Origin of the sequence: Dysgonomonas mossii (assembly GCF_004569505.1) — a bacterium.
Taxonomy (GTDB): Bacteria; Bacteroidota; Bacteroidia; order Bacteroidales; family Dysgonomonadaceae; genus Dysgonomonas.
In genome coordinates this window covers 230,687-288,357 of record NZ_SPPK01000005.1, presented here as the reverse complement: position 1 = coordinate 288,357, position 57,671 = coordinate 230,687, and the positions used below count along the sequence as shown (strand labels likewise).

The window sequence follows — 57,671 nt, the reverse complement described above, 5'->3', positions numbered from 1 at the left end:
AAGTGTAAACAATACCTGTTTCTAAAGATAAATTAGGAGTAATGCTTTTAGAAACCTTCAATCCAAATGAAATCGGCAAACTATGTTGCAACTTAAATTCTTTATTTTCTTTAGCAAGGGCATCATTGAAAGATCTGCCTCTGGTAGGATAAGAGAATAATAAACGTCCACCACTTTGACTGATATCTTGCCCAAATAAAGCTGAATTAGCAGAAAACCCTACAGAAAGACCTGAACCCGATTTCTTTTTCGGCAAGAGTTGCACCGTCCTATGATCGTCACTACTGCGCAAGGATTTCTCTTTTACTTCTTCTTTCTTTTCCGGTTTAATCGATTCTTTCTCCAGATCTTGTGAAGGAGTTGAAACCTGCACATCAACAACTGCTTTCTTCTCCTGCAGCTCGGCTCTTGCTATAATAGGTCTTATCGCAGGTCGTGGAGAAATCACGATCGTTGTATCATCAAGCTTGATTGTATCCTGAATAGCTTCTTCTATTGTAGCTACTTTTGGTTCTTCGGGTACAACCAAATTACTGCCTTTCGGAATAAGTAGTACACCGGTAACAACTGCCGCAGCAACACCTACTGTTATCAATGCAGTCTTTATTAGAGAGACCTTAGAGGCTGTTGCAACAGAAGAACCCGAAGAAGAAGAGGTGGAGCTGGACGCAGAAGATGGGTCAGCAGGTGCTGCCTGCTGAGACAAAAGCTGATCTAACCCACCCCATAGGGATGCAGGCACTTCCGGCTCAAAGTCTTTCAACTTTGAGGAGAATAGATCCTTTATTTTGTCTTTATCTTCTATCATCTTTACACTCTCTCGTTTACATATTTTTTTACCCTATCCTGCAATATTTGCCTGGCCCTCACATACTGTGAGCGAGAAGTTCCTTCACTTATACCAAGCATATCAGCAATTTCTTTATGGGAGTAATCTTCTATAGCATACAAATTAAAAACAGTAGAGTAACCTTTCGGTAATTCTTGTACCATTTTCAATAGTTCCGTTTCCGATATCCTGTACATCTGATCGTCTTCTGTTGATTCATCAACGACCTCCGGGAGATTTTGGATATCCTCAGAAGAATGAAATATTGACTTTTTCTTTCTTAAGTTTTCTAAAGCAAGGTTTATAAATACGCGTTTCATCCATCCTTCAAAAGAACCTCTTTCCTGATATGAACCGATATTTGAAAAAACTTTCATGAAGCCATCCTGTAAAAGATCCTGCGCAGCATCCTGATCCGAACTATAACGGAGACATATGCTATACATCTTACGAGCATAAGTTTCGTAGAGCATTTTTTGTGCGTCTCGCTTTTGTTCTTTACAGCCTGCTATCATTTGCAGTTCATTCATATTGGCTAAGCCTCACTTTAAAGATGCATTTTTTGTGGAAGTGTTGCATCTGTCAGTGATAAAAAATTATATCACCTCTTTTTAAAACTTTATAATATAAAGATTATTGAGTATAAATCATTCAGGTTTTTGAGTGAAAAGAACCATCTTCACCTGAAGTTTATTTCCTATATCTATAACATCTACAACATCCTGTAAGCTCAACGACTTATCGGCTTGTAGCAAAACGTTCATTTCTACATTTGGGTTATCAGCCTTCTCCTTTGCCAGGACAGCGCCCAATGCAGACTCTAATTCACTTTTTTGTAGTTCTTTGTCATCAATGTAATATCGTAAATCTTTTGTTATGATTACGTTTATATTTTTCTTTGTCACTACCTTTTCCGAGGTTGCGGCATTGGGAAGTAGCACTCTGATGGCAGCTGGTGTCACCATCGTGGATATAATAAGAAAGAATAATAATAAAAAGAACATTATATCATTCAATGATGCAGTATATACCTCGGCTGTTCTTGTTTTTCTTCGTTCTATCTTCATTTTAATTCAATGTCTTTACTCAAAACAAATATTATGCTACTATTGTTCCCTTCTTAGATGCACGTATAGCTTTAAGCACTTCGTTCGAGTCTTTGTCTATGTTTACAACTACTTTATCAATACGTCCATTGAGTATGTAGTAACCTGAATATGCAACAATACCTACCAACAAACCGGCTGCCGAACATATCATTTTCTGATACAATCCGGTAGAAATAGTATCGATAGCGAGATCATTTGTACGTGCAATATCATAAAATATCTTTATAACTCCAAATATTGTTCCTAAAAATCCAAGCATAGGTGCAATAGAAGCGGTAATTCCCAACCAGTTCATTTGGTTTTCAAGGATATTTACCTGTTGGCGTGCTTCAACCTCCATTGCTTCTTCTATCTCTTTTTCACTCAATTCAAATTCTTTCAATCCGGCGGCAATAACTTTCGCCGAAGCATAAGGACGTTCTATACAAAATTTCAAGGCCTTATCGATTTTCCCTTCATTCACCAACTCAATAACGCGAGACAGCCAAATAGAGTCTTTCTTTCCCAGACGACTTATTACAAGCCACTTGTTTATAATAACATAAATGGAGAGTAACGACAGAAGAAATATAGGTAGAAGTACCCATCCCCCTTTCAGTACAAGACTAAAATATGTTTCTTCAGGTGCAGTCTGTGCAGCTTGATCTGCCATTTCGATCACCGGGTTTGCTGCTTGTAGTAAAATGAATAAATTCATATATATTGATTCCTTATTATTACATAAAATTCGACAGAAGTCCCAAAGATAAGGCCTTCTGTCGAATTATTTTTATTCTTTAATATTCTTTAATATATACCAAAGCTAACGTGTGCTATATACTCATAGAAGTAACTTACTACACCTACGGCAAAAATACCGATCATTGATATTACTAAAGAAGCTTTCATATACTTATCTGTATCTAGCGATTCGATAGGAGAATCTGCCTTTTTTATAAACATTGCCTTCACTACTAACAGATAATAGAACAGTGATATAACAGTGTTGAGGAACGCTAAGAAAACCAACAAAGTGTGTCCTTGTTCCATAGCTGCCATAAAGACAAACAGCTTACTGAAAAATCCTGCGGCAAATGGAATTCCTCCAAGAGAGAACATGGCGATCATCATTGCCAACGCTAATTTCGGATTTGAATAATACAATCCGTTATAGTCGTCCATATTCACTTTACCTGTTTTATCTTCCACTGCTGAGATAACGCCAAAGGCTGCAAGATTGGAAAAGATATAAACAAATACATAAAATATAGTTGCCGCCATACCTGCCGATGTTCCGGTAAATACACTCAGCATAATATATCCTGCCTGCGAAATAGAAGAGAAGGCAAGGAAGCGTTTCATATTTTTCTGACGAAGAGCAAACAAGTTACCAACAGTAATGGTAACAAGGATTACAATCCAGATTATATTTTGCCATACATCCTGTAATGCAGGGAATACCTTAAACAAGATAGTCATAAGAGCAAATACAGCCGCTCCTTTCGATATGGTAGATAAATACAAAGTCACATTAGTAGGTGCTCCCTGATATGTGTCCGGTGCCCAAAGATGGAAAGGAACCAAGGATATCTTAAAGAACAATCCACTCATAACAAACACCATTGCCATAACCACAAGTGGTGTAGAATAGATATTTGCAGCTATATCTGTATAGTAAAGAGTTCCGCAAGCTCCGTATAGGAAAGACAATCCGAATGTCATGATTGCTGAAGAGAATATAGCATTAAAGATATATTTTGCTCCGGCTTCGGCCGATTCTTTTTTGTATTTATTAAAAGCAACTAAAGCTGCGATAGGTAAAGATGCTGTTTCGAGCCCGATATAGAATAACAAGAAGTTTCCTGAAGATATCATCAAGTACATCCCAATCAGAGTAAGGGTTGTCAGCATAAAAAACTCTCCCCGTTTCAATATCGAATCAGGCTTTTTAAGCCATGAGTTTGCTTGCAAGAAAATAAGGAAGACGCCTATATTAAGAATATTCTTTATCGTAAGATAAGCAGGGCCTGTAACATACATTCCGGCAAAAGAGCTTCCGTCGTCTTTGATAAAGAAACAAAAAACTGTATGTATAAGGAATATGCCACAAGCTACCGGAAAATAATATTTCTTAGCGTTGTCTGAAGCAAACAAATCATAACAAATAAGTAAGAGAAATACCACAATCAGTGATAGCTCATGCTTCATCAACAAATAATTACTTAAATCCATCTTTATATCTTAAAATTACAATGTTTACTATTTATCCTTACTTATTTTATATATGCCAAACTCGCACTGATAAGATCGGAAATCCAACTCGGAAACAATCCCATTCCGGCAACACAAACAATCAGCCCTACTGTAGCCACTTTTTCATGCCATACGGCATCTGTCAGCTCCAAATGGTGCGGATCTTGTACCGGTCCATATAAAATTTTGCCAACTACTTTCAATATATAAACTGCTGTCGCAACAATTGAAGATACGGCAACAATCGTGAATATACGGTGGAACAGATCACTATGCTGGAATGAACCTACAAAGATTGTCATCTCTGCTACGAATCCACTCAATCCCGGAAGCCCCAAAGAAGCCATACCGGCAATAACATAACACACGCTAAGGAATGGCATAATTTTCATGAGCCCTCCCATCTGTCGAATATCACGTGTATGAGTACGTCCATATATCATTCCTATCAGAGCAAAGAATAGGGCTGTCATCAATCCGTGTGAAAGCATCTGCATCACAGCTCCTGTCATTGCAGTCTGATTCATCATCAATATTGCAAACAATACCAGTCCGCAGTGACTCACCGAAGAGTATGCATTGATATATTTCAAGTCAGTCTGAGAAATAGCTCCCAATGCTCCGTAGATAACGCTTATACCTGTTAGGATAATGAATATCCATGAAAGTTCGTGAGCAACTTCCGGCATCAGGCGCATTGCTATACGGAAACATCCGTATCCCCCCAGTTTCATCAATACTCCGGCATGAAGCATAGACACTGCTGTAGGCGCTGATGCGTGACCATCAGGTGACCATGTGTGGAATGGGAAAAGAGCTCCCAATACACCAAAACCTAAGAACGTAAGTGGAAATATCCAATATTGAGCAGCTACAGGTATTGCATTGTTTGCAGCTACCTCCAGCATATTAAATGTATAATCTCCCGTTGTTGAAGAGTTGAAATAGATACCGAATATACCAACTGCAAGGAAAGCAGAGCCTCCCATCAGCATCAGGGTAAGTTTCATCGCCGAATATTCTTTTCGTCCTGTTCCCCATAGTCCGATAAGCAGATACATCGGAATCAAAGCAATCTCATAGAAGAAGAACATCGTGAACATATCCAATGAGATAAAGAATCCATATACCCCCACCGAAAGTAAGGTCAGCCACATAAAGAAATCTTTAGGCAGCGGATTCATATTCCATGACGCAAATGTTCCGGTGAATATAATAACAGAGGTAAGCAAAAGCATCAAGACCGAAATACCATCAACACCGATAGCGTAATGGATATTCAACGCCGCAAACCAAACCTTATCATAAGTAAACAACATTTCGGCTGTGTTGCCGGCACTGCGTTCTGCATAGAACATAAAGAGTAAAGCAACAGCCAATACTATTTCAATGGCTGCACCGATTACCGCTACGGTACGGATTTGTTTAATGTTGCGGCATGGTATAAATGCTAACAACATCAAGACAGGTACAAGAACAAATAATGAAAGAATATTCATTGTTTTATATTTTAATCTATATCTTACTTACAAATAAAACATATCAGCCATCCGGCAAAACCCACAACCAAAATCAATGCTCCCAACAAGTATGCCAATGCGTACTGCTGAATATAGCCCGATTGTAGTCCTTTGATAGAACGGGCAGCAGCCTGAGTCACATATGCCAAAGAGTCCATAAAAGCATCTACAACATTACGGTCAAACCATGCAATAGGCTTAGATATACGCTTGAATATAATGCTACGGGTTACAAACAACCACAGTTCGTCGAAATAGAACTTATGCAAAGCCCATGTATACAACGTACTGATACTTGTTGCAATCTTATCCGGTATTTCATTTTTCTTATAGTATAGTTTAAATGCTATGCCCATTCCTATCAGTGAGATCACAACACTTGTTATAGCCACCTGCATATTAATATGCGCATCGTATGGCATTCTGTCTGAAGTCACAAAATGGCTGAAAGGTACATATCCGGCTCCGAACGCAAATATAGCTAGTATGATCAACGGGATAGCCATTGCAGGACCAGCCTCATGCGGTTCGTGATGATAGTGTTTCTTTTCGTAGAAGAATATACGAAGGAACAAGCGAGTCATATAGAATGCTGTAAGACCGGCAGCGAAAGATAGTATAAAGTATATAACCTTATTGTGTTCGTATGCCGCAGCTAATATTTCATCTTTACTATAAAATCCGGAGAAGAACGGAATACCTGCTATCGCAAATAAAGCTACAGCAAAGGCAATACCTGTAATTGGTAATTTTTTCCACAATCCTCCCATGTCGTCCATCTCGTTGCTATGAACTGCATGTATAATAGCACCCGCACACAAGAACAATAATGCTTTGAAGAATGCATGAGTAAACAAATGGAACATACCGGCCATATATCCTAAACCTTCGTGTCCTCCATATTCGGAAACTCCAAGAGAGGTTAACATAAATGCGATTTGAGATATAGTAGAGAATGCCAATACACGTTTTATATCGGTCTGAGTACAAGCTACAATAGCGGCAAACAATGCGGTTATCGCACCTACATAACCAATAAAATGCAATATATCAGGTGCTCCGAACGCATACACAGGGAATAAACGTGCAACAAGGAACACGCCGGCTACAACCATCGTTGCGGCGTGGATCAACGCCGAAGCAGGCGTAGGACCTTCCATGGCATCCGGCAACCAAATGTGGAATGGCATCATTGCTGATTTTCCGGCTCCACCCATAAATATCAGTAGCATCGCCCACGATATAATCGACAAGCCTAAGAATGATGAACCTTGCATGGTAGCAATAAACGGTGCACCCTGAGCTGTTATATCTGTAAAATCGAATGAGCCTGAGAAATATGATAGCAATAAAATTCCTACAAGAAAAAAGAAGTCGGCAAAACGAGTCACAATGAATGCCTTCTTCGATGCTGCTACTGCAGACGGTTTGATATAATAGAAACTGATAAGCAAGAAGGATGATACCCCCACAAGCTCCCAGAAAATATACATTTGGAAAATATTGGTTGCAACAACCAATCCTAACATGGCAAAACTAAACAGTGAAAGGAAGGCATAATAACGCTGAAAGCCTTTTTCTCCTTTCATATAACCTAAACTGTATACATGCACCATCAATGATACTGTAGTGATTACAACAAGCATCATTACCGAAATAGGGTCAAGATAAACACCCAAATCAATATGCAGTTTGTCGGTAAATGTAAGCCATCTCACCGCTGTATGAATCGCCTGATAGGCTCCGTCTACCTTACCCACAACAAAGAAATATTGATATGCCGTCAAGTAGGATAGTATTGTCATTACACTCAGAGAAGTTGTCCCCAGTATTCCGGCAACAACAGGTTTCATATATTTTCCACCCAGTCCGAGTATAAGAAACATAATAGCCGGCAAAGCAACTATCAGTATCGAATATGTAAAATCAAAATGTTCCATATTTTATTACTATTTCCCTGCTTAGTTTTTCATTTTAGTTATATTCTCATCCACATATATACTTTTCACATTACGGTATATATTGATGATAATAGCTATAGCAATAGCTGTTTCTGCCGCAGCAATACCTATTGCAAACAATGTGAAGAAGAATCCCTCAAGCTGTCCCGGATATAAATAGCGGTTAAACACCACAAAGTTTAGATCGGTAGCATTCAGCATCAACTCAACGGATATCAGTACCATCAACATATTTTTACGAGACAGGAAACCATATACTCCTGCAAAAAACATGATGGTGCTCACAACCAGATATGCTTCGATTGGCACAGGCCCGGACAGAAAATTTGTTATAAACTCACCCATAACTTATATCTTTCTTTTTCTTATCTTTTTCTAGCAATCATGATTCCTCCAATGATACAAGCAAGGAGCAATATACTTATTGCTTCAAATGGTAGCAGATATTGATATTTGTCTGTTCCCATCATTCCCATACCTATATCCTGCATGTTCAATTCTTTCTGCGTGATGTAGGTATAAAACTTGTTGACATTGTAAAATATAATGTGTCCGCAAATAGCCAAACCTGCCAACGCAGCTAAAGCAGAAATAAATATCCTGCCCGGCTTCTCGAACTTAACATCTACTCCCGGCTCGTGAGTCAGCAAAATAGCGAATATAAATAGTACCATCACCCCTCCGCCATATACAGCAATCTGCACAGCCATCAGAAAATGATAATCCAACAATAAGTACAAGCCTGCAGTACCAAGAAGTACAAACAACAGGAATGTAGCCGAGCGAATAATCTTTTGTGTTGTTACTGCCATAATAGTAGAAAACACAATGATTGTTGCTAAAATGTAAAATATAATTTGTTCTGCCATAATCTATTGATTATCGTATATTGTTTATTCTTTGTCTTCTTTTACCTCTTGAACAGGTGCTGATGGTGCAGGAGCAGGAGCAGCACTGTCAACAGCAACTTCCGCTTTAGCCACAGGCTTATCCACTACCGGTTTTGGTTCTTTCTTCTTTTCACGAAGTTTAGATCCATCCCTATTCAATTGTTCTATCAGCTTGCTACGTGTAAACAGTGAGTTTTCGAACGTATTCGCAAACTTGATAGCATCAGACGGACAAGTAATCACACACAGGTTACAAAATGTACATAATCCCAGGTCGTATATATACTTGTCAAGAACTTTCTTTTTCTTGCCATCCTCTGTTTCTATCGATCTCGATATTACCTGTAGTGTTCCATTGGGACAATTCATCTGGCAAATACCACAAGCAGTACAAGCATGCTCATTGTTTTCATCGTGAGGCATAGTCAACTCTCCACGAAAGCGATCGGGAATAACAAGGGTTGCCCTATTCTCAGGGTACTGCTCTGTGATCTTCTTAGTCCACAGCTCGCCCCATGTAATTCTCATCCCTGTGAGAAGAGATTTAATACCTCCAAATAATCCTGAAAAATATTCTGAAACTGAACTCATTTTCTTATACTATAATTTATTATTTCAGAGTCAAACCAAATACGACAAGAACTACCATCAATAAAATATTGAAGAGATTGATAGGTAGCAAATATTTCCATTCCAGATTCAACAACTGGTCGATACGCAAACGAGGGAATGTCCATCTTACCCACAAACTAAGGAAGATAAGAAATCCGGCTTTTCCGAAGAACCACAAGAATGATGGTATGTAATTCATAACCTCATTGAAGGCATCCCATCCTTGGATCTGAATAGGCATCCATCCGCCAAAAAATACAGTAGTGGCAATACCGGCTACGATAAACATATTCAGATATTCTGCCAAATAGAAGAAACCAAACTGTAGTCCCGAATATTCGGTGTGATATCCGGCTGTCAATTCCGATTCTGCTTCGGGCAAGTCGAATGGTCCACGGTTTGTTTCAGCATGTCCCGAAATCAGATAGATGATGAATGCTATAAGTGCCGGAACGTGCCCTGCAATTATATTCCATTGATGAAGATATGTTTGTCCTTCTATTATTTTAGAAAAGCTCATTGTTCCCGACAACACTACCATGGTCATCAAAGCAAAACCTGCCGACAATTCATAACTTATAAATTGCGCACCGCTTCGCATAGCACCGATCATCGAGTACTTGTTGTTACTAGACCATCCGGCCAGCAAAACCCCAATAATACCAAGTGAAGATACAGCCACAACATAAAACACTCCAATATTAAAATCTACAGCTTGTAATCCTTTACCGAAAGGCAATGCTCCGAATGTAAGCATAGATGCTATGATCATGAAGAAAGGTGCTGTAAAAAACAGGAATCTGTCCGACTGTCTTACATGGATAATTTCCTTGATAAGGATTTTGACCATATCGGCAACACTCTGAACTAATCCATATTTACCGACACGATTAGGACCCAAACGAGCCTGAAAGAAAGCTGTGATTTTACGTTCTACATATATCAGGATCAAGGCTAATACTGCGTATAAAGTCAGCAATGCGACAGCAACCAATACAAACTCTATAGCCAAGACCGCCCATGTAGGTAAATTCTTAGTCAGAAATACATCGAACTGGCTAAGCCAATATGATACTTCTACTACTTGAGAATCAAATAACAACATATATCTTCTTATATTGATGAAATAAATATTCAATTAATTAGTCGTCGGGTGTGACCTGGCAAAAGCAGTATAAACCGTGCTTATTCTATCGCTACCCTAAAACGCTCTTGATCAACGGTCAATATCCGGAATCACATAGTCCATAGATCCACCGATACCGATAAAGTCTGATATCTTCTCATCCGCACATATCAATGGCATAGCCGAAACAGCAGCCATAGAAGGGGAACGGAACTTGAGACGATAAGGAGTTTTATCTCCACGGCTTTCTATATATACACCAAACTCTCCACGTCCGGCTTCTACTCGCTGATAATACTCACCTTCAGGTAGTTTTATTATCGCTTTTGTTTTTGCCAGATAGTCTCCGTCAGGTATATTATCGATTAGTTGTTCTATGATTTTTAAAGATTCTTCTATTTCGTCAAGGCGATTCAAATATCGGTCGAAAGAGTCTCCATTTTCGCGGATAACTTCATTAAATTCAACCTTATCGTACAACGCATAAGGTATATGCTTACGTATATCGCAAGAGAATCCCGATGCACGTCCTGCAGGTCCTGTAACAGCATACGAAATGGCCTCTTCTTTCGACAGAAGTCCCAATCCTTTCATACGGCCTACTGCGATCACGTTTCCGGTGAATAGTTTATCATATTCAACCAAAGCCTTACGCATTACTGGTATAAATGCTTTTACATCCGACTGGAAATCAGGTTGTATATCAAACATCACTCCACCAAGGACATTGTAGTTAATAATCAGACGACCTCCTGTGTTTTTCTCAAATATCTTAAGGATATCTTCCCTTTCGCGCATACCGTATATAAAGGCTGTGGTAGAACCTAAGTCCATACACATCGTACCCCATGCAACCAAGTGAGAATCAATACGATTCAACTCATCCATGATAGTACGTATATATTGAGCTCTTTCGGGAACTTCTATCTGAGCAGCCTTTTCTACACACATACACAATCCATGACGGTTTATGTTGGCAGAAAGATAATCAAGGCGGTCTGTAAAGTGTAGTATTTGCGGGTAAGTGAGTTTCTCACTCAGCTTCTCTATTCCGCGATGAATGTAACCACTATGCACATCGATCTTCTTAACGATCTCACCTTCCAATGCTACACGAAAATGCATTACTCCGTGTGTGGATGGGTGCTGTGGTCCTATATTTATTATATAATCGTCTTTTTCGAAAATATCTACCCGCTCCTCTTTTAGTTTTCCGTCAGGTGTTTCTACAATACGTGGAGCAGTATCTATAATATCCTTACTTTCTATCGATACGGGATTCTTTACAGGACTCGCATCATAGTCTTTCCTCAATGGAAAACCAACCCAGTCTGAGTTGAGAAAGAAACGGCGCATATCAGGGTTGTTGATAAAGCGAATACCCAGCATGGCAAAAACTTCACGCTCATTATAGTGTGCAGTTTCCCAGATATCGGTAACTGTATACAATAATGGATTTACGCGATCTGCTGTTCCTGTTTTTACTGCTATTTCTTTCGACAAATCTGTTGAAGGACACAGCAAATAAGTTACCATCAGCATCTCTCCTTCATCAGTCCCTGTTAACATTGCCAAGTAATCGAAAGGCATTTCAGCATAGTTGCGAAGTGCTTTTACTAAATGACGTAGTTTGTTAGGTTCTACAGTTACAGTTAAAGGTGTTTTATCTTCAATAACCGCTTCAGGTACAGCTTCGAGTATTACCTTCTTGATATTTTCCATTGTCTCTTTGTTTCTTAGTCTTTTGGGGAAAAGTAAGGGATCTCAGTTCTATATTATTCTTATTTATCCCGTTTGATGTTCTTGTGTCCTTTACGGAACATAAAACGCTCTACTTTTATCTTACGTTGCAATTGCATCAAACCATAAAATAAAGCTTCCGGACGCGGAGGGCATCCCGGCACATATACATCTACAGGAATTATTTCATCAATACCCTTCACAACATGGTATGAATCTACAAATGGACCTCCCGAAATAGCGCAACTACCCATTGCAACTACATATTTTGGTTCTGCCATCTGATCATATACACGTTTCAAAAGCGGAGCCATCTTATGCACAATCGTACCGGCCACCACCATTGTATCGGCCTGACGCGGACTGTTGCGAGTTACCTCCATCCCAAAGCGTGCCAAATCGTAACGAGCTGCTGCCGAAGCCATAAACTCAATACCACAACAACTTGTAGCAAAAGCTAATGGCCACACTGAATTTGAGCGTCCCCAGTTGATCAGGTCATCAAGCTTACCTACTACAACAGGAACCCCACCTTCGTTGAGCTCTTTGACATAATCCTCAAGGTATTCATTGTCCTTAAACTCCTCGTTAGGAATACCTTTTATATATATTTTCTTTATTTCCATTTTAATGCTCCTTTCTTCCAGGCATAAGCTAAGCCCAGACCCAATATTATTACGAAAAACAATATACAATACAGACCGGGTACACCCAATTGCCTTACGACTGTAGCCCAAGGAAAAAGGAATATAGCCTCAACGTCGAACATTAAGTAAAGAATTGCATACAGGTAATAACCTACCTTAAACTGCATCCAGGAAGTTCCATGCGTAGGGATACCACATTCGTATGGTTCTCCTTTCTGAGGATTGAAAGATTTTGGTGATAACAGTAAGGCCATGCCTAATCCGGCACAAACGAGTGTGATTCCAGTTAAGAAAACTACTAAAAAAAGAGCGGAAGAACTCATATTTTTATATTAAAATTAAGACTTTTCTATCGATTGTCTTTAGTTTTTGATAATATTCATAGCGTTTTGCTACAGGCATGAGACACAGACTCGGTTAGAGCCCTCCTGACAATCGGCGCAAAATTAATCTTTTATTTCAGAAACGCAAAAAATAAAACGCCAAATTATGCAAATTTGGCAACTATAGATTGCAAAATAGCGAATTAAGCCCGCTCTCTTACGATATAAATAGGTCGTTTTTTTGCTTCCATATATGTTTTTGATAAATATTGCCCCAAAATACCAAGACAAAACAACTGGATTCCTCCTATAAAGAAAATGATACACAAAGTAGATGCATAACCTTGCACCGGATCACCGAACAATATCTTTTTGAAGATAATAAAGCATATCATAATGAATGCTATTATACAAAAAAGGATACCAAAAACGGATGCAATAATCAACGGGCGGGTAGAGAAAGCAATTATACCCTCCAGAGAATACAAAAACAATCCGATAAATGACCACTTTGTTTCTCCGGCCACACGTTCCACATTCTCAAAGGCAATCCATTTTGTTTTGAATCCGACCCAACCGAAAATACCTTTCGAAAAACGGTTGTATTCGCCCATTTCCAATATAGAATCAACCATCTGCCGCGTCATAAGACGAAAATCACGAGCCCCGTCTACAACTTCAGTATCTGATATTTTATTTATTAGCTTATAAAACTGCTTGGCAAAAAACGAACGGATAGGCGGTTCCCCTTTTCGGTCTACCCGGCGGGTAGCCACACAGTCGTAGTCTTCTGCTTTCAAGGTTTCATACATCTCCTTTATCAAGGACGGCGGGTCTTGTAAGTCTGCATCAATTAACGATACATAATTTCCGGTAGCTGCTTGCAAGCCGGCATATATACCGGCTTCTTTACCGAAATTGCGGGAAAAAGACACAAAATGGACTCTTTCGTCCGACTCTCTTAGTTCTTTAATTACTGTTAAGGTTTTGTCCCTTGAGCCATCATTTATAAAAATAAATTCGAATTCCTGATCAGGCATTTCTTCCGCAAGTTTCACTACTTCTTTATACAAATACGGAAGGGCTTGTTCTTCATTGTAGCAAGGGACAATCAATGATATTTTATCCATATCGCTCTATTATTTGATTACAAAGTTAATTTTTTTTCGATCTTACACAAGCCCTAGAATATATAAGTCATAACTGTTCCAGATATTTATGCACCAATCGCGAAACCGGATAATCGTCAACATCGACTGCTGCGATCTTGAGATAATCTTTATCCAATCGAATTTCCAACACTTCTACTTTATAAAATATTGCATAAATAATTTGATGCGACAGAACATGCTTTATTTGCCTGATGTATTGAATCTTAACATTCAAAGTAGCCTCAAACAACACTTTAAATTTTTCATCTTTTTGCAATTCCTCAATCGCCAGTTCTTTTTCCGTCTCCACAAGCGGCAATTCGTATAAATTTTGCCAGATATCTTTATCGCTTCGTTTGCGCAAGTACATAGATTCGCCGTGTCGGACATCAAAATAATTAAAATAACGGTTTCGCACTTTTTGCTTACCCGCCTTTTTAGGATATTGTGCTACTTTGTTTTGAGCATACGCCAAACATATTGACGAAGCAGGACAAATATCACAACGAGGAGAAACAGGCACGCACTGCAATGCCCCAAATTCCATTATTGCCTGATTATGCAAGCCTGCATTAGCATCATCGAGCAACTCTTGAGCCAATTCTGCAAATACTTTTTTACCTTTGCCACTATCGATGGGTTCGTCAATAGCAAAAATACGTGACAACACTCTATACACATTACCATCTACCACTGCATAAGGCTGGTTATAAGAAATGGAAACTATAGCTGCCGCAGTATAATCGCCTACCCCCTTCAACTTCAACACATCTTTATGTTCGCGGGGGAAAGCACCATTATAATCCTTCTCTATCGATTTCGCTGCCGCCTGAAGGTTTCGCGCCCTGCTATAATAACCAAGCCCCTGCCAAAGCTTCAATACTTCATCTTCGTCAGCCATTGCCAACATACCCACTTTCGGATATTTTTGTATAAACTTATTATAATAGGAGTAACCTTGATCTACACGTGTCTGCTGCAAGATAACCTCTGAAAGCCATATTGCATACGGATCGGACGTATTACGCCATGGCAAATCCCTCTTATTTGCATCATACCACCTTATTAATATAGAGCTTAATCTTAAATCTTTTTCCATATTCATTTTAGAACACATTAATATCCGCTCAAAACAAGCTATAGTTGAACGTTAATTTCTTTATCTAGGAGAAAAAATGATAATTATTTGTTTCAAAGGTAAATAAAAAGCTATATATTTGCAGTCCAAAAAATTAATTGTTTCGAATTTAAAAAGATAAGAAAATGACAAAAGCTGACATCGTTAACGAAATTGCGAAAAATACAGGAATAGACAAAGCCACTGTATTAAAAACAGTTGAATCATTCATGGATGTTGTAAAAGACTCATTAAGCAAGAATGAAAACGTTTATTTAAGAGGTTTCGGTAGTTTCATAGTGAAGACAAGAGCACAAAAAACAGCTCGTAACATCTCTAAAAACACGACTATCATCATACCTGCTCACTCAATTCCGGCATTCAAACCTGCCAAGACATTCATAACTCAAGTGAGAAAGTAATTTCGCCTTTTTATTAAATTAATTTCTAAATATAAATAACATGCCAAGCGGAAAAAAAAGAAAAAGACATAAAATGTCTACGCACAAGCGCAAAAAAAGATTAAGAAAGAACAGACACAAAAAGAAAAAATAATCTGTAATTCTTTTATTTAATGAAATATACGAGAACAAACTTACAAATTGTTGAATTTCTAAGTTTGTTCTTTGTGTATTTAATGAAAAAGCTTCTTGACACATAAAGAAGTAAACTCTACTATCAGATTTAAATAGGGAATTTAAATCTTATTTTTAATTCTAAAACATAGTTATGAATAGCGAACTAATAGTCGATGTTCAGCCCAATGAAGTCTCAATAGCAGTCTTGGAAGACAAGAAACTTGTCGAACTGCAAAAAGAAGGAAGAGACGCTTCATACGCGGTAGGAAACATCTATGCCGGCAAAGTTAAAAAACTGATGCCCGGATTAAATGCTGCTTTTGTAGACATAGGATACAAAAAGGACGCTTTTCTTCACTATTTAGATCTAGGTGCTCAATTCAAATCCGTTGATAAGTTTTACAAACAGGCTTTAGCTGATAAGAAAAAGTTTCCTAACATCTCGAAGATGAAAATGGAAGCAGACATAGACAAAAATGGGTCTATCAGTGACGTTCTAAAACCAGGACAAGAAATACTGGTACAAATAGCCAAAGAACCTATATCAACAAAAGGCCCCCGCCTCACAGCCGAGCTTTCACTGGCCGGCCGTTTTTTAGTTGTCATTCCATTCAACGACAAAGTATCTGTCTCTCAAAAAATTAAATCGAAAGAGGAGCGTGCTCGTCTAAGACAACTTATACAAAGCATAAAACCAAAAAACTTCGGAGTAATAGTAAGAACCGTAGCTGAAGGAAAAAAGGTAGCCGATCTGGATACAGAACTGAAAACATTGGTAAAACGTTGGGAGGACAATCTTCCTAAGATTCAGAAAAATAAACTTCCAACCCTCGTTTTTGAAGAAACAGGCCGTATTGTGGCCTTACTGAGAGACATCTTCAATCCTACCTTTCAGGAAATCCATGTCAATGATTTAGATACCTGCAACCAGATTAAGGACTATATATCATTTATAGCACCCGACAAAAAAAACATTGTAAAAAGTTATGATGGCGGGTTACCTATCTTTGATAATTTCAATGTAACGAAACAAGTAAAAGCCTTGTTTGGAAAAACAGTTACATTCCGTAATGGCGCATACCTCATCTTGGAACATACCGAAGCCCTTCACGTTGTAGATGTGAATAGCGGCAACAGGTCGAAGAATCCTGAAGCAGGACAAGAGAATAATGCATGGGAAGTGAATTCCGCAGCAGCAGAAGAAATAGCACGTCAATTGAGATTACGAGACATGGGGGGAATCATCGTAATCGACTTCATAGATATGACGGAAGGTGAGCACAAAGCACAACTAATGGCCAAAATGCAGGAGCTGATGGCGAATGATCGAGCAAAGCATAATATACTCCCACTGAGCAAATTCGGGCTAATGCAGATCACACGTCAGCGTGTACGTCCAGAGATGGAGATATCAACCACCGAAGCATGTCCTACATGTTTTGGAAAAGGAGAAATAAGACCATCCATACTGTTTACAGATACCCTGCGCATGAAAATAAGCTATCTGGTAAAAGATCTAAAAGTAAAGAATTTCAAACTCTATATACATCCGTATGTAGCAGCATTTATCAATAAAGGTTTTCCTTCATTAAAGTGGCAATGGAAATGGCGTTATGGCATGGGAGTGAAGATAATCCCAAACCAGAATCTGGCATTCCTGGAATATCATTTTATGGATGAAAATGGAGAAGAAATTGATATGAAACAAGATTTTGAAGTAAAGTAATAATTACTCAAAATATAAAAAAAGAGCTGTTTTTAATAATTAAAAACAGCTCTTTTTTTTATTATTCACATACACCGTCGTAACTATTATTATACCTACAAATTAGCAAATAAGAAGAATATCCTTAAATTTGTATATTGATACAAAACGCATGAGTCCGGAAAAAAACATTTATCAACTAGGTCTCTCCCTTAGCGGAGGTGGTGCCAAAGGTTTTGCTCATTTAGGCGTATTGCAAGCACTAAATGAAATTGGTCTTTATCCTCAAATTATATCCGGAACCAGCGCAGGAGCTTTTGCCGGAGTATTATATGCGGATGGGTATACCCCTGAGGAAATACTATCATTCTTCAAAAAGAAGGTATTCAGAGAGTTTGCTGAATTTACGATACCACATGGAGGCTTTTTCAAAAGCGATGGGTTTCGTTCATTTCTAAAAAAGCACCTCCGAGCTAAAACCTTTGAGGATTTGAAAATACCCCTGCGGACTGTCGCTACTGATATAGAATATGGCGAAACAAAGGTCTTTTCTACAGGAGCTTTAATACCGGCCGTTATAGCATCATGTTCGGTACCTATCATTTTCCGCCCTGTGGAAATCAACCAACATTATTATGTTGACGGAGGTTTATTTAAGAACTTCCCTGTTTCTACGATACGCAAAGATTGCGTTAAAATTATAGGAGTCAATGTTAGCCCGATTATAAAAGCAGAATTCAGGAGCTCCATTAAATATATAGCAGAAAGGTCTTTCCACTACATGTCCGGCTCCAACACTTTATTAGACCGAAACTTATGCGACTACCTGATAGAGTCGACATCTTTGTCTCAGTATTCAATGTTTGATTTGGAACATGTAGAAGAAATATATCGGGCAGGATATAACCTAACGACAAATTTTTTTGAAGATAAAAAAGAAGCCTTAACAAAAGATTTTCCACATATCAACCTTACATGCATAACACATGCACAATAATAAAATTAGCAGCTATGGCAGAAAAGATTTTTATATACCAAGTACTTCCCCGATTATTCGGCAACGACAACAGCACGAATAAGGAAAGCGGGACCATAGAGGAAAATGGAGTAGGCAAGTTCTCAGCCTTCGACAATAAGGCGCTGAAAGAAATAAAAAAAATGGGATTTACCCATATTTGGTATACCGGAATACTTGAGCATGCCTCTACGACCGACTACACAGCAAATGGAATAGCCAAAGATCACCCCGATGTAATAAAAGGAAAAGCAGGCTCGCCTTATGCCATCCGCGATTATTATGACGTTTCTCCCGATCTGGCTGAAGATGTAGACAATAGAATGCAGGAATTTGAAGACCTGATAGAACGTACGCACAAAAATGGGATGAAAGTAATTATTGATTTTGTACCCAATCATGTTGCACGACAATATCACTCTGATGCAAAACCGAAGAAAATAAAAGACTTGGGAGCAGATGATAATAAAGATGTAGCGTTCGACCCGGATAACAATTTCTATTATATACCCAATCAGAAACTAGAACTGCAATTTCCTACTCAACAAGGAGAAAATGCATATATAGAATATCCGGCCAAAGCAACCGGCAACGATTGCTTCAGTAATAAGCCATCGGTAACAGATTGGTACGAAACGGTTAAGCTTAATTATGGAATAGACTATACCAATAACAGAACAAGCTGCTTTATCCCAACACCAGACACATGGCTCAAGATGAAAGATATCCTTCTTTTTTGGGCTGCCAAAGGAGTAGACGGATTTAGATGTGATATGGCAGAAATGGTTCCTGTTGAATTTTGGAACTGGATAATACCAAGGATAAAAGCAAAAAACAAAATACTCATCTTCATTGCAGAGGTATATAACCCCGACTTGTATCACAAATATGTAGATTGGGGACTGTTTGATTATCTGTACGACAAAGTTGGACTGTATGACACACTACGCAATGTAATCAATCACCAACAACCTTCGTCGGACATTACCTTTTCTTGGCAAAGCATTGACGGACTACAAACCAAAATGCTAAACTTTCTAGAAAACCATGACGAACAGCGTATAGCATCTGATTTCTTTGCAGGCAATCCATTCAAAGCTATTCCGGGAATGATTGTAGCCGCAACAATGAATACCAATCCTGTAATGATTTACTTCGGACAAGAACTGGGTGAACGCGGAATGGATAAAGAAGGTTTTAGCGGACTAGATGGACGTACAACCATCTTTGATTATTGGTCGGTCGACTCTATAAGAAGCTGGAGGAATAAAGGAACATTCACAGAAAGCGGACTAAATGAGGAACAGATCAAACTTCGGAAGTTTTATATCCAGCTTCTAAAAATAGCAAAAGAAGAAGAGTCAATCAGAACAGGTAAGTTCTTTGATCTGATGTATGCTAATTATAGCAACATGGCCTTCGATTCTACAAAGCAATACGCTTTTTTGAGGTCTGGCAAAGATGAGTTCTTGGTTGTAGTTACTAATTTTGATTCAAAACCTGTAGATATTTCTGTTCACATCCCTTTTCATGCTTTCGAATACATGGAAATAAAACCGCACGAAATAAAAAAGGCGAAAGAACTGCTTTCTAAAAAGAATTTCACATTAAGCCCACAATGGGATCGGAACCTGTTTTTAAACATAGAAGAATATTCTGGGAAAATAATTAAATTTTCTATGAGCTAATTGTGTTGTTTTTCCTAATTTTACAGTCTCATATAAATCTATTAAAAAACTTTCCATAAAGATTAAAAAATTAAAGAAGAGATGGACAATAATCTACCTTTCAAAATTTTCTCGGGAACTAATTCTCGTTACTTAGCTGAAAAAATATGTACTAGCCTTGGATGCCCTTTGGGTAAAATGAAAATTGAACGCTTCGCTGATGGAGAATTCTCTGTTTCATACGAAGAGTCAATCAGGGGGTGTCAGGTTTTTTTAATACAGTCCACATTCCCTTCTTCAGATAATCTTATGGAACTTCTATTGATGATCGATGCTGCAAAAAGAGCGTCTGCCTCATCTATAATAGCTGTAATACCATACTTCGGTTGGGCTCGCCAAGACCGCAAAGATAAGCCTCGTGTTTCTATCGGTGCTAAACTTATTGCGGACATGCTTAGTGCAGCAGGCATCAACCGACTAATAACTATGGACTTGCATGCCGACCAGATACAAGGATTCTTCAATGTTCCGGTAGACCACTTATATGCGTCTGCCATATTTGTAGACTATATTAAGACATTAGATACCGATAATCTAGTAATAGCAACACCGGATGTGGGTGGTACAAAACGTGCAAGCTCGTACGCCAAATACTTTGGTTTGCCAATGGTTATATGCTATAAACTTCGCAAGAAAGCAAACGAAATATCCGAAATGCAAATCATTGGGGACGTTACAGGAATGGACGTGCTGCTGGTAGATGATATTGTAGATACAGCAGGTACAATAACAAAAGCTGCCGACATAATGAAAGCCAGCGGAGCCAGATCGGTGAGAGCTATAGCAAGTCATGCGGTGATGTCTGACCCTGCATCGGAAAGAGTAACCCAATCGGGACTTACCGAAATGGTATTTACAGACAGCATCCCTTATTCTAAGAAGTGCGAAAAGGTAGTTATCTTATCTGTGGCTGATGTGTTTGCAAATGCTATCCGCAGGGTATTAAGCAACGAATCTATCAGTTCACTGTATATCCTGTAAATATAAAACAGATATAAAATACATACATCAGAGAGGTGATTCGTTCATCTCTCTTTTCTTTTGTACTAAAATTCAGATTCCAAATTTGTATATATCGCCAAATAAAGATACTTTTGCACCTTACATTAAATATGTTCATCACAAAATAATGAAGGTTCATCACGAAGGACGAGGCGTTTTAACAACATATTTTATAATCCTGTTTGTATTAAACGGGGTACTTTGGTATTTCTTCCGTCACACATTTCTATCCTATCTTGCAGGTGGAGCATCACTTGTCTTTTTCGGAATAGTGCTCAACTTTTATCGGAGCCCTTATAGGCAATTCAAAGGCGATAGCAACGGTGTTGTGGTAGCGTCTGCCGATGGAAAGATAGTAGCAATAGAAGAAGTGTACGAAGGCGAATACTTTAAAGATAAACGCATTATCGTATCTATATTCATGTCTCCATTCAATGTTCATGCAAACTGGTATCCTATCAACGGAAAAGTGCTAATGTCTAAGCATCATGATGGACGTTTCATGGCGGCGTATCTGCCGAAATCGAGCACAGAGAACGAGAGATCAACTGTAGTCATGGAAACAGAAGACGGTAAAAACCAAATATTGCTGCGTCAGGTAGCAGGAGCTATGGCCCGACGGATTGTAACCTATGCGCAAGTTGGAGAAACAGGCAGCATAGACGAACACCTCGGCTTCATCAAACTTGGATCAAGGGTTGATGTATATCTACCGTTAGGCACTGAGATACTTGTAGAAATGGATCAAAAGGTAACCGGAAACCAGACTGTAATAGCAAAGTTCCGAGCATAAAGAGATGAAAAAGCATATCCCAAACACACTCACTTCTCTCAATCTGTTTTCAGGATCGATAGCCACCGTTATGGCATTTCAGGGAGAATATACATGGGTAGTAGTATGGGTTATCATCGCAGCCCTGTTCGATTTCTCCGATGGGTTTGCCGCTCGCTTGCTGAAGGCCTATTCCCCAATAGGTAAAGAGCTCGACTCTTTGGCCGACATGGTTAGTTTTGGATTAGCCCCCAGCATTGCCGCCTTCCGCTTCCTGTCAGACAACACAATACGCATATCTCAGAATCCGATCATAGTAGAATATCTGCCATATATAGCATTCTTACTCGCTATTTTTTCAGCTTTGCGCTTAGCAAAGTTCAATGTAGATGAAAGACAGAGCGAGTCTTTTATCGGGTTAAACACTCCGGCTAATGCTATGTTTTGGGTTAGCTTCTGTTATGGTCTTGCATACAAAGTTCCGATGATTACTCCATCATTGATATATACTTTTCTGGTTGCCATTGTAGTATTCTCATTACTCATGGTATCGGAAATTCCAATGTTCTCGTTGAAGATAAAAAACATCAAGTTTAAAGGAAACGAGTACCGTTATTTTCTTGCAGCATTCATTATCGTAGCTACAATAACAATCGGAGTACTAGGAATAGCAGCAGGAATATTGCTATATATCACCTTATCTATCTTTCAACAAACAGGAATATTAAAGAAGTAAATTCCTTCTCAATCAGCACCCTCAATCCAATTACCCTTTTGTTTAATTGTTAAAAAGTAACAAAAGTAACAGGTTTCGGACTCTTTTGCTGTGTCACTTTTTGCCGCACACTACAAAATCGACATACAATCATTTCAAAAACTTTTTGTTATAAGATAAATTCTTAAAAAAGAAATTATCTGTATACTCAAATCTTTCAAATTGGAGAGAAGGATAAAAAGACTATCAATCTGCTCTTACCTATTCATAGATGGATAAAATATATACGGACTTAGAGCTCCCCGAATCGAAACAGTAAGTAATGCGGTATAAGAAGCCGATGTGCCACCATTGTTGACTTGCATATAAACGATTTGTTTGCGAGGATTATAATACACAACCATATCTTCAATATCGGGTTCGAGCAAATGCTCGAATATCTTCTGAGAAACAGGAATATTCCGACCTTTTATAGATACTGTAATAGATTTATAATGCAACTGAGGAGATGACCACTTTGAGACACCGTAAGCCTTTTTACCGTTTACCATGAACGTACCGTCAGCACCTTTTTTCACTGATGTATCTTTGGAACTAATCGGCGCAACGGAAACAACGACTCGTACATCTGCATTCTTGAAAGATATGCTACCATGAGCCGACAGACGCTCTACTTCTACTATATCATAATCATCCACCCGCATCAGTTTCCTACCATGAATATATCCGCCACTTACACTTCTATCAGGCATATAACGATAGACCTGACGCCACGGATCCGTACTCTGATCTATAGGCAGCATATAAAAAACAGAATCGTTGGGAATCTCTACAGCGTTATGCAAATCTCCAAGACGAGGACAAAAGTCAATTCGTCCGCGAACGGTGTCTTGCGCTACCACAAATTGTGCGTTAACGTTCTGTGCGCACATACTCAAAACAAATGATACAAGTAAAACTGTGTAAATCCTTTTCATGTGCTTATTATTTTAGAGTTACAAAATATCCTTCGAAAGAAAAAGAAAAGTCGTTATTCAATAACCTTATACAACTTGCGAGCTTCTGTAAGATGTAGAGCATTGAAGTGCCACCATTCGCCACGTATAGTCAAAAAACCGGCATACCTCATCACTTTGCGCAATAATTCACGATTTGCGACCTGCTGTTTTGTAAGAACCCCTCGTTGCACCAATTCAGCCTCCTTATTGATACCGGCAGCACCACCAAAAAAATCGAAGGGAGTACCCATATCCAAAGGTACACCTTTTTTGTTACAAATCGTAAGATCTACTGCCATTCCATAATTATGAAGACCTGTACGTGAAGGGTTTGCGACATAAGCCGCATATTTGGTATTCTGTACCACCCGATACATCTTACGCTGCACACTTAAAGGACGTACGGCATCATAAACCAATAAACTATAATCAGGATGGAGAGTCTTCAAATATTTTTGTGCTGCTAGCAACTTTTTTGCAGCCAAAGGATGCAGATATATATTTGTCAACGAATTGTAAAGAATTGTTTTTGTAAAGTTATCTGTTGTTGCATACTTCAAATCTACACGAATACTGCTATCCAGAGCATTGACATTTACCAGCTCCTGCGTTTGCAGATATTCTTCGAGACTAATAGATGCTATCTTTTGCTGCTGAGCAAATAAAACACAAGGCAACAACAAAAGACAGCAATATAGAAATATATATTTTTTAATCTTCCTCATCCTCTTCATCGAAGTCATACTCAACATATTCTCTGCTCAATATTTCGTCGATAATTTGACATGTTTGCACAAACTCCTCTGTATTCTTTAATCTGTCGATAGACTGATATGCTTCTTTAAGAGATTGTAGCATAATCACATCATCTTCGCTGGCTCCCATCTCCGGACTTTCAACAAACCAATGCAGTTCATTTTTCAGGTTCTCACGGGCAGCATTATAAAAAACAAGAGCGGCTTCCGTCTCTCCCACCCGTTCCTTTATTTTGGCAGCTTCTATCATATCATGCCCCACTATATTTTTGTAGTTACTCATGATAGACAACGTAAGCTTGGTTCTCATAACCGTAGCGAAGTGCAGACCTTCAACATCTTCCTTTTCGCGAAAATAATAAGCCAATGTATTCAATGACATGCGAATCGATGAAGCTTCTTTGATCACAACTTCGGAAACAGGCCTCATAGGATATCCTTGAGTCTCCTTTTGCAACTGCTCAATCATATCGGGTGTAAAATCGAAAATCTTATTCAAGATCGATTCTTTTATTTCATCATAATTTCCATTGATATCTGATGCAAAAATGAAACGAACCAAATCTCTGAATAAACTGCTATTGGGCTCTTTGATCGTTACAAAATCGTATGCATCTAGTGTATCGCTCTTACCCTCTGTAAAAAGTTCGGCAAGTATTTTATTTATAAACTCATCTTCTTCCGATAATACCGGTTGCAATTCTTCGGTTTTGTTTTCTATTATCAAATCCCATATTAGCTGGTTTTCGGTACTAAAAAATGGTTTCAATTCGTCATTCAGCGTCAGTCTTTTGTTTGTCATTGGTATTAGTATTAGTTATATTTGATTCTTGTGATAAAGTTCCTTTTTTCATCGCCGAATATATCTCCTCCTGAATACGTGTACGTATATTTAAAGTAGATATCGCATTATGAGTTCGCTTATCGTTCACTCTGTTCGACAAAAATATATAAATTAAATTATTATCGGGATCGACCCAGAAGCAAGTTCCTGTAAAACCGGTATGCCCGTATGTACCAGCAGGGGCGCTTAATGCTGTCGGACTCGATTTACCTGTGGTTGTTTCCGGCTTATCAAATCCCAGCCCACGGCGTGAAATTCCGCTCTTTGCTTGAAGAAACAGTTGACATGTTTTTGGCGACAAATACTCCTCACCGCCATACGTACCCATATTCAGCCACATTTGATACAGTTTGGCAATATCATTCGCATCCGAAAATAAGCCTGCATTACCCGATATTCCACCCATAAAAGCTGCACCTTCGTCATGTACATAGCCTTGCAAGAGTTGTTTGCGTAGAAAGTCATCTTTCTCGGTAGGGACAATCCTTTGCTTATCGAATTTTGTCAACGGATTGTAAGTCGTTGTTGTAGCTCCCAGCTTACTGAAAAAGTTTTCCTGTACAAATGTATTCAAATCCTCTTTCGATATTTTTTCCACAACTTCTTTCAGTAGCATGAAATTGAGACAACTATACACATATTGTTTCCTTTTAGACAATTTCGACTTCGCAATTTCAGAGATAATAGTATCTGAATAAGTTTCGTTGATGTAAAGTCCCTCGGCCAAAGGCAAGAAACCCGCTTTAGGGGTTTGAGACACAATCGAAGGTTTAAATTTATAATCTGTACGAGCCCATGTATTCGCATCAAACTGAGCAGAATAAAGAGAAGTCTGCGTACGATTGAACAATTTACCTTCATAGCTATCTTCGTCTATCGCATTCATATAGTAAGGGATAAAGGCCGGAAGTCGGCTTTCATGCAAGAGAGCATCCCTAACTGTTATATCCGATTTGTCCGTACCTTTCAGCACCGATACATAGTTGCTAATAGGTGTATTGAGTTTCAATTTAGCATCGTCATACAACTTCATCACAGCAGGAACGGTAGCTGTAGCTTTCGTCATGGAGGCAAGATCGTACAAATCGGTATTCGTTACCTTTTGCTTACCATCATATTCGAATGAGCCGAATGATTTATTATAAATAACTTCTCCATCTTTGGCTATCAATATCTGACATCCGGGAAAAGCCTGTGCTTTTATACCTTCCTGTACAATAGTCTCTATACCATCCAATCGGCTTGTTGCTATGCCTACATTTTCGGGTACAGTATAACTTAGTCTTATCTTTTTAGTATTAATGCCTTTTCCCTCTTTAAACACTCCTTTTACTGTCACAGGAGCTTTTCCTGTAATAGCATTGCCACCAAATATAGCTTGAGCTGCATAATTCTGAGCCAGATCGGTATCTTCATAAGCCAGTAAAACCCCATCGGCATTTTTGACAGCTGATGCATAAACCGCTACCCGATAAGGATTAAGGAAAAAGGCTAGTACAGTTTCTTTTCCTTGCATCACATTTTGTATAGCAGTACTAAAATTTGTTCTTGTAGTGTGCACCGACACTATAATTGTATTATATGGCTCAAGTACTTTTTTGAGTTGTAAAAGGGCATCACTATCCGAGACATTGAAGCAGGTAACATCTCCATACATTTTCAATATATTATGAAATGTATTGTCCACCGAAGCGCCTATCGATATCGCTGCAATTTTTCTCTTATCAAGCTCCTTTAGCGGGACGATTTTATCATCATCTTTTATCAATGTCATCGCATCCCGATGCAGGTTTCGGTTTATCCACTCGGCATTCGCATTATTCAGATTTTGAATAAGACCCGAAGCTTCTATAGTCGTGACATGATTCAAACCCAGGATATATTTATATGCCAATACCTTCTTACACTTAACCTCTATTTGCGATTCCGTGAGTAAGGTATCTACTATCGCTTTCTTTACCGCATTGAATTCTTTTGCTGTATTTACCGGTCCGAGAAGAATATCATTGCCTGCTAACAAAGCCCTCACACAATAGTTATCTTCTCCCGAAACCCCTTTCATCTGTAAACCATCTGTAAAGATCAATCCCGAAAAGCCAAGATCGTTTTGCAACAGCTTCGTAGTGATAGGTTCAGACAGAGAGCTGGGTTGCCTTTTAGGATCGAGAGCAGGAATATTTAAATGCCCGATCATCATTCCCGACAAACCTGCATCAATGTATTTTCTGAAAGGTTTTATCTCAAAATCATCAAGCCTGTCTTTGTCATGCGTAATGGTAGGCAAAGTTTTATGAGAGTCAGTGGATGTATCGCCATGTCCCGGAAAATGTTTCGCTACGGCCATCACCCCGCCTGCTTCCAAGCCTTTCGAATACATAACACCAAGTTGGGCTACACGGTCAGGGTCTTCACCGAACGAACGGTTCCCTATCACAGGATTATTAGGATTGCTATTAACATCGAGTGCCGGAGCAAAATTTACCTGCACACCTATCTGTCGGCACTGTCGGGCAACTTCGAGACCATAATAATATAACAGGGAATCATTTTGAATTGCACCCAGCATCATATTGCGAGGAAACTGTGTTGTATTATCCAACCTCATGGATAAACCCCACTCCCCATCAAGCGAGATCATCAAAGGAGTTCTAGCCACCTGTTGCGCATAATTGGTGAGTTCTGCTTGATTTTGAGGAGAGCCTTTAGAGAACAAAAGCCCGCCGACATACTGGTTTGTTATCAGGCTTTTTATTGTGTTTTTATTCGACTCCGTATTATCTCCGCTTACAATAGGCATAAAAAGCTGCCCGATACGCTCATCTAGCGACATTTGATTATAAACCGAGTCGACCCAATGTCCCATTTTTTCTTTATCGACCGTATCGTAGAGAGTCGTTGTTTTACTTCCTAAAGCAGCAACATTGAGGCATATCGTTGCAAAGAATGCAGTTGCAGCTGCTATATATTTTATTTTCATCTTATGTTTGATAATAAATTAAAAGGCTTTTTCTCCTGTATACATACAAAAGTATAACGAATAAGCCTTATAAAACCAATAAGAAGCTTTAATTAAACATAGATTAACAAAGATATAATACCTTGTGTTATGATTATTTAACCTTAAAACATATCCAACAAATAACGAAATAAAAACTTCTTCGTTATATATTTATCATCAATAAACTATCAAATTTGACATATATGAATGCGCTTAGAAAAGTAAGTCTTTTTATCATTATACTATTCACGCAGACAGGCATTATATATTTGTATGCCCAAGAATATAAGCCGTTAATTACATCCAAACCGAAATTATTACAAAGCAGCTCTTTGCCCGACAAGACATTATTTCCTAAAATAGATTTATCTGCATTACCTCAGGCTCCTTTAAATATCGACTCCGACAAATGGGAAAACAAAATTCCAGAATTAAATATTGAACAAATAAGCTTTAACTCAACGTATCCCAGATTAATAGCGCCTACTCTATTTATCGCTTACGGCATCATGGCACACGAGAATCATATGCTTAAAGATCTGGACAAAAGCACAAACAATGAGGTAGGCGAGCACTTTAAGAATAAGATGATATATGATGATTATCTACAGTTTGCTCCTGCCGTTTCTGTATATGCACTAAATCTTGCGGGAATTAAAGGTAATCACGATCTGAAAGATGTAACGATCATAATGGCTACGTCTCACCTTCTGATGGCGGGAACTGTCAACATTCTAAAAAACAGTACCGGAGTACTTAGACCTGACGGGTCGACACGCAATTCATTTCCGTCGGGTCATACAGCTACGAGTTTTGTCGGTGCACACATACTGTTCCGTGAGTATATAGGCAAATCACCCTACATAGCTTTTAGCGGATATATAGCCTCTTCTGCAACAGGTGCATTGCGTGTACTTAACAAAAGGCATTGGGTAAGTGATGTTTTAATGGGAGCCGGTATAGGCATATTCAGTGTCGAAGCCAGTTATCTTTTATTGCCAACAATCAATAAAATTTTATACCCGAACCACTTAAATTCGAAACATACTCTGGCAATAGCTCCAAATATAGGAGATAACTCTTACGGAATAGGAATGGAATACACCTTCTGACGCCCATCCTAATAGTTTCAAAAATAGAGGTTAAGGTATTGCAATTTTCGGAAATATCGTTATCTTTGCATCCGCTTTGCGTAATCTCTGACGGGAGGTGCTCGTGTATATTGCGTATATTAACAACAAAACCATATATAATCATGGACTTAATTAAAGTTGCAGAAGAAGCATTTGCTACAGGAAAAGAGTTTCCTAAATTCAAAAGTGGTGACACAGTGACAATTGCTTACCGTATCAAAGAAGGTAACAAGGAACGTGTTCAGCAGTACCGCGGTGTGGTTATTAAAATTGCAGGACACGGAACAAAAAAACGTTTCACTGTTCGTAAAATGTCTGACAACATCGGTGTAGAAAGAATTTTCCCTATCGAATCACCATTTATTGACAGTATCACTGTAAACAAAGTGGGTAAAGTTCGTCGTGCTAAATTGTATTACCTTCGTAGTCTTACAGGTAAGAAAGCTAGAATCAAAGAAAAAAGAGTTGTATCTAACAAAGCTTAATTCTTATCCTACAACAAAGTACGAAAAAGATACAGAAGAGTCTGCCTACAATGCAGGCTCTTTTTTAATATCTATGGACTGCTACCTCTTACAGATTATTCTTACCTTTAGCCCATTATACCAAATTCTGTGCGAAAAACTTTAATTATGAGATTCTATAAACCATCGCTCATTCTGATTATTCTATTCTGCTCGATACTAATAAATACAAATGATCTCTTTGCTCAACAAGGAAAGACAAAGAACGAATATGTTTATCTCTTTATGGGTACAGCCGGAGATAACGGACAGGTAGATCCTGCCGCATGTGTTCCATACGGTATGGCGAGGGTTTGTCCCGATTCTGATCCCAGAACTCATGTCGGATACGATTATGATGTAAGTAAGATTTCCGGGTTCTCGGTCAATCGTATATCTGGTATCGGCTGTAGTGGCGCAGGAGGCAATTTAAGCATCAAACCTGTAGCGAAAGACGTTAGCATGAGTATGAATAAAGAACTAGAGTCTGCTACTCCGGGTTACTATACCACCACTCTTACCAATGGAATAAAAGCAGAATTGACAGCAACTCACAATGTAGCTATAGAACGTTATCACTACCCAAAAGGGGAAGCGCAAAAGATGTCGATAAACTTCGCTTCATCTTTCACCAGAGTACTGGACTGTGATTATGAGATTATTTCAGACAGGGAAATACAAGGATATATACATGCAGGCAATACATGCGATCATGGTGCTTACAAACTGTACTTCAACATAAGTATAAGCAAGCCTTTTACAGTAAATGTAAAGCATGAGCAAGATGTAGAGCTGGCGTTTGAGGGAACTGATAATCAACCGATAGAAGTAAGAGTTGCACTTTCTCCGATTAGCACAGAAATAGCTCGTTTAGAAAACGAAGGGATAAAAGACCTTACTTTTGAACAAATAAAATCACAAGCCAGTAATGCATGGGAAAACATCCTATCGCGAATAGAAATAAAAGGAGCTGGCGAAGATGAAAAGAAACTATTCTACACCTCTCTGTACAGAGTATTTCTTAGTCCGGCAAATACGACCTCGATCGACGGAAAGTATTTGGCTACAAATGGAGAAGTACAGCAAAAAAAGGATTATACATATTATAGTTGCTGGTCTATGTGGGATACATATCGCACCAAGTTTCCGTTAATCACCCTACTCGATTCGAAATCGATGAGAGATATTGCAAACTCTTTATGTAATCTGTATATATATGGCAAAAAAGATTGGGCTACAGACTTCGAATCAACCCCCACAGTACGTACCGAGCATTCACAAGTTGTGTTACTGGATGCGTACAAGAAAGGGATCACCAATATCAATTTAGCTGAAGCTTACAATGGAATAAAAAAAGAAATGGATAATCTCCCTACCAATCGTCCCGATCAGACACTGGAGAGCTGTATCGACTGGTGGGCTATGGCTCAGATAGCGGAGATATTAAACAAAACGGATGACGCTAATTACTATAGCGACAAAGCAAAAAGCACATTTATAAAAACATGGAATACAGATTTTAATAACATTGACGATTCTTTTACAAAGATGCGAGGTAGCGGACTTTATCAAGGTACACGCTGGCAATATCGCTGGGCTTTGCCTCAATACCTGAACGAAATGACTGACAGTGCAGGAGGACAAGACATCTTAGCGAAGCAACTCACCTATTTCTTTGACAACAATCTGTTTAATCAAGGAAACGAACCGGGAATACATGCTCCGTATATTTTTAATCGCTTGCAACAATACGAGAAAGCACAGGCGAATGTAAGACGCATCATAAAAGAAGATTTGAACCACCTGTATGGAGGGAATGCCGAATATCCGACACCTTATTATGGCAAGCCTTTTAAGACAGAACCGAAAGGATACATGCCTGAAATGGACGAAGACGATGGCACAATGAGTGCATGGTATGTATTCTCTACAATAGGACTATATCCTCTGGTAGTAGGCGAACCGTGGTACGAGATCGTTTCTCCGCTTTATGATAATATTACCATACAGTTGGATAACGGAAAAAAATTAAACATTACAACGAAGAACCGTAAATCACCCGATGCTATAATCAGACAGGTGAAGTATAACGGAAAAATTATCTCCGACTTCAGAATAAACCACAATGACATTCTCAAAGGTGGAACTTTGGAGTTAGAGTACAAATAGGATTTAAAATCTTTAGAGATTAAAAGATTATATGAAAGACTTTATTATATCAGAATCAAAAAACGAACAAGCAGTTCTAGTAGGGCTTATCACTCAATACCAAACAGAAGAACAGGTAAAAGAGTACCTCGATGAGCTTGCATTCCTTGCCGAAACGGCGAGTATCGTTCCTGTAAAAAAATTCACACAAAAGCTTGAAAAGGCAAATCCCGTTACCTTCGTAGGTACAGGAAAATTACAGGAAATAAAGCAATATATGGAAGATAATGAGATCGGTCTAGTCATTTTCGATGATGAACTTTCTCCCAAGCAGATAAGGAATATAGAGAAGGAATTGCAAGTGAAAATTCTTGACCGTACAAGCCTCATCCTCGATATATTTGCCATGCGTGCCCAAACTGCTTATGCCAAGACACAGGTAGAACTGGCACAATATCAATATCTGCTTCCACGTTTGACCCGTTTATGGACTCACTTAGACCGTCAGCGAGGGGGAGGTGTAATGATGCGTGGTGTGGGGGAAACTCAGTTGGAGACCGACCGCCGTATCATTCTTACCAAGATAGCATTCCTAAAAGAAGAGCTGAAAGGTATTGACAAACAAATGGCTTCTCAGAGAAAAAACAGAGGAAAAATGGTACGTGCTGCCTTAGTCGGATATACCAATGTGGGAAAATCAACCCTTATGACGCTGCTAAGCAAATCGGAAGTTTTTGCGGAAAACAAACTTTTTGCAACACTGGATACGACAGTAAGAAAGGTTATCATCGACAACCTCCCATTTCTGTTATCCGACACTGTAGGTTTTATCCGCAAATTGCCTACTCATCTTGTCGAATCATTTAAGTCTACATTAGACGAAGTAAGAGAGGCTGACCTGTTATTACATGTAGTGGATATTTCTCATCCTAACTTCGAAGAACAAATAGAGGTAGTAAACAAAACATTACTAGAGATAGACAAAGAGGAAAAACCAACTATATTGATTTTTAATAAAGTGGACTCTTTTTCTTATAAACCCAAAGATGAAGATGACTTGACTCCTAAAACAAAGGAAAACATTTCTTTGGAGGAACTCAAAAATTCGTGGATGAACAAAATGCACAACGATTGTATTTTTATTTCGGCTACAGAGAAATTGAATATCGAGGAGTTGAAACAGAAGTTGTATGAGAGAATAAAAGCGATCCATATAGAACGCTACCCTTACAACGATTTCCTCTTTCAGAAGTACGACGAAGAAATGGAATAAGGAAGAAAAGAAAATAGTACAGCCTGATGCAAAAAACAATTTCTTATATAAAAGAATATCTAAAAGCGTATTATCCCGAAAGTGAAATTTCGGGATTTATACGTATTATAATAGAACATATAACCAAGCGTTCGTATCCTCAGGCTGTGATATCAGACACAATGTTGACGGAAGAACAAACCGACTTACTGCATTCTATACTATATCGTTTAAAAATGTCTGAACCAATACAGTATATTATTGGTGAAACCGAATTCTTCGGACTTCCTTTTCATGTGACGAAGGATGTACTCATACCTCGCCCCGAAACGGAAGAGCTTGTGGAACTGATTTTGAACGAAAACAAAAAATCAGGACTAAAAGTACTCGATATCGGTACCGGTAGCGGAGCTATTGCAATAGCATTAGCAAAACATTTAGAAGAAGGATACATCGAAGCATGGGATATATCAGAAGAGGCATTAAAGATCGCAACCCTCAACGCAGAATCAAATGCTGTGGATGTAAACTTCAGAAATGTGGATGTTCTAAAAAATTATCCTACAGACACCAAATTTGATATTATAGTCAGCAATCCTCCTTATATCTTGGAAAAAGAAAAATCCGGGATGGATCAGAATGTCCTAGACTATGAACCACACACTGCACTGTTCGTACCCGACAATAACGGACTTTTGTTTTATGACCGGATTGCCGATATTGCCTTAGATCTACTCGAGCCAAACGGCAAATTATACTTCGAAATAAATCAAGCGAAAGGAGAGTCTACAGTAGAATTAGTCAAAAGCAAAGGATTTATAAACGTTTCACTATTTCAGGACTTAAACAAAAACGACAGGATGGTGAGAGCAGAGGTAGACAGATAATGTACTAGATTCTACCAAAACAAAAAACTTTACTACGTTCAGGATAATATTTTTCCTACTTTTGAGTGTTATTCTAAAAACAAGAAAAATTGAAGTTATCCGAACCACAAGCACTCAACCGTGTCGCAGCCTATTGTTCCAGAGCCGAACGATCTGAATTTTCCGTACGCAAAAAACTACTTGCATGGGAATTATCCCCCGATGCTATAGAACGAATTATAGACAGGCTAAGGAAAGAGAAATACCTTGACAACACACGTTTTACAAGAAGCTTTATCAACGATAAATTAAAGTTCAACAAATGGGGTAAGACCAAAATCGTTTTCGAACTCAGAAAACTTAATATTTCCGAATCAATTTACAACCCGATCTTGGAAGACCTTGCAGGAGATGAATTCGAAAAACAACTAATGCATATATTATCCGTAAAAGAAAAATCAGTAAAGGCAAAGAATGACTATGATAAGAAAACCAAGCTAATACGCTTTGCTTTGGGGCGAGGCTTCTCAATGGATTTGTGTATTAAATGTGTAGATAAAATATTAGGCGGTACTTATGAAGACAATTTTTCATAATTTTCTCGATCTTTTTTTCCCGAGCCTCTGTGTTGTCTGCAAAAAACGATTGAGCGAAGGAGAGCTGCACATCTGTACCGACTGCCTGCTGCTCATACCCAAAACGAATTTCCACCTGCAACCCGACAACCGTCTGGAACAGTTTTTCGCCGGACGCTTTCCCTTCCAACATATTGCCGCTTTTGCCTATTTTGTAAAAGGAGGCAGCATACAGCATATTATTCATGAATTGAAATACAATCGAAACCCTCACATCGGCACATTCATTGGTGAACTATGTGGAGAAAATATAAAAAACAGCGATTTTATTTCTTCTATAGATATGCTGGTACCTGTTCCACTTCATCCTAAGCGCCAAAAAGAAAGAGTATACAACCAGTCGCTTGAAATATGCAAAGGAATTTCACACATAACCGGAATACCTATTAATATTGATACCCTGCTACGAAAAGTAAATAATCCTTCACAAACAAAGAATGCCCGCTTCGACCGCTGGAAGAATGTAGAAGACATCTTCCACGTGGTAATCCCGGAAACCTTCGCCAACAAACACATCCTATTAGTGGATGATATTATTACAACAGGCTCTACCCTAGAATCATGTGCTAAAGAGATCTTGAAATGCACAAATAGTAAAATAAGTATCTACAGCGTAGGCACCGCTAACTAGCCCCGAAGCCTCCAATCCCTATTTATTGCTATATACAGGTTAAAATTTCATTATATATTGTGATTGTGCGAGAGTACAATTATAAAGACCTTTGCCGTCGAATAATTTTATCTATTAACGTATAAACTATATATATATCAACTATGAAGAAGATCATTACTCTATTTCTTTTTCTAATCATAGGCATTACAATTGTTAGTGCTCAAGTTATAAAAGGAAGGGTACTCGACGAAAATGGAGATCCTATAGCATCTGCTACTGTAGCGATCAAAGAATTACAAAAAGGCGTATCTACTGACGAATCAGGAAAATTTAGATTTACAAACCTCCCTAAAAGGGAACTTACTCTGGTAGTAAGCTTTGTAGGATACAATAACAATGAAAAGAAAGTAGACCTAAAAAATAATGAAGAATTTCATATCCAGTTTGATATGATTTCGAATGCAAACCTAAGCGAGATTGAAGTATTCGGCGAACGATACAAGCAACCCGAAAAGCTGGATGCTATCACACGTATGCCATTACGCCCTAGCGAACAGATACAAAGTATATCTGTAATTTCCGATAAGGTAATTGCTGAACAAGGAGCCCTTACTATTACAGATGCAGTAAGAAATGTGCCGGGTGTAACACTGTTTGGTTCTTACGGTGGCGTAAAAGAAAGTATGTCACTTCGCGGGTTTCGCGGAATTCCGGTCCTGAAGAACGGTGTAAGAACAGACTCTCAGTTCCAAACGGCTTCGATACAGACTGACATGATGGGTGTGGAGAGCATACAAGTGATAAAAGGGTCTGCAGCTATCACTCAAGGAGTTATAACTGACTTAGGTAATGCCGGAGGTGTAATAAACGTAGTTACTAAAACGCCTAAATTTGTAAATGGTGGTGAAGTTGGAGTACGTGTAGGCAGCTGGGGACAGGTTCGTCCGACATTCGATGTACAAACTGTTCTAGATAATAAAAACACAATCGCTTTCCGTCTGAACGGAGCTTATGAGCGTGCTGATAATTACAGAGCAATAGTATCTTCAAATAAGGTATATATTAATCCATCGTTAGAATGGCGGCCGGATGACAAAACAACTGTAACATTGGAACTGGATTATATGAATGAAAACAGAACTCCGGTAACAAGTACAGTAAATCTCGCAGGAGCCGACAAAGAAGCTCTGTATGACATGCCTTACAGTAAGTTTTTAGGATTTAGAGAAGATAATACCAACAGCAAAACTTTAAGTTATGCTGCGCGTATCACTCGTCAACTAGCTGATAAAATCAGTTTAAGAGCTGCTTATTTCAATTCGTCTTATAATGTGGATAACACATCCACCGGATTAAGCGCCCTTAAAAGCCGCCCTACAGATTACAATATCAAACAACGCGCTATTTCACGTAATTTGCGTGATGATAAAAACTCAACATTCCAATTAGATTTCGTTGGAAAGGATGTATACACAGGTTCGATAAAACATACATTCCAGGTCGGCTTCGACTACAGAATTGCGGATGCTACCACAACAAACCTGGGCTCAATGGTCGTAGATACGATTGACATATTAGCTAATAAAATTCCAAATGATGTTCCTTCAAAATTGGCATTGAAAGGAGCCGGTGATCCCGTACAGGCTAAATATACAACGTACGGAATCATGGCGCAGGAGGTGATGACAATAAATGAATACCTCAAAGTTATACTTGGTCTTCGTTACAGTTCTATCTCTACGATCAACGCTACTGCAGGAACAACAATAGGCGACGCATGGAATCCGATGTTAGGTTTGATGGTTACCCCTATCAAGAATGTAAATATATTCGGATCTTATACCACCAGCACCAGCCTGAGATCTGCAGCGCAAATCCTAACCGACAGCGTAACGCAGGCCGGCCCATCGACAACAAAACAATGGGAAGTAGGATTCAAATCGGATTGGCTAGACAACAGGCTGCGCTTCAATTTTACATATTTCAACATCAAAACAGAAAACCTGACCAATGCTGCATATATAGAAGGTACGAATACCCCAACCAACTATTACTATAAAGCAGGAACATTGAAAAGAGAGGGTATAGAAGTGGAACTAAACGGACGAATCTTAAACAACCTGCAAGTAATGCTAGGATATGCTTACCTGAATGCCAGATATGCAGACAGCCCTTCGTATGTAAACGGCTCAGCTCCGATGAATGCACCAAAGCATACAGCTAACGGATGGATATACTATACAGTTGACAGGGGTGCAGTTAAAGGCTTATCCATCGGAGTAGGTACATACTATGTAGGAAAACGCCCTGTTAATGAGTACAGTCTTGCTCCTGATGGACATGGCTCTCCGATTGGTGTAAAACCATTTGATATGCCTGCCTATACAACAGTAAATGCACAGGTAGCATATACATACAAGAAAGTGACGGCACGCGTGTTCTTCAATAATATATTTGACGAGCTTGGATACAATTCATATTTCCGTGGAGGCTACATCAACCAGATCGACCCTCGCAACTTTGCCGGAGTAGTATCTTATCGCTTTTAATCACTATTTATTGTGATTGAACGACACAAATATCATCATTTATTGTGATTGTAGGATAGTATTAAAACACCGACCTTTGTAATGATGATAGTTTAAAGAATTACTTAACTTTGATGATAGTTTGATTCCGGTGTCTTAGCAGTGCTAACTCACCGGAATTTTTCTTTATAAACGCTTAATAATAGTATATGAGACCATTCTTAAAAAAACTCCATAAATGGCTTTCCCTTCCTGTAGGAATTATAATTACAATTGTTTGCCTTACAGGAGCGATTCTTGTTTTTCAGGACGAGATATTAGAGCTATCCAATCCCTCTCACTACTTTGTAGATGTGGTAAAGGAAAAGCCTATGCCGTTGGAAGAGCTCATCCCAAAAGTAAACGCTCAATTAGATAGTAATTCTGTAGCAAGTGTACAGATATCAGACGACCCCAAGCGCACTTACCGCATGACCTTAGCCGAAGGATTCAGGATCACCGCATTTGTCAACCAGTATACCGGAGAAGTGACGGGAATGTATAAATTTCAGGAAAGCACCTTCTATACCATCATGGTACTACATCGCTGGCTGATGGATGGCAGCCGCACATGGGGTAAATATACGGTAGGAATCTCTACGCTTATTTTCGTATTCATTCTTATTTCGGGGGTTATTGTCTGGATGCCAAAAAGATGGAATAGAAGCCGCTTCAAAATTCAATTCAGAAAAGGACGCAAACGCCTCTTTTACGATATGCACAATGTACTCGGAGTATATGCTTGTTTAGTATTACTTATCTGCGCACTTACAGGCATGGTTTGGTCGTTCGAATGGTATCGAAATGGATTGTTCAGGCTCTTTGGAGTGGAAGTCGCCGAATCCGGAGGACACGGAGGCGGAAGAGGTGCACGTGGCGGACAACAGGAAGAAAAGAAAGAATTGAATGTAGCTAATTGGCAAACGGTATTCAATTCTTTACAGACATCAAATCCTGATTATGAGTATATACGGGTGCAAGACGGTTCTGCAGCGGTTCACCTGAAATCATCTGTTACATCACGAGCTACAGACCAATACAAGTTTGACAAAAAAACAGGAGAGATCACAGCTACAACCTTATTTAAGGATCAGGAAGGCACTACCAAAATATGGGCTTGGGTGTATTCTCTCCATGTAGGAAACTATTGGGGGATATGGTCAAAAATATTCACCTGTATATTCGCCCTTATCGGGGCAAGCCTTCCACTGACAGGTTACTACATCTTTTTTGTGAAAAGAAAAAACAAAAAAACGGTACGGAAACGAAAAGAAATAAAAATCGCTTAATTGCATAATTTCGACAAGGGAGTAATATGAATTACTCCCTTTTTTGTTTCACTCACCGTCCATTTTACCATTATTATATAAATGACTGATCTACACATCACCAAAAAATATTACCTTTGTCCACTAGGGCAAGAGCACTTCTAATTGTTATTATTTAGAATAGCATTATTCCGACACACTAGAAATATTGCATTGCTTTATTGAGAGATCTTATTCTCTAAAATAATGATGAAATATAATTTATAACCTATTAATACCTTACTTATGTTCAATAAAAGACATTCGAAATTCTATGTAAGTTTGATGATATTAATGCTAATGTCATTGGTACAAATCAACGCTCAAGATTTTATTCCGGGTCAACTCTGGACAGGCTTGAAGCAACCACAACCCCAATCTGAATTACCTAAAGGAAAAGCCCCCTTTCAAACATCAGAAAGAGTCGCAAAAAGGAATATACCAACAGCCCTTGTCCCTGTACAAAGCGGAGAATGGATTATCTCGGACGGATGGGAAATGACAGACGGAAAAACAGCAATGGCGTCGAACAAATCTATTTTCGACCCTCAATATAGCACTTCTGCATGGTATAATGCAACTGTTCCGGGTACAGTGCTTACCACTCTTGTCAATCAAGGAGTGTACGCCGACCCTTATTTCGGGTTGAATAATATGAATATACCTGAATCACTAAGTCGCACCGACTGGTGGTACAGATGTAAGTTTACAGTGCCAAAAGATATTGAAGGCAACCAACTGCGCTTACTTTTCAATGGCATCAACTACAAAGCGGATATATACCTCAACGGAAAAAGCCTGGGAGATATGAAAGGTGCTTTTATCCGGGGTGAGTTTAATATAACAGATCTTGTAAATAAAAATGGAGAAAACATCCTTGCTGTTCATGTTTTTCCTCCACACAATCCGGGTATCCCTCACGAACAATCTATGATTGCCGGACAGGGACTAAACGGAGGAGTACTCAGTACAGATGGACCTACATTTATCTCTTCGATAGGATGGGACTGGATTCCCGGAATACGTGACCGTAACACGGGCATCTGGCAAGATGTAAGACTAAAAGTCGGGGGCGATATCATTATCGGTGATCCTCTTGTAACCACAGATATTTTACTTCCCGATACCACACAAGCCAAAATATCAATAAAAAATATTGTAAGAAATATTACCTCTAAAACTGTCAATGGTACGCTAACGGCTAAAATTGAAAATATAAACATATCGCTACCTTTTACGTTGGCTGCGAACGAAGAAAAAGAGATAACATTTACTCCGGAGCAGTTTAAAGAACTGAATATAAAAAACCCACGTTTGTGGTGGCCAAACGGTTACGGGAGGCCTGAGTTATATAATCTGGAATTAACCGTACAAGCAAACAATAAGGTATCGGACACAAAATCCCTGAAATTTGGGATAAGAGAAATGTCGTACGAACTGATGGTAAACGACAACAGCCAAAACAAGCGTGTTCTTTATACTCCAAATGAAACAGTAAACAAAGGAAAACCAGTATTCGACTATATTAATCGTGTTGCATTCACCAAAGACAACAACCTCCCTACCATTGCTAAGGATGCAGACACCTCCGGGTTACAACCTCTATCGAGCGATGATCCTGTAGGTCCATTTTTTGCGATAAGAGTAAACGGAGTAAGAATTTTCTGCCGTGGTGGCAACTGGGGTATGGACGATGGCATGAAACGTGTATCAAGAGAACGTCTTGAACCATATATCAGACTGCACAAAGATGCAAACTTCAACATTATTCGCAACTGGACAGGAGAAACAACCGAAGAGGATTTCTACGCATTATGCGACGAATACGGCATGCTTGTATGGAATGACTTCTGGATTACAACGGACGATACGGTAGAACCTAGCGATTTTCCTCTATTTGTGAAAAATGCGACAGATGCAGTTCGTCGCTTCCGCAACCACCCATCTATAGCAGTTTGGTGTCCTCGCAACGAAGGATTTGCTCCTAAACAATTAGAAGAGAGCATCTCTGCAATGATGGCTAAAGAAGACCCTACACGCCACTATCACGGACAATCTCGCTTCTTGAATATGGGAACCAGCGGCCCTTGGGGATACTTCAAAGACCCATCCAAATATTATACCGAGAATGCGAAAGGATTCAATACCGAAATGGGAAGCTATGCAATCCCTACGGCAAATACAATCCGTAAATTTATTGCACGGGAAGACCAGTGGCCTATCAATGACGTATGGGCTTATCATGATCTGCACCATACGACTCAGAATTTCGGAGACTTTATCAATGCTGTAGACCGCTATGGAAAAGCAGAAAGCATGGAAGATTTTTCACGCAAATCGCAATTTGTAACTTACGATGCGTGGCGCAATATGCTCGAAGCATGGAACAGCAAAATGTGGAACAATACCACAGGACTTATCCTTTGGATGAGCCACCCGGCATGGCCAAGTATGATATGGCAAACATATACTTACGATTACGAAACACCGGGATCTTATTTCGGTGCAAAAAAAGCATGCGAGCCTATTCACATACAAATGAATTTGCCAGAAAATGATGTTATGATTATTAATACAACATTGAATGATTACAAGTCTGTAACTGCCGGTCTGCGCTTCATCGATCTTCAAGGAAAAGAATTATATAAGAAGAATATAAAATTAGACGCAAAAGCAAACTCAGCAACGAAATGTTTTGTTCCCGAAAAAGGAAATAACTTACCTCAGTTGTATCTGGCACGCCTTGAGCTAAAAGATGCAAAAGGGAAAGTGCTATCAATCAATGATTACTGGATGACAAATGGAGATAAAAAATCATACGAAGCCATAAATACGTTACCGTCAACAACAGTAATTATTAAAACGATCAGCAGCAAAGGTAAAACATGGGTAGAGGTATCAAATCCATCGAAAACATTAGCAGTTGCGGTAAAACTAAATGTAGTGAACAAAAACTCTAAAGAGATATTACTCCCTGCTTACTTCTCTGATGGATATATTAACTTGCTTGGCGGAGAAAAAAGATTAGTAGAATTGGATATACCTAAAAGTATCGCCAACTACAACATCGTAGCTGAAGGTTACAATACAAAAAGTAAATAGTAATTTATCTAGTATTAGATAATAAATGTAACACAAAAGGTGACAAATAAGAATGAGTGAAAACCTGTTACTTTTGTCACCTTTTTTAGATAATACCCTGTCACCCAGTGTGACAAAAAATAAACAAATGAAAAGAATACTATTAACAATAAGCATAGCACTAGCAACAGCCAGCCTGTCTGCTCAAACAGATCCTGTCGACTATGTAAATCCATTTATAGGAACAACAAACTACGGAACAACGAACCCCGGAGCGATGTGTCCTCAAGGATTTATGTCGGTAACACCATTCAATGTAATGGGCTCTCCCGAAAACAAAAGAGACAAAGACACCGGATGGTGGTCTACTCCCTATTCGTACGACAATAGCGTATTTACCGGTTATGCGCATGTCAACCTCAGTGGTGTGGGATGTCCCGATATGAGCAGCCTACTCTTGATGCCTATAAGTGGCGAACTGGAAGTAGATTATAAAAAATACGGGAGTAAGTACAAAGATGAAAAAGCAACTCCGGGATATTATACTAATTTCTTGACCAAGTACAATATCAAAACTGAAGTTAGTGCAACACCACGGGTAGGTATAGCCCGTTTCACATTTCCTAAAGGGCAGAATCATATTTTGCTCAATTTAGGAGAGGGTCTTACAAACGAAACAGGTGCGATGGTTCGCAAAGTTAGCGACACGGAAATAGAAGGGACGAAACTACTCGGAACATTCTGTTATACTCAGAATCAGGCTGTATTCCCTATTTACTTTGTGATGCGTGTAAGCAAAGCTCCACAAAAATCGGGTTACTGGAAATTCCAACGCCCCGGAGGAGACTGGGAAAAAGACTGGAACAAAGATGCAGGAACATATAAGATTTATACAAAATACGAAAAAGAAATAGCCGGCGATGATGTAGGTGCTTATTTCACTTTCGACTGCGCAGAAGGAGAAACAGTAGAAGTGCAAATGGGAGTTTCTTTTGTTAGCATGGAGAATGCACGCCAGAATCTCGAGAAAGAACAACCAAAACCAGACTTCAATGCTATCCGACTTGCAGCACGCAAAATGTGGAACGACGACCTCTCACGCATCCTTGTAGAAGGAGGCACAGAAGACCAAAAGGTAGTATTCTATACAGGGCTTTACCACATGCTTATCCACCCGAATATTTTACAAGATGTAAACGGACAATATCCGGCAATGGAAAGCTCGGAGATAAAAACAACAAAAGAAAACCGCTATACCGTATATTCATTGTGGGATACATACCGCAACCTGCACCAGATGATGACCCTCTTGTATCCCGATCGTCAGTTGCAGATGGTACGCACCATGATAGATATGTATAAAGAGTCGGGCTGGATGCCAAAATGGGAATTATATTCTCGCGAATCGCTAACGATGGAAGGCGACCCTGCCATCCCTGTAATTACAGACACATGGATGAAAGGATTAAGAGATTTTGATATCAATACAGCATACGAGGCTTTTATAAAGTCTGCAACAACTCCGGGACCTCAAAACTTACTCCGTCCCGATAATGATGATTATATGAAACTGGGCTATGTGCCATTAAGAGAAAAATATGACAACTCTGTTTCTCATGCCTTAGAGTATTATATGGCAGACTGGACATTAGCCGAATTGGCAAACTCTTTGGGCAAAAAAGAAGATGCAGAGAGGTTTTATAAACGTTCGCTAGGCTATAAGCATTACTACAGCAAAGAATATGGTACATTCAGACCAATCTTGCCTAACGGAGAATTCTTAACTCCTTTCAGCCCGTTACAAGGTGCGAATTTTGAACCTAATCCGGGTTTCCACGAAGGGAATGCATGGAATTATACATTTGCTGTTCCGCACGATATCCCAGGACTTATCAAGTTGATGGGAGGCAAGAAAAGCTTTGTAGATAAGCTACAAGCAGTATTCGACAACGGTTATTTCGACGTAACAAATGAGCCTGACATACACTATCCGTACCTGTTTAGCCAGATCAAAGGAGAAGAATGGCGGACACAAAAGCTTGTTACAGAGATACTAGCCAAGCATTTCACGAATACACCGGGAGGACTTCCAGGCAATGATGACACAGGTACTATATCGGGTTGGGCTGTATTCAGCATGATGGGCATGTATCCCGAATGTCCGGGAAAACCAGACTATACACTGACAACTCCTACATTCAGCAAAATAACAATAAAGCTTGATCCTAAGTACTATAAGTCGGATAAGGTTGTTATCAATGTGATTAAACCTCAGGATGTAGCGGCAAATTATATAAAAGAAGTGAGAGTTGACGGCAAAACATTGAATGGATATGCTCTATCTCATGATGCGTTGACAGGAGCTAAAGAAATTACCTACATACTGAAACCAAGTAAATAAGATACAATATCATCCTAAGGGAGTGAAGAATATCCTTCTTCACTCCCTTTAGATTTATAAAGAATTACAAGTTGCTCTTAAATCTCTCAAATTCATTCTTAGACCTGTTCACACAATCTTCCAAAGACAAACCGTAGTAGTAATTGCCCAGTAGATAAACACGATCGTTCTTTCGCATAGCCTGTACTTTCTTATCCATATGCAAATGCTCCAATCGCATTGCAGGCAAACTATGTTCTATGAATGAAGTCTCTATTATATCAGATTGTTGAATATTCAACACGCTACATATTAGCTCCAGCTTTTCTTTCTCTAATTTTTTGCCTTTCTCAAAGTGAAAAGTAAAGCTTCTATACTCGCCATTCTCTATCAGATCTCTCGATACTGCCGAAAGGAAATCGTCTGACAAAGGAATAATTCCTGCTATTTCTTTCAGCTCTATTTTATCTTTCTTTATGGTAATGTTCAAAGATTCGGAAGCAAATATCGGGATGGAGGATAACAATCCGGCTAACTCCGGTTCTATATCCTTCAGCAGACTAGAGCTCACTTTCGGATTTGCCGCCATAGCAATATTTCGTGCATAAAAGATTTGCCCGTTTGCTGTTGAAAGTAAAAAGACATCACCTTCTTTCTTTATATCAATCACTTCACTTAAAGTATTAACTTCAAGATCTCCGCTTTCTATTACTGCATTGATAAAGGACGATAAGCCACCTTTGAATGTAAAGCGTCGGGAAATATCCTTTTCTCTTTTGTCTCTCTTTTTAAGAAATATTTCCGCAGGATAATCATCCGCCGGTTGACAGATCACAGCTTTGAAAGCATTCGTAAATAACCTGTCATAATTAGAAGCCCCTACTATAGGACGAAAATATTCGCGGGTGGTTTTCCCGGCTTTATCTGAAAAGAAATACTTCGGAAAGTGAAGTAGACATGATAGCTTGGATACTTCCGACATAATACTTTTTATCTTACCCGAAGCATGGAGCACATAACTGAATTTTCCGAGAGGTAATATTATATCTGTTCTTCGTATTTCTTTCACGATAGACAACAGGCTGGTATATGAATTGTAGCAGGTATGAGACCCAAGCTCGTACCAGAAGTCGGGTTGAGCAGAGAGATGTCCTGTTTGCAATTGCCCTCCGGTATTCTTATTTTTCTCCAAGACCAATACGGTTTTACCTTCTTTTTTCAGATAGTGTGCAAAAGTAACCCCACTTATGCCCCCTCCTACAACGATACAATCATATACTTTTTGGCTCATGCTCTTCATTTTTTTACTCTATACAAATATACAAGGAATGTATGGAATAATGATATTTTACATTCCAACCATACCCTCAAAAAAGCTATTCAATATTACCTGTTTATACTTTAGGCATTTTTCATCTCTCCTAATAGACTGCAAGTCAAAACCAAAGAGATAAATTCTTTAATAATTATTTTCATTTTAAGGATTCGACTACTCTTATTTTGCAATGAGTATCCAAATATTTTTCTTACTTTTGTCCTTTCTTTTTAGAGTCTAAAAAAATAAAACGTAAAGTCGTGGCTAATACGAAGTATATATTTGTTACAGGAGGAGTCATATCTTCCTTAGGTAAAGGTATTATAGCATCCTCACTAGGTAAACTACTACAAGCCAGAGGTTATAAAGTAACTATCCAGAAATTAGACCCCTACATCAACATCGACCCCGGTACACTAAACCCTTACGAGCATGGCGAATGCTATGTAACCGTTGACGGACATGAAGCCGATCTCGATTTGGGACACTATGAAAGATTTCTGAATCAGCCTACACATAAAGATAACAACATCACCACAGGACGCATCTATCAGAATGTGATCAACAAAGAAAGGAAAGGTGATTATCTGGGTAAAACTGTTCAGATCGTACCTCATATCACAGATGAGATTAAGCGCAACATCAAAATGTTGGGTACAAAATACAACTATGATTTTGTTATCACCGAAATTGGAGGTACAGTAGGTGACATAGAGTCACTTCCTTTTATCGAAAGCGTACGCCAGTTGCGTTGGGAATTAGGCAAAAACTGCCTGTGTGTACACCTTACTTATGTTCCTTATATTGCAGCGGCAAAAGAGGTAAAAACAAAACCAACACAGCACTCCGTAAAACAATTACAATCGGAAGGGGTACAGCCTGACATGCTTGTTCTGCGTACCGAACATCCGTTGAATAAAGATATATTGCGTAAGGTTGCTCTATTTTGTAATGTAGAAGTAGACGCTGTGGTACAGTCTGTCGATGTATCTACTATTTATGAAGTTCCTCTCAAGATGCAGGAACAGAATATGGACGAAATAGTTCTTCGTAAATTAGGAATGCCAATAGGAGAAAAACCTGAAATGCAACCTTGGCGTGACTTCTTAAGCAAGAAAAAACATGCCAAAAGTACAATTAAAATAGGACTAGTAGGTAAGTATGTTGAGCTACCCGATGCATACAAATCTATCAACGAATCGTTGCTGCAAGCGGCAACATATAACGAACATAAGCTCGACCTCCACTTTATACTATCTGACAAACTGACCGAAGAGAATATAGAGAAAACACTGTCATCAATGGATGGCATACTTATTGCTCCGGGATTTGGACAAAGAGGAATGGAGGGTAAAATCCATGCATTAAAATATGCCCGCGAACATGACGTTCCTACATTTGGAGTTTGTCTGGGTATGCAATGTATGGTTGTTGAATTCGCTCGTAATGTATTAGGACTTGAAGAAGCCAATTCTACCGAGATGAACAATCATACTCCATTTAAGGTGATAGACCTGATGGAAGAGCAAAAGAATATCACCAATATGGGAGGCACAATGCGTCTTGGAGCATATAAATGCGAATTGGAAAAAGGTTCTCTTGTATACAAAGCTTATGGCAAAAAGATGATAGAAGAACGTCATCGCCATCGCTTTGAATTCAATAACGATTTCAGAGAAGACTTTGAAAAGAATGGAATGAAGTGCACAGGAATCAATCCGGAAATGGATCTTGTGGAAGTGGTAGAAATTCCCGGAAAAAAATGGTACTTAGGCGTACAATTCCATCCGGAATATAATAGCACAGTTGTTTCACCCAATCCATTGTTTTTAAGCTTTATAAAAGCCGTTGTAGATAATAAAGAAAAAAAATAAGAAAGGAATAAAACATATAATTATAAATGGACAAGAATACGATTACCGGGTTTATCCTGATCGCAGCCGTAATTATTGGATTCACATTATTGAGTAGGCCTTCGTCGGAAGACATCGAACGCCAGAAGCAACAGCGCATAAAAGATTCTATCGAATATGCTCAAACTCTACAACGTGAGCAAGAAAATAAAATAGACACCTCTGTAGTTGAAAAAAAGACCGAGAAGATTGACGATTTCTTCAGTGCTTCCGCTCAGCAAAGCGACTCTACTGTAGCAGTTACCGACTCGCTTCCATCAGCAGAACAAAAAACGGAACAATTCATAACCCTTGAAAACAGCAAACTAAAAGCTACATTTTCTACCAAAGGAGGACGAATGGTTCGTGTTCAGCTCAAGGACTACATGAGCTACAACAGAGACGACAAGAAGAATACCGACTCTCTTTACCTATTCAACAATGATGCCGACTTTACCTTATTGCTGACCAACAAGCAACAGAAGGTTTTGAGTACAGGCAAATTGATATTTACTCCTATACAAAAAGAAGGTGACAACTCGCTGATCATGCGCTATGCATACTCAGACAGCCAGTATATCGATTTTGTGTACAAACTGGCTGATGACGACTACATGATGAAATACGACATCAATATGGTAGGCATGCAGCCGATGCTAGCCCGTACCTATAACGATGTATTCGAGATGAAGTGGTCACAGAGAATGCGCAGACAAGAGAAAAGCGTGAAGAACGAACAGCGTTATTCTCATCTCACTTACAAATATGTGGGTGGCGATGTAAAGGAAATGAGCAGTGATAAAAATGAAGAAATAGAAGTTAAAGAGCCTGCAAAATGGATCGCCTTCAAAAATCAATTCTTTGCTCCAATCCTAATTGCTGATGACAAAATAGAGACGGCTCTCCTTAACTCGAAAGTTTTGCAAACGGACGAAAATAGCGAGTATCTGAAAAGCTTTGAAGCAACACTATATGTACCTGCAAAACCGGGAGCAGCACCAGAGAGCATCACAGCAGGATTCTCTTACTACCTAGGACCAATGTCTTACTCTTTGTTGAAGAACTATGACAGTAATGTTAAAGACGCAAACAAAGAACTGGATTTAGACAAACTGGTTCCACTGGGTTGGACTTTATTCCGTTGGGTTAATCAATACTTTATAGTTCCTATATTTAATTTATTGAGCAATACCGGACTATCTATGGGTATTGTAATCTTACTACTAACAATCATTGTTAAATTAGTAATTTCCCCTCTGACATACAAGTCATTTATGTCTTCTGCCAAAATGCGTGTTCTACGCCCTCAGGTAGAAGAAATAAACGAGAAGTATCCGAAGCAGGAACAAGCAATGGAAAAACAACAGGCTACAATGGCTCTCTATAGCAAGGCGGGGGTCAATCCGATGAGTGGCTGTGTACCGATGTTGCTTCAGATGCCGATATTGATCGCCTTGTTCTCGTTCTTCCCTAATGCGATAGAATTGCGTCAGCAAAGCTTCTTGTGGGCTACCGATTTATCAACTTATGATGCCATCTTTGAATGGAAAAATCATATCCCATTGATTGGAACTCATATCAGTCTATTCTGTATTCTGATGACCATTACGAATATCATCTATACAAAGTTCAATATGGAGATGACCAATACCGGACAACAACAAATGCCGGGTATGAAATGGATGATGTATCTGATGCCGCTTATATTCTTGTTTATGTTGAATGACTATCCGTCAGGACTTACATACTATTACTTCCTTTCACTATTGATTACAATATTGCTTACTATTGCTTTCCGTTACATTATCAACGAAGAAAAAGTTTTAGCTAAGTTGGAAGCAAATAAAGCTAAGCCGAAAAAGAAATCTGGCTTTATGGCACGTCTGGCAGAGGCTCAACGTATACAACAGCAACAGCTGAACGAGAGAAACAAATCGAACAGCACAAAGAAGAAAAGATAATATAAACATCACTAAATAAAAAGAGACTGATTCTGTATAGGAATCAGTCTCTTTTTATTTGTATCCGAAATCTTTAGATTATCTTTCTCTTGTTGCGCTTGAAGAACTACTTTCTTCTGTTTTTTTCTCTGCACTTCTTCCACTACTCTTATCGTTTGTGTTAGCTGGTCTTCCGCTAGTAGATGTAGATGGACGAGTACTTTCGTTTGGTCTTGCTGCCGGACGCTCATTGGATGGACGTTCGTTTGATGGACGCTCAGGCCTTGTTGGCTCATTAGGCGTAGTAGGTCTACCCGAACTGGAATTTCCGGGACGAGTTGCTTCTCCCGGACGACTAGGACGACCGGAGCTTGAGTTTCCGGGACGATCTGTTTCAGGACGGCTAGGGCGACTAGGTCTGCTTGGACGACTAGGACGATCGATATAGATAGGTCTGCCATAGTCCGGTAATATCATCGGAGGAGCCGGAGCTATATATTCCACATCCTCGTATAAGAATTCATACCCTACAAGATAGTCATCAATAAATTCCAAAGCATAAACCTCATTTCTTGGGGTTCTGTATTCCAAAACCTCCTGATATCCATTCTGCGTATTATTCACAGCTAATATGCGGCTAGGGTCACCAACAGCTTGCACCACCTGCTCTTTTGTCATACCCGTTCTCAATTTACTTAAATCAAGAGTCTTAAACATCCCACAAGAGATGAATACAACAGATATAATCAAAAACGAAATCAGTTTTTTCATCTTTAATAGTTTTGTTTCGTTATTATCATTAATACTTATAATAGATTAAACAATATTTTGAGTCTGAGAGTTCTTTAAATACATCAAAAAGAATAGGATGTAAAAAGGTCGCCTTCTAAACAAAGCGACCTTCTATATCTTAATTTCTCAGAAATTATTTTTCTATTTCAAGAAGCTCCACTTCAAATATAAGATTAGAGAATGGTTTGATTTTGCCTGCATCTCTTCCTCCGTAAGCAAGATCGTAAGGGATATACAGAATCCATTTCGAACCAACCGGCATCAATTCCAGAGCCTCTGTCCATCCTTTTATCACCTGACCAACGCCGAAAACAGTAGGCTCTCCACGTTCCACACTACTATCGAACACAGTACCATCCATCAATGTACCGTGATAATGAACTTTCACACGATCAGTAGCTGTTGGTTTTTCTCCTGTACCATTTGTGATAACCTTATATTGCAAGCCGCTAGGTAAAGTCACAACCCCATCCTTCGCCTTATTTTCTTCCATAAACTTATCGCCCTCAGCTATCTGATCGGCATACTGAGCTTTCTGTGCCTCTTCTTGTTTTGCCTGCATCTTAGCTTGAGCATCCTGCATTTTTTCGTTGAATGCTTCTGCCGGATTCTCTATATCAAAAGTACCGCCACTCATAGCAGTATACATCGCTGACACAAAAGCCTCATTGTTAAACTTTTCTGTATACCCTTCACCATACATCTGCTGCAAAAGCCCCGGCATCATTTGTTTCAGGATTTGCCCCCCTACCGAAAGACCTGTGTTGTATGCATTTTTTGCCTCAGGAGCATCCAATCCTGCTTTTAACCCTGCAATAAACTCAGATCTGTTACTCTTATTAGCGTTCAAAATAGAATCACGCTTCATTGCAGACTCCACTCCTGTAGTATCGGCAACCACACCAAGTTGGCGTAGATACATAGACAATCCTTGCTCGTAAAGACTGGCGCCAAACATATAAGACAATGAGTCCATCTCTGTCTTAAGAACAGGTTTGGCCGCTGCAACACCTGCTTTTAGAGGCTGCTTTTGTGCCGAAGTTTTTTTCTGTGCCGACAAAGCCATTGGACTTAGCATGACACAAGAAGCAAAAGAGAAAAGTAAAAATTTCTTCATATTATTTCAAATTTAATAGATATGCGATTTTATAGTTTCTGAAAATGTGTTTTTTACATCAAGCTACAAAAATAGCATTTTATTCTTTAATTTGACAACAGCTTTAGTTTTGTTAAATATTTATGCACAAGCGTATCCGAACGAACAAAAAGAGAGCTATACTACAAAATTACATCGAATTTAGACCTTCTATTTATATCACTATCTAGCCTTTATAAGACAGTTAAAACAAAGTTATTACCCAATTATTGTAAAAACTTGAAAACTAATTACTACCTTTGCGCGTCCTTTTGACAGGCTCTCTTATGTCGAATAATTTTGGGGTGGGAGTAAGTCAAAAAAAATGAAGGGCTTTTTACCACAAAAGATATTTGAAAATTTTTAATGAAAACATTTGAAGAGTTAGGGGTTGCCGCGAATATTCGCAAAGCAATCGAAGAAATGGGTTATGAGAACCCAATGCCTGTGCAAGAAGAAGTGATTCCATATTTGCTTGGCGAAACGAATGATGTAATTGCGCTCGCGCAAACCGGAACAGGAAAGACCGCAGCTTTTGGTCTTCCTATATTACAAAAAATAGATACAAACCAGAACGTTCCTCAGGCACTTATCCTTTGTCCTACACGTGAACTATGTCTGCAAATAGCAGGAGACTTATCCGATTATTCAAAATATATAGATAACCTAAGAGTCCTTCCCGTATATGGAGGATCAAGTATCGAGAGTCAGATAAAATCACTAAAGAGAGGCGTACAGATTATTGTTGCTACTCCGGGACGACTGATTGACCTTATCAACCGTAGAACAGTAGAGTTATCGAATGTAAAATATGTAGTACTCGATGAGTCGGACGAAATGCTTAACATGGGATTCATGGAAAGTATCGACGAGATATTATCTAAAGTGCCGGATGAGAGATTGATGCTGTTATTCTCGGCTACTATGCCTAAAGAAATAGCTAAGATCACAAAAAAATACATGCAGAACCCGAAAGAAATTACTATCGGAAGAAAGAACGAAGGTTCGAACAGCGTGAAGCATGTATACTATCTTGTTCATGCTAAAGATAAATATCTGGCATTAAAACGCATAGCAGACTACTATCCGAATATATACGGAATTATATTTTGCCGTACCCGTCGCGAGACACAAGAAATTGCCGACAAGCTGATACAAGATGGTTATAATGCAGACTCTCTGCACGGTGATCTGTCTCAAGCTCAGCGTGACTATGTGATGCAAAAATTCCGCATAAAAAACATACAGTTGCTTGTAGCTACAGACGTAGCAGCAAGAGGACTGGATGTAGATAGCTTGACACACGTTATCAATTATGGTTTGCCGGATGATATAGAGTCATATACTCATAGAAGTGGACGTACCGGTCGTGCCGGAAAAACAGGTACTTCTATCGCAATTATCCACGTAAAAGAAAAAGGAAAAGTAAGAGAGATTGAAAAAATAATCAACAAAAAGTTTGAGCAGGGAGCTATACCTTCGGGCGAAGCTATTTGCGAAAAACAGTTGTTCAGTCTGGTAGACAGAATAGAGAAAGTAAAAGTAAATGAAGATGAAATCTCAAACATACTTCCTTCTGTTTACAGAAAACTCGATTGGCTCGAAAAAGAAGATATCATTAAACGTGTAGTAGCACTTGAGTTCAATCGTCTTATCGATTACTACCGCGATGCACAAGAAATAGAATCACCATCCGAACGTTCGTCTCGCGATGATAAGTCATTCCCTAAACGTAAAGACAGAGATCGTTCCGATCGCTCAGACCGCTCGGATCGTTCATCCGGCGGACGCTCTGCCGAAAGAGGGTACTCTCGTTTGTTTATTAATGTAGGACGTACCGACAATGTAAATCCAGCAACGCTGATGGGACTTGTTAACGACTATGTTCCGGAAAAGGTAAATATCGGACGTATTGACATAATGCAAAACTTCTCTTTCTTCGAAGTGCCTGAAAAAGATGCGCAAAAAGTTATAAAATCCATGAGCAAACAAGAACAGAACGGACGACGTATTTCTGTAGAGGTAGCTCAGGGCGGAGGAGGCGGAAACGCTAAAGACCGTGGCGGAGATAGAGGCCGTAAAAACTTCAGCACTCGCTCAGATATCGGAACACGAAAAAGCTCTGATTATAATTCACCAAAACACTCTGATAAGAATAAAGGACGGAGTGGACGAAAACCAAAATATTCTTAAATATCCATTTATACGAAAAGCACCGAATTTTAAAATTCGGTGCTTTTTTTATTAAAAAACATTCTATATTTACACCTACCGGTAACAATAGATAATAAAAAAGGGAATCTCAGAAAAAAATCTAAATACTTTGTCCCGAAATTAAACACCCGATTGTCTTATAAGTACATAACAGAATTATTAACTTAGAATAAAAAATAATGAAAGAATTTTTATTACTAATTCGGGAAAATGCAGATTATGGAGATCTGTCCGTAGAAGATATGCAAGCAGACATTCAGGAACACATCAAATGGGTAGAAACGCTAGTCGAGAACGGGAACTTTAAAGATGGAAATCCCCTCGATTCTGCTGGTGTTACCTTGAAAGATGGTATTGCTACAGACGGTCCTTATGTTGAAACCAAAGAGTGTGTGAGCGGCTATTATTTCCTCCTTGCCAACTCTTTAGACGAAGCAAAAGAACTGGCAAAAGGCTGTCCCGATTTGAAACGTGGAGCAACCCTAGAAATCCGTAGAATCATCAACACTGATGAAGAACAACACTGACGAAAATATAAAAACACTTACGAGCCATCTTTTCAGAGAACATTATGGAAAGATGGTTTCCTATTTATCTCAAAAGTATGGCTATCATAAGATTGAGGATATACTAGACGCAGTTCAAGAATCTTTCGAAACAGCTCTAAATACATGGAGGTTTGGAGAAGTTCCCGAGAATCCCTTTGCGTGGCTTTATAGGGTTGCAAACAACAAGTTACTGAACAAAATCCGGCAATCAAACATTGCACAAACGCACCTCAACTACCTTGCATCCACAGAAAAAGACAATGACGAATACTCCGAAAAGGAAGTAGAGGACAGCTTACTTAAATTATTGATTTTCTTTTCAAAAGCGTCTTTCTCTGAAAGGAATAAGCTAATTATTTCACTTTATTTCCTTTGTGGATTCAACTATTCGGAAATTGCCAATGCGCTGATCATTAAAACAGAAACCGTCAAGAAAGTTGTTTTAAGGAGCAAAGAAACGATCAAAGAATTTTCAGAAATTTACGATGATTTTCAGATTCAGACCATTGAGGAATTAAGCCATCTACTTAAGATTATATACCTGCTCTACAATGAAGGATATAAAAGTTCGCAAAGAGCCGGAACCATAAATTTAGACTTGTGCTTTGAAGCCATCAGGCTAGGAAAATTATTACACCAGTATCATCCCGAAAACCCTGAAATCAATTCTCTGCTGGCAGGTATGTTTTTCAACTCCTCAAGATTTCCTGCACGAACCGAGAACGATACGTGGATATCGTTGGAGAATCAGAACAGAACCCTTTGGAATAATGATTTAATAAAAGAAGGTTTCTATTACTTGGAAATAGCAAAGAAGCACCAGCAAACTTTAGATAAATATTATTTAGAAGCTTTGATTTCATCCATGCATTGCACTTCCGAATCGTATGAAAAAACAGACTGGAAAACGATTGCTTATCTATATAAACAACTCGAAAAAATGGAACCATATTCGATTTCAGTAAAGCTAAACAGAATTATTGCTGAAAGTAACTTTAAGAGTCTGCACGATCTGCTACCTGAGCTAGTTACTATGGAAAACATGATGAACGAAGAAACAGAGTTTATCTATCTCAGCACCAAGGCTCACTTTTATGCAAAAATGGAAGAATGGAATTTGACCATTCATAATTATGAGTTGTCGCTGAATTGCACCAAAAATAAAACCGATATAAACTTCATCAGCGGAAAAATAAATCTTATAAAGAAAAAGTTGGAGAATTAATAATGATTCATTTCTCGAGAAAGTCCCAAGATCAAATTTTAATCAAAAAAATCGAAACATTTTAACTTTACATATCCTCATAATAAATAGTAACAAATACGGACTACATGCTTGTTTACATTCTATTTACAAAGAACATTAATCAATCTCTTTTGTTTATATTATTATAACTAGGTCTAATCCTGTCTTATTTTTAAGAGAATATCTTATTCTAAATAGCTTTTGTTTTATATATTTGCTTGTTTATTACAATAGTAATAAAGATTTTTCTTCATTCCAATAGAATTTTTATGGACGAACAAAACAACAATATATCAGTATTACAGACAATAAACTCTCCCTCTGACCTTAAAAATCTAAGCATCGAGGAGCTTGAGTCTCTATGTACTGAACTTAGAAGTTTTCTTATTGATCAACTAAGCAAAAATCCCGGACATTTTGGCTCCAGTCTCGGTACAGTAGAGCTTACTGTGGCTCTGCATTACATATACAACACACCTTACGACCGCATTGTATGGGATGTGGGTCACCAAGCATATAGCCACAAAATACTGACAGGCAGAAGAGACCTGTTTCATACAAATCGTAAATTTGGTGGTCTTTCAGGGTTTCCAAATCCAAAAGAAAGCGAATACGATGCCTTTATTGCAGGACATGCTTCAAATTCAATTTCGGCAGCACTAGGTATGGCTGTCGCTTCCTCTCTCAAACATGAGAAGAGGCATGTGGTAGCCGTAATAGGTGATGGATCAATGACCGGAGGATTAGCTTATGAAGCTCTCAACAATGCAAGCTCTCAACCAAATGATATCCTTATCATACTCAATGATAATGATATGGCTATAGATGATAATGTTGGGGGTATGCGCGATTATTTGGTAAAAATGACTACCTCGCCCACCTATAACAGGGTAAGGAATGATGTTTATCAAAAGTTCAAGAAAGGAAACCTTATCACCGAACAAGGTAAAAATCTTATCCTTCGTTTCAACAATAGCTTGAAATCACTGTTGACCAAACAACAAAACATGTTTGAAGGCTTTAATATACGATATTTTGGCCCTATCGATGGACACGATTTACCAAACCTGATTCGGATACTACAAAATATAAAGGATATGAAAGGACCTAAGATTCTACATATCCACACTATTAAAGGAAAAGGATTTAAGCCGGCAGAAGTTTCGGCTACAGTATGGCATGCTCCGGGTAAGTTTGACAAAGAAACCGGAGAACGTATTGTGACAAAATCAAAAGATCAGCCACAACTCTTTCAGGACGTTTTTGGACATACGCTTGTAGAACTGGCTAAGAAAGATAAACGCGTTGTAGGTATTACACCTGCTATGCCTACCGGATCGTCTATGACCTATATGATGAAAGAATTCCCGGACAGGGCATTCGATGTAGGTATTGCCGAAGCACATGCTGTCACCTATTCGGCCGGATTGGCAAAAGAAGGACTATTACCGTTCTGTAATATCTACTCATCATTTATGCAACGAGCTTACGATCAGGTCATACATGATGTAGCACTTCAAAAACTGCATGTAATTATGTGTCTCGACCGAGCAGGATTGGTAGGAGAAGACGGACCAACACATCATGGGGCATTCGATCTTGCTTATATGCGCTGTGTCCCGAACCTGACTATCGCCGCTCCTTTCGACGAGCATTATTTGCGCCACTTGATGTATACTGCTGCTTACGGTAACGAAGGACCATTTGTGATCCGATACCCAAGAGGACAGGGTATATT

The 57,671-nt window shown here is 38.9% G+C and carries 46 protein-coding genes and 1 pseudogene (2 of these 47 running past the window's edge); 24 read left to right on the top strand and 23 right to left on the bottom strand.

Annotated features, from left to right (window positions below; all coding sequences use genetic code 11):
* The 16 genes and pseudogenes from E4T88_RS15055 to mutY form a co-directional block, all read right to left on the bottom strand.
* Positions 1 to 808: the 5' portion of a hypothetical protein gene (locus tag E4T88_RS15055; RefSeq protein ID WP_135106852.1), read on the bottom strand. The gene continues 455 nt to the left of window position 1, outside the view; the window shows 808 of its 1,263 coding nt (coding positions 1-808); the start codon lies at positions 806 to 808; its stop codon lies off the left edge, out of view.
* A 2-nt stretch (positions 809 to 810) separates the two neighbouring features.
* The gene (locus E4T88_RS15050; RefSeq protein WP_006841397.1) at positions 811 to 1,359 is read right to left on the bottom strand and encodes an RNA polymerase sigma factor; all 549 of its coding nucleotides are present in this window, start codon (positions 1,357 to 1,359) and stop codon (positions 811 to 813) included.
* A gap of 117 nt (positions 1,360 to 1,476) precedes the next feature.
* Entirely contained in the window at positions 1,477 to 1,896 is a 420-nt protein-coding gene (locus E4T88_RS15045; RefSeq protein WP_135106850.1) for an ExbD/TolR family protein, read from the bottom strand.
* Between the two features lie 31 nt (positions 1,897 to 1,927).
* Entirely contained in the window at positions 1,928 to 2,635 is a 708-nt protein-coding gene (locus E4T88_RS15040; RefSeq protein ID WP_135106848.1) for a MotA/TolQ/ExbB proton channel family protein, read from the bottom strand.
* 89 nt (positions 2,636 to 2,724) lie between these two features.
* A complete protein-coding gene (locus tag E4T88_RS15035; RefSeq protein WP_135106847.1) occupies positions 2,725 to 4,149 on the bottom strand; it encodes an NADH-quinone oxidoreductase subunit N in 1,425 nt (474 codons plus the stop codon).
* A 41-nt stretch (positions 4,150 to 4,190) separates the two neighbouring features.
* On the bottom strand, positions 4,191 to 5,669 hold the full coding sequence (locus E4T88_RS15030) for a complex I subunit 4 family protein (protein ID WP_135106845.1): 1,479 nt from the start codon (positions 5,667 to 5,669) through the stop codon (positions 4,191 to 4,193).
* Positions 5,670 to 5,692: 23 nt separating this feature from the next.
* Positions 5,693 to 7,630 (bottom strand): NADH-quinone oxidoreductase subunit L, encoded by a 1,938-nt coding sequence (gene nuoL, locus E4T88_RS15025; protein WP_135106843.1) that lies wholly within the window; start codon positions 7,628 to 7,630, stop codon positions 5,693 to 5,695.
* 21 nt (positions 7,631 to 7,651) lie between these two features.
* Complete coding sequence (gene nuoK / locus E4T88_RS15020; RefSeq protein WP_006841403.1) at positions 7,652 to 7,996, bottom strand: NADH-quinone oxidoreductase subunit NuoK; 345 nt, start codon at positions 7,994 to 7,996, stop codon at positions 7,652 to 7,654.
* A gap of 20 nt (positions 7,997 to 8,016) precedes the next feature.
* Positions 8,017 to 8,520, bottom strand: a complete 504-nt coding sequence (locus E4T88_RS15015) for an NADH-quinone oxidoreductase subunit J family protein (protein ID WP_135106841.1) — start codon at positions 8,518 to 8,520, stop codon at positions 8,017 to 8,019.
* Between the two features lie 138 nt (positions 8,521 to 8,658).
* Positions 8,659 to 9,132: pseudogene (locus E4T88_RS15010) on the bottom strand (4Fe-4S binding protein); the annotation flags it as partial.
* 19 nt (positions 9,133 to 9,151) lie between these two features.
* On the bottom strand, positions 9,152 to 10,258 hold the full coding sequence (gene nuoH, locus E4T88_RS15005; protein ID WP_135106837.1) for an NADH-quinone oxidoreductase subunit NuoH: 1,107 nt from the start codon (positions 10,256 to 10,258) through the stop codon (positions 9,152 to 9,154).
* A 111-nt stretch (positions 10,259 to 10,369) separates the two neighbouring features.
* Entirely contained in the window at positions 10,370 to 12,001 is a 1,632-nt protein-coding gene (locus E4T88_RS15000) for an NADH-quinone oxidoreductase subunit D (RefSeq protein ID WP_135106835.1), read from the bottom strand.
* A 59-nt stretch (positions 12,002 to 12,060) separates the two neighbouring features.
* Positions 12,061 to 12,645, bottom strand: coding sequence for an NADH-quinone oxidoreductase subunit B (locus E4T88_RS14995; RefSeq protein ID WP_135106833.1), 585 nt, complete (start codon positions 12,643 to 12,645; stop codon positions 12,061 to 12,063).
* Positions 12,636 to 12,989 carry an NADH-quinone oxidoreductase subunit A gene (locus tag E4T88_RS14990; RefSeq protein WP_006841409.1) on the bottom strand — a complete coding sequence of 118 codons (354 nt, stop codon included), beginning with the start codon at positions 12,987 to 12,989 and terminating at the stop codon, positions 12,636 to 12,638. Before E4T88_RS14990 ends, E4T88_RS14995 begins: the two co-directional genes overlap by 10 nt.
* Positions 12,990 to 13,192: 203 nt before the next feature.
* Positions 13,193 to 14,119, bottom strand: a complete 927-nt coding sequence (locus E4T88_RS14985) for a glycosyltransferase family 2 protein (protein ID WP_135106831.1) — start codon at positions 14,117 to 14,119, stop codon at positions 13,193 to 13,195.
* A 67-nt stretch (positions 14,120 to 14,186) separates the two neighbouring features.
* Positions 14,187 to 15,245 (bottom strand): A/G-specific adenine glycosylase, encoded by a 1,059-nt coding sequence (mutY, locus tag E4T88_RS14980; protein WP_135106829.1) that lies wholly within the window; start codon positions 15,243 to 15,245, stop codon positions 14,187 to 14,189.
* A gap of 158 nt (positions 15,246 to 15,403) precedes the next feature.
* Here mutY and E4T88_RS14975 point away from each other — a divergent pair, with 158 nt between their 5' ends.
* From E4T88_RS14975 to E4T88_RS14945, 7 genes are all read left to right on the top strand, one after another.
* Positions 15,404 to 15,679 (top strand): HU family DNA-binding protein, encoded by a 276-nt coding sequence (locus E4T88_RS14975; protein WP_006841412.1) that lies wholly within the window; start codon positions 15,404 to 15,406, stop codon positions 15,677 to 15,679.
* Between the two features lie 307 nt (positions 15,680 to 15,986).
* Complete coding sequence (locus tag E4T88_RS14970; RefSeq protein ID WP_006841413.1) at positions 15,987 to 17,561, top strand: Rne/Rng family ribonuclease; 1,575 nt, start codon at positions 15,987 to 15,989, stop codon at positions 17,559 to 17,561.
* Between the two features lie 151 nt (positions 17,562 to 17,712).
* Positions 17,713 to 18,537: a patatin-like phospholipase family protein gene (locus E4T88_RS14965; RefSeq protein ID WP_135106827.1), complete on the top strand. Its 825-nt coding sequence runs from the start codon at positions 17,713 to 17,715 to the stop codon at positions 18,535 to 18,537.
* Between the two features lie 14 nt (positions 18,538 to 18,551).
* Positions 18,552 to 20,243, top strand: a complete 1,692-nt coding sequence (locus E4T88_RS14960; RefSeq protein ID WP_135106825.1) for an alpha-amylase family glycosyl hydrolase — start codon at positions 18,552 to 18,554, stop codon at positions 20,241 to 20,243.
* Between the two features lie 81 nt (positions 20,244 to 20,324).
* On the top strand, positions 20,325 to 21,263 hold the full coding sequence (locus E4T88_RS14955; protein ID WP_135106823.1) for a ribose-phosphate pyrophosphokinase: 939 nt from the start codon (positions 20,325 to 20,327) through the stop codon (positions 21,261 to 21,263).
* A 148-nt stretch (positions 21,264 to 21,411) separates the two neighbouring features.
* Complete coding sequence (locus E4T88_RS14950; protein WP_135106821.1) at positions 21,412 to 22,077, top strand: phosphatidylserine decarboxylase family protein; 666 nt, start codon at positions 21,412 to 21,414, stop codon at positions 22,075 to 22,077.
* Between the two features lie 4 nt (positions 22,078 to 22,081).
* Complete coding sequence (locus E4T88_RS14945) at positions 22,082 to 22,792, top strand: CDP-alcohol phosphatidyltransferase family protein (RefSeq protein ID WP_135106819.1); 711 nt, start codon at positions 22,082 to 22,084, stop codon at positions 22,790 to 22,792.
* A 236-nt stretch (positions 22,793 to 23,028) separates the two neighbouring features.
* On the opposite strand, the gene E4T88_RS14940 is transcribed toward E4T88_RS14945, so the two are convergent.
* Genes E4T88_RS14940 through E4T88_RS14925 form a run of 4 tightly spaced genes read right to left on the bottom strand, consistent with a single transcriptional unit; the run spans position 23,029 to position 28,345 of the window.
* On the bottom strand, positions 23,029 to 23,748 hold the full coding sequence (locus E4T88_RS14940) for a hypothetical protein (protein ID WP_135106817.1): 720 nt from the start codon (positions 23,746 to 23,748) through the stop codon (positions 23,029 to 23,031).
* A gap of 53 nt (positions 23,749 to 23,801) precedes the next feature.
* On the bottom strand, positions 23,802 to 24,494 hold the full coding sequence (locus E4T88_RS14935) for a M15 family metallopeptidase (protein WP_167755469.1): 693 nt from the start codon (positions 24,492 to 24,494) through the stop codon (positions 23,802 to 23,804).
* On the bottom strand, positions 24,481 to 25,326 hold the full coding sequence (locus E4T88_RS14930) for a hypothetical protein (RefSeq protein ID WP_135106813.1): 846 nt from the start codon (positions 25,324 to 25,326) through the stop codon (positions 24,481 to 24,483). The genes E4T88_RS14935 and E4T88_RS14930 overlap by 14 nt, the downstream gene beginning before the upstream one ends.
* Positions 25,298 to 28,345, bottom strand: a complete 3,048-nt coding sequence (locus tag E4T88_RS14925) for a serine hydrolase domain-containing protein (protein ID WP_135106811.1) — start codon at positions 28,343 to 28,345, stop codon at positions 25,298 to 25,300. Before E4T88_RS14925 ends, E4T88_RS14930 begins: the two co-directional genes overlap by 29 nt.
* Positions 28,346 to 28,569: 224 nt before the next feature.
* On the opposite strand from E4T88_RS14925, the gene E4T88_RS14920 reads away from it, so the two are divergent.
* The 11 genes from E4T88_RS14920 (at position 28,570) to E4T88_RS14870 (ending at position 44,872) form a co-directional block, all read left to right on the top strand.
* Positions 28,570 to 29,478 carry a phosphatase PAP2 family protein gene (locus tag E4T88_RS14920; protein WP_135106809.1) on the top strand — a complete coding sequence of 303 codons (909 nt, stop codon included), beginning with the start codon at positions 28,570 to 28,572 and terminating at the stop codon, positions 29,476 to 29,478.
* A 143-nt stretch (positions 29,479 to 29,621) separates the two neighbouring features.
* Positions 29,622 to 29,984, top strand: coding sequence for a 50S ribosomal protein L19 (rplS, locus tag E4T88_RS14915; protein WP_135106807.1), 363 nt, complete (start codon positions 29,622 to 29,624; stop codon positions 29,982 to 29,984).
* A gap of 147 nt (positions 29,985 to 30,131) precedes the next feature.
* On the top strand, positions 30,132 to 32,171 hold the full coding sequence (locus E4T88_RS14910; RefSeq protein ID WP_135106805.1) for a glycoside hydrolase domain-containing protein: 2,040 nt from the start codon (positions 30,132 to 30,134) through the stop codon (positions 32,169 to 32,171).
* Positions 32,172 to 32,202: 31 nt separating this feature from the next.
* Entirely contained in the window at positions 32,203 to 33,423 is a 1,221-nt protein-coding gene (gene hflX, locus E4T88_RS14905) for a GTPase HflX (RefSeq protein WP_135106803.1), read from the top strand.
* Between the two features lie 26 nt (positions 33,424 to 33,449).
* Positions 33,450 to 34,289 (top strand): peptide chain release factor N(5)-glutamine methyltransferase, encoded by an 840-nt coding sequence (prmC, locus tag E4T88_RS14900; RefSeq protein WP_135106801.1) that lies wholly within the window; start codon positions 33,450 to 33,452, stop codon positions 34,287 to 34,289.
* Positions 34,290 to 34,378: 89 nt separating this feature from the next.
* Positions 34,379 to 34,864, top strand: a complete 486-nt coding sequence (locus tag E4T88_RS14895) for a regulatory protein RecX (RefSeq protein WP_135106799.1) — start codon at positions 34,379 to 34,381, stop codon at positions 34,862 to 34,864.
* Positions 34,845 to 35,534, top strand: a complete 690-nt coding sequence (locus E4T88_RS14890; protein WP_135106797.1) for a ComF family protein — start codon at positions 34,845 to 34,847, stop codon at positions 35,532 to 35,534. The genes E4T88_RS14895 and E4T88_RS14890 overlap by 20 nt, the downstream gene beginning before the upstream one ends.
* A gap of 143 nt (positions 35,535 to 35,677) precedes the next feature.
* Positions 35,678 to 38,065, top strand: coding sequence for a TonB-dependent receptor (locus E4T88_RS14885; RefSeq protein ID WP_135106795.1), 2,388 nt, complete (start codon positions 35,678 to 35,680; stop codon positions 38,063 to 38,065).
* 188 nt (positions 38,066 to 38,253) lie between these two features.
* Entirely contained in the window at positions 38,254 to 39,372 is a 1,119-nt protein-coding gene (locus E4T88_RS14880) for a PepSY-associated TM helix domain-containing protein (protein ID WP_135106793.1), read from the top strand.
* A gap of 264 nt (positions 39,373 to 39,636) precedes the next feature.
* Complete coding sequence (locus E4T88_RS14875) at positions 39,637 to 42,492, top strand: glycoside hydrolase family 2 protein (RefSeq protein ID WP_135106791.1); 2,856 nt, start codon at positions 39,637 to 39,639, stop codon at positions 42,490 to 42,492.
* Positions 42,493 to 42,619: 127 nt separating this feature from the next.
* Positions 42,620 to 44,872: a GH92 family glycosyl hydrolase gene (locus E4T88_RS14870; RefSeq protein WP_135106789.1), complete on the top strand. Its 2,253-nt coding sequence runs from the start codon at positions 42,620 to 42,622 to the stop codon at positions 44,870 to 44,872.
* Between the two features lie 64 nt (positions 44,873 to 44,936).
* On the opposite strand, the gene E4T88_RS14865 is transcribed toward E4T88_RS14870, so the two are convergent.
* Positions 44,937 to 46,142 carry a protoporphyrinogen/coproporphyrinogen oxidase gene (locus E4T88_RS14865; protein WP_135106787.1) on the bottom strand — a complete coding sequence of 402 codons (1,206 nt, stop codon included), beginning with the start codon at positions 46,140 to 46,142 and terminating at the stop codon, positions 44,937 to 44,939.
* A 284-nt stretch (positions 46,143 to 46,426) separates the two neighbouring features.
* Here E4T88_RS14865 and pyrG point away from each other — a divergent pair, with 284 nt between their 5' ends.
* Together pyrG and yidC are read left to right on the top strand one after the other, a co-directional pair.
* Positions 46,427 to 48,040: a CTP synthase gene (gene pyrG, locus E4T88_RS14860; protein ID WP_135106785.1), complete on the top strand. Its 1,614-nt coding sequence runs from the start codon at positions 46,427 to 46,429 to the stop codon at positions 48,038 to 48,040.
* A 26-nt stretch (positions 48,041 to 48,066) separates the two neighbouring features.
* Positions 48,067 to 50,019 (top strand): membrane protein insertase YidC, encoded by a 1,953-nt coding sequence (gene yidC / locus E4T88_RS14855; RefSeq protein WP_135106783.1) that lies wholly within the window; start codon positions 48,067 to 48,069, stop codon positions 50,017 to 50,019.
* 78 nt (positions 50,020 to 50,097) lie between these two features.
* Here the strand turns inward: yidC and bamE are convergent, their stop codons facing one another.
* Positions 50,098 to 50,769 (bottom strand): outer membrane protein assembly factor BamE domain-containing protein, encoded by a 672-nt coding sequence (gene bamE, locus E4T88_RS14850; protein WP_135106781.1) that lies wholly within the window; start codon positions 50,767 to 50,769, stop codon positions 50,098 to 50,100.
* 154 nt (positions 50,770 to 50,923) lie between these two features.
* Positions 50,924 to 51,907: a BamJ family beta-barrel-assembly machinery protein gene (bamJ, locus tag E4T88_RS14845; protein WP_135106779.1), complete on the bottom strand. Its 984-nt coding sequence runs from the start codon at positions 51,905 to 51,907 to the stop codon at positions 50,924 to 50,926.
* 384 nt (positions 51,908 to 52,291) lie between these two features.
* Between bamJ and E4T88_RS14840 the strand changes: the two genes are divergently transcribed.
* The 4 genes from E4T88_RS14840 to dxs form a co-directional block, all read left to right on the top strand.
* The gene (locus tag E4T88_RS14840; RefSeq protein ID WP_135106777.1) at positions 52,292 to 54,118 is read left to right on the top strand and encodes a DEAD/DEAH box helicase; all 1,827 of its coding nucleotides are present in this window, start codon (positions 52,292 to 52,294) and stop codon (positions 54,116 to 54,118) included.
* Positions 54,119 to 54,318: 200 nt separating this feature from the next.
* Positions 54,319 to 54,666, top strand: a complete 348-nt coding sequence (locus E4T88_RS14835; protein WP_135106775.1) for a YciI family protein — start codon at positions 54,319 to 54,321, stop codon at positions 54,664 to 54,666.
* Positions 54,650 to 55,912 (top strand): RNA polymerase sigma factor, encoded by a 1,263-nt coding sequence (locus tag E4T88_RS14830; RefSeq protein WP_135106773.1) that lies wholly within the window; start codon positions 54,650 to 54,652, stop codon positions 55,910 to 55,912. Before E4T88_RS14835 ends, E4T88_RS14830 begins: the two co-directional genes overlap by 17 nt.
* Positions 55,913 to 56,202: 290 nt before the next feature.
* Positions 56,203 to 57,671 carry the 5' portion of a 1-deoxy-D-xylulose-5-phosphate synthase gene (dxs, locus tag E4T88_RS14825; protein ID WP_135106771.1) on the top strand. Its footprint extends 478 nt past the window's final position, so only the first 1,469 of its 1,947 coding nucleotides appear in the window; its start codon is at positions 56,203 to 56,205; its stop codon lies beyond the right edge, outside the window.

Excerpts from the sequence above, each read along its gene's own strand:
- E4T88_RS14965 (WP_135106827.1), top strand. The coding sequence starts at position 17,713 with ATGAGTCCGGAAAAAAACATTTATCAACTAGGTCTCTCCCTTAGCGGA.
- E4T88_RS14940 (WP_135106817.1), bottom strand. The coding sequence starts at position 23,748 with ATGAAAAGGATTTACACAGTTTTACTTGTATCATTTGTTTTGAGTATG.
- E4T88_RS14920 (WP_135106809.1), top strand. The coding sequence starts at position 28,570 with ATGAATGCGCTTAGAAAAGTAAGTCTTTTTATCATTATACTATTCACG.
- E4T88_RS14930 (WP_135106813.1), bottom strand. The coding sequence starts at position 25,326 with ATGACAAACAAAAGACTGACGCTGAATGACGAATTGAAACCATTTTTT.
- E4T88_RS15035 (WP_135106847.1), bottom strand. The coding sequence starts at position 4,149 with ATGGATTTAAGTAATTATTTGTTGATGAAGCATGAGCTATCACTGATT.
- E4T88_RS14985 (WP_135106831.1), bottom strand. The coding sequence starts at position 14,119 with ATGGATAAAATATCATTGATTGTCCCTTGCTACAATGAAGAACAAGCC.
- E4T88_RS14840 (WP_135106777.1), top strand. The coding sequence starts at position 52,292 with ATGAAAACATTTGAAGAGTTAGGGGTTGCCGCGAATATTCGCAAAGCA.
- yidC (WP_135106783.1), top strand. The coding sequence starts at position 48,067 with ATGGACAAGAATACGATTACCGGGTTTATCCTGATCGCAGCCGTAATT.
- E4T88_RS14925 (WP_135106811.1), bottom strand. The coding sequence starts at position 28,345 with ATGAAAATAAAATATATAGCAGCTGCAACTGCATTCTTTGCAACGATA.
- E4T88_RS14955 (WP_135106823.1), top strand. The coding sequence starts at position 20,325 with ATGGACAATAATCTACCTTTCAAAATTTTCTCGGGAACTAATTCTCGT.
- E4T88_RS15045 (WP_135106850.1), bottom strand. The coding sequence starts at position 1,896 with ATGAAGATAGAACGAAGAAAAACAAGAACAGCCGAGGTATATACTGCA.
- E4T88_RS14880 (WP_135106793.1), top strand. The coding sequence starts at position 38,254 with ATGAGACCATTCTTAAAAAAACTCCATAAATGGCTTTCCCTTCCTGTA.
- prmC (WP_135106801.1), top strand. The coding sequence starts at position 33,450 with ATGCAAAAAACAATTTCTTATATAAAAGAATATCTAAAAGCGTATTAT.
- E4T88_RS15050 (WP_006841397.1), bottom strand. The coding sequence starts at position 1,359 with ATGAATGAACTGCAAATGATAGCAGGCTGTAAAGAACAAAAGCGAGAC.
- E4T88_RS14910 (WP_135106805.1), top strand. The coding sequence starts at position 30,132 with ATGAGATTCTATAAACCATCGCTCATTCTGATTATTCTATTCTGCTCG.
- E4T88_RS14945 (WP_135106819.1), top strand. The coding sequence starts at position 22,082 with ATGAAAAAGCATATCCCAAACACACTCACTTCTCTCAATCTGTTTTCA.
- E4T88_RS15000 (WP_135106835.1), bottom strand. The coding sequence starts at position 12,001 with ATGGAAAATATCAAGAAGGTAATACTCGAAGCTGTACCTGAAGCGGTT.
- bamE (WP_135106781.1), bottom strand. The coding sequence starts at position 50,769 with ATGAAAAAACTGATTTCGTTTTTGATTATATCTGTTGTATTCATCTCT.
- E4T88_RS14875 (WP_135106791.1), top strand. The coding sequence starts at position 39,637 with ATGTTCAATAAAAGACATTCGAAATTCTATGTAAGTTTGATGATATTA.
- E4T88_RS14970 (WP_006841413.1), top strand. The coding sequence starts at position 15,987 with ATGAATAGCGAACTAATAGTCGATGTTCAGCCCAATGAAGTCTCAATA.
- bamJ (WP_135106779.1), bottom strand. The coding sequence starts at position 51,907 with ATGAAGAAATTTTTACTTTTCTCTTTTGCTTCTTGTGTCATGCTAAGT.
- E4T88_RS15040 (WP_135106848.1), bottom strand. The coding sequence starts at position 2,635 with ATGAATTTATTCATTTTACTACAAGCAGCAAACCCGGTGATCGAAATG.
- E4T88_RS14960 (WP_135106825.1), top strand. The coding sequence starts at position 18,552 with ATGGCAGAAAAGATTTTTATATACCAAGTACTTCCCCGATTATTCGGC.
- rplS (WP_135106807.1), top strand. The coding sequence starts at position 29,622 with ATGGACTTAATTAAAGTTGCAGAAGAAGCATTTGCTACAGGAAAAGAG.
- hflX (WP_135106803.1), top strand. The coding sequence starts at position 32,203 with ATGAAAGACTTTATTATATCAGAATCAAAAAACGAACAAGCAGTTCTA.
- E4T88_RS14935 (WP_167755469.1), bottom strand. The coding sequence starts at position 24,494 with ATGAGGAAGATTAAAAAATATATATTTCTATATTGCTGTCTTTTGTTG.
- E4T88_RS14885 (WP_135106795.1), top strand. The coding sequence starts at position 35,678 with ATGAAGAAGATCATTACTCTATTTCTTTTTCTAATCATAGGCATTACA.
- E4T88_RS14870 (WP_135106789.1), top strand. The coding sequence starts at position 42,620 with ATGAAAAGAATACTATTAACAATAAGCATAGCACTAGCAACAGCCAGC.
- E4T88_RS14890 (WP_135106797.1), top strand. The coding sequence starts at position 34,845 with ATGAAGACAATTTTTCATAATTTTCTCGATCTTTTTTTCCCGAGCCTC.
- E4T88_RS14865 (WP_135106787.1), bottom strand. The coding sequence starts at position 46,142 with ATGAGCCAAAAAGTATATGATTGTATCGTTGTAGGAGGGGGCATAAGT.
- E4T88_RS14995 (WP_135106833.1), bottom strand. The coding sequence starts at position 12,645 with ATGGAAATAAAGAAAATATATATAAAAGGTATTCCTAACGAGGAGTTT.
- mutY (WP_135106829.1), bottom strand. The coding sequence starts at position 15,245 with ATGAATATGGAAAAAGATTTAAGATTAAGCTCTATATTAATAAGGTGG.
- E4T88_RS14975 (WP_006841412.1), top strand. The coding sequence starts at position 15,404 with ATGACAAAAGCTGACATCGTTAACGAAATTGCGAAAAATACAGGAATA.
- nuoH (WP_135106837.1), bottom strand. The coding sequence starts at position 10,258 with ATGTTGTTATTTGATTCTCAAGTAGTAGAAGTATCATATTGGCTTAGC.
- nuoK (WP_006841403.1), bottom strand. The coding sequence starts at position 7,996 with ATGGGTGAGTTTATAACAAATTTTCTGTCCGGGCCTGTGCCAATCGAA.
- nuoL (WP_135106843.1), bottom strand. The coding sequence starts at position 7,630 with ATGGAACATTTTGATTTTACATATTCGATACTGATAGTTGCTTTGCCG.
- E4T88_RS14835 (WP_135106775.1), top strand. The coding sequence starts at position 54,319 with ATGAAAGAATTTTTATTACTAATTCGGGAAAATGCAGATTATGGAGAT.
- E4T88_RS14950 (WP_135106821.1), top strand. The coding sequence starts at position 21,412 with ATGAAGGTTCATCACGAAGGACGAGGCGTTTTAACAACATATTTTATA.
- E4T88_RS14830 (WP_135106773.1), top strand. The coding sequence starts at position 54,650 with ATGAAGAACAACACTGACGAAAATATAAAAACACTTACGAGCCATCTT.
- E4T88_RS14990 (WP_006841409.1), bottom strand. The coding sequence starts at position 12,989 with ATGAGTTCTTCCGCTCTTTTTTTAGTAGTTTTCTTAACTGGAATCACA.
- E4T88_RS15015 (WP_135106841.1), bottom strand. The coding sequence starts at position 8,520 with ATGGCAGAACAAATTATATTTTACATTTTAGCAACAATCATTGTGTTT.
- E4T88_RS15030 (WP_135106845.1), bottom strand. The coding sequence starts at position 5,669 with ATGAATATTCTTTCATTATTTGTTCTTGTACCTGTCTTGATGTTGTTA.